This is a genomic window from Kribbella sp. NPDC050281 (genome assembly GCF_040655855.1).
Taxonomy (GTDB): Bacteria; Actinomycetota; Actinomycetes; order Propionibacteriales; family Kribbellaceae; genus Kribbella.
Map to the genome: position 1 here is coordinate 1 of NZ_JBFAKS010000011.1, position 56458 is coordinate 56458.

Annotated in this window: 54 protein-coding genes and 1 pseudogene (1 of these 55 cut by a window edge); 40 read left to right on the top strand and 15 right to left on the bottom strand. The window is 68.9% G+C overall.

Annotated elements, in window-relative coordinates; genetic code table 11:
* The first annotated feature begins 75 nt into the window (after nucleotides 1-75).
* From AB0I34_RS13900 to AB0I34_RS13945, 10 genes are all read left to right on the top strand, one after another.
* Complete coding sequence (locus tag AB0I34_RS13900) at nucleotides 76-717, top strand: HAD family phosphatase (RefSeq protein WP_360444677.1); 642 nt, start codon at nucleotides 76-78, stop codon at nucleotides 715-717.
* Nucleotides 718-732: 15 nt separating this feature from the next.
* Complete coding sequence (gene alr / locus AB0I34_RS13905; protein ID WP_360444680.1) at nucleotides 733-1923, top strand: alanine racemase; 1191 nt, start codon at nucleotides 733-735, stop codon at nucleotides 1921-1923.
* A gap of 6 nt (nucleotides 1924-1929) precedes the next feature.
* On the top strand, nucleotides 1930-3045 hold the full coding sequence (locus AB0I34_RS13910; protein WP_360444683.1) for an alpha/beta hydrolase: 1116 nt from the start codon (nucleotides 1930-1932) through the stop codon (nucleotides 3043-3045).
* Nucleotides 3042-3968, top strand: a complete 927-nt coding sequence (gene tsaE / locus AB0I34_RS13915; RefSeq protein WP_360444686.1) for a tRNA (adenosine(37)-N6)-threonylcarbamoyltransferase complex ATPase subunit type 1 TsaE — start codon at nucleotides 3042-3044, stop codon at nucleotides 3966-3968. The genes AB0I34_RS13910 and tsaE overlap by 4 nt, the downstream gene beginning before the upstream one ends.
* 1 nt (nucleotide 3969) lies before the next feature.
* The gene (gene tsaB / locus AB0I34_RS13920; protein WP_360444689.1) at nucleotides 3970-4638 is read left to right on the top strand and encodes a tRNA (adenosine(37)-N6)-threonylcarbamoyltransferase complex dimerization subunit type 1 TsaB; all 669 of its coding nucleotides are present in this window, start codon (nucleotides 3970-3972) and stop codon (nucleotides 4636-4638) included.
* Nucleotides 4635-5084, top strand: a complete 450-nt coding sequence (locus AB0I34_RS13925; RefSeq protein WP_360444692.1) for a GNAT family N-acetyltransferase — start codon at nucleotides 4635-4637, stop codon at nucleotides 5082-5084. The genes tsaB and AB0I34_RS13925 overlap by 4 nt, the downstream gene beginning before the upstream one ends.
* Entirely contained in the window at nucleotides 5084-6136 is a 1053-nt protein-coding gene (gene tsaD / locus AB0I34_RS13930) for a tRNA (adenosine(37)-N6)-threonylcarbamoyltransferase complex transferase subunit TsaD (RefSeq protein ID WP_360444695.1), read from the top strand. Before AB0I34_RS13925 ends, tsaD begins: the two co-directional genes overlap by 1 nt.
* Nucleotides 6133-6582 (top strand): GNAT family N-acetyltransferase, encoded by a 450-nt coding sequence (locus tag AB0I34_RS13935; RefSeq protein ID WP_360444698.1) that lies wholly within the window; start codon nucleotides 6133-6135, stop codon nucleotides 6580-6582. Before tsaD ends, AB0I34_RS13935 begins: the two co-directional genes overlap by 4 nt.
* 11 nt (nucleotides 6583-6593) lie before the next feature.
* Entirely contained in the window at nucleotides 6594-7367 is a 774-nt protein-coding gene (locus tag AB0I34_RS13940) for an alpha/beta fold hydrolase (RefSeq protein WP_360444701.1), read from the top strand.
* A gap of 278 nt (nucleotides 7368-7645) precedes the next feature.
* The gene (locus tag AB0I34_RS13945; protein WP_360444704.1) at nucleotides 7646-8497 is read left to right on the top strand and encodes a phosphotransferase; all 852 of its coding nucleotides are present in this window, start codon (nucleotides 7646-7648) and stop codon (nucleotides 8495-8497) included.
* Here the strand turns inward: AB0I34_RS13945 and AB0I34_RS13950 are convergent.
* On the bottom strand, nucleotides 8481-9641 hold the full coding sequence (locus AB0I34_RS13950) for a class I SAM-dependent methyltransferase (RefSeq protein ID WP_360444707.1): 1161 nt from the start codon (nucleotides 9639-9641) through the stop codon (nucleotides 8481-8483). The genes AB0I34_RS13945 and AB0I34_RS13950 overlap by 17 nt on opposite strands.
* 9 nt (nucleotides 9642-9650) lie before the next feature.
* Entirely contained in the window at nucleotides 9651-10262 is a 612-nt protein-coding gene (locus tag AB0I34_RS13955) for a peptidoglycan-binding domain-containing protein (protein ID WP_360444710.1), read from the bottom strand.
* A 282-nt stretch (nucleotides 10263-10544) separates the two neighbouring features.
* Here AB0I34_RS13955 and groES point away from each other — a divergent pair, with 282 nt between their 5' ends.
* From groES to AB0I34_RS14015, 12 genes are all read left to right on the top strand, one after another.
* Nucleotides 10545-10841, top strand: coding sequence for a co-chaperone GroES (gene groES / locus AB0I34_RS13960; protein ID WP_130384566.1), 297 nt, complete (start codon nucleotides 10545-10547; stop codon nucleotides 10839-10841).
* A 128-nt stretch (nucleotides 10842-10969) separates the two neighbouring features.
* Nucleotides 10970-12589 (top strand): chaperonin GroEL, encoded by a 1620-nt coding sequence (gene groL / locus AB0I34_RS13965; RefSeq protein ID WP_360444713.1) that lies wholly within the window; start codon nucleotides 10970-10972, stop codon nucleotides 12587-12589.
* A 70-nt stretch (nucleotides 12590-12659) separates the two neighbouring features.
* Complete coding sequence (locus AB0I34_RS13970) at nucleotides 12660-13115, top strand: GNAT family N-acetyltransferase (protein WP_360444716.1); 456 nt, start codon at nucleotides 12660-12662, stop codon at nucleotides 13113-13115.
* Between the two features lie 163 nt (nucleotides 13116-13278).
* Entirely contained in the window at nucleotides 13279-13899 is a 621-nt protein-coding gene (shbA, locus tag AB0I34_RS13975) for an RNA polymerase sigma factor ShbA (RefSeq protein ID WP_131360831.1), read from the top strand.
* Nucleotides 13892-15250 (top strand): hypothetical protein, encoded by a 1359-nt coding sequence (locus AB0I34_RS13980; protein ID WP_360444720.1) that lies wholly within the window; start codon nucleotides 13892-13894, stop codon nucleotides 15248-15250. The genes shbA and AB0I34_RS13980 overlap by 8 nt, the downstream gene beginning before the upstream one ends.
* A 119-nt stretch (nucleotides 15251-15369) precedes the next feature.
* The gene (guaB, locus tag AB0I34_RS13985; protein ID WP_360444723.1) at nucleotides 15370-16881 is read left to right on the top strand and encodes an IMP dehydrogenase; all 1512 of its coding nucleotides are present in this window, start codon (nucleotides 15370-15372) and stop codon (nucleotides 16879-16881) included.
* 118 nt (nucleotides 16882-16999) lie between these two features.
* A complete protein-coding gene (locus AB0I34_RS13990) occupies nucleotides 17000-17887 on the top strand; it encodes a hypothetical protein (RefSeq protein WP_360444726.1) in 888 nt (295 codons plus the stop codon).
* 140 nt (nucleotides 17888-18027) lie between these two features.
* On the top strand, nucleotides 18028-18420 hold the full coding sequence (locus AB0I34_RS13995) for a hypothetical protein (protein ID WP_360444729.1): 393 nt from the start codon (nucleotides 18028-18030) through the stop codon (nucleotides 18418-18420).
* On the top strand, nucleotides 18420-19187 hold the full coding sequence (locus AB0I34_RS14000; protein ID WP_360444732.1) for a hypothetical protein: 768 nt from the start codon (nucleotides 18420-18422) through the stop codon (nucleotides 19185-19187). Before AB0I34_RS13995 ends, AB0I34_RS14000 begins: the two co-directional genes overlap by 1 nt.
* Before the next feature lie 109 nt (nucleotides 19188-19296).
* A complete protein-coding gene (locus AB0I34_RS14005) occupies nucleotides 19297-20403 on the top strand; it encodes a GuaB3 family IMP dehydrogenase-related protein (RefSeq protein ID WP_360444735.1) in 1107 nt (368 codons plus the stop codon).
* Complete coding sequence (locus AB0I34_RS14010; RefSeq protein WP_360444738.1) at nucleotides 20400-21125, top strand: alpha/beta hydrolase; 726 nt, start codon at nucleotides 20400-20402, stop codon at nucleotides 21123-21125. The genes AB0I34_RS14005 and AB0I34_RS14010 overlap by 4 nt, the downstream gene beginning before the upstream one ends.
* Before the next feature lie 51 nt (nucleotides 21126-21176).
* Entirely contained in the window at nucleotides 21177-21578 is a 402-nt protein-coding gene (locus AB0I34_RS14015; protein ID WP_360444741.1) for a hypothetical protein, read from the top strand.
* On the opposite strand, the gene AB0I34_RS14020 is transcribed toward AB0I34_RS14015, so the two are convergent.
* Both AB0I34_RS14020 and AB0I34_RS14025 read right to left on the bottom strand, forming a co-directional pair.
* On the bottom strand, nucleotides 21575-22483 hold the full coding sequence (locus tag AB0I34_RS14020) for a TIGR03086 family metal-binding protein (protein ID WP_360444744.1): 909 nt from the start codon (nucleotides 22481-22483) through the stop codon (nucleotides 21575-21577). The genes AB0I34_RS14015 and AB0I34_RS14020 overlap by 4 nt on opposite strands.
* An 85-nt stretch (nucleotides 22484-22568) precedes the next feature.
* Nucleotides 22569-24020, bottom strand: a complete 1452-nt coding sequence (locus AB0I34_RS14025; protein WP_360444747.1) for a hypothetical protein — start codon at nucleotides 24018-24020, stop codon at nucleotides 22569-22571.
* Between the two features lie 127 nt (nucleotides 24021-24147).
* On the opposite strand from AB0I34_RS14025, the gene AB0I34_RS14030 reads away from it, so the two are divergent.
* The 10 genes from AB0I34_RS14030 (at nucleotide 24148) to AB0I34_RS14075 (ending at nucleotide 36755) form a co-directional block, all read left to right on the top strand.
* Nucleotides 24148-25740 carry a succinic semialdehyde dehydrogenase gene (locus AB0I34_RS14030; RefSeq protein ID WP_360444750.1) on the top strand — a complete coding sequence of 531 codons (1593 nt, stop codon included), beginning with the start codon at nucleotides 24148-24150 and terminating at the stop codon, nucleotides 25738-25740.
* Complete coding sequence (locus AB0I34_RS14035) at nucleotides 25737-27437, top strand: GMC family oxidoreductase (protein ID WP_360444753.1); 1701 nt, start codon at nucleotides 25737-25739, stop codon at nucleotides 27435-27437. The genes AB0I34_RS14030 and AB0I34_RS14035 overlap by 4 nt, the downstream gene beginning before the upstream one ends.
* A gap of 551 nt (nucleotides 27438-27988) precedes the next feature.
* Nucleotides 27989-28984, top strand: coding sequence for a biotin synthase BioB (gene bioB / locus AB0I34_RS14040; RefSeq protein WP_360444756.1), 996 nt, complete (start codon nucleotides 27989-27991; stop codon nucleotides 28982-28984).
* The gene (locus tag AB0I34_RS14045; protein ID WP_360444759.1) at nucleotides 28981-29169 is read left to right on the top strand and encodes a hypothetical protein; all 189 of its coding nucleotides are present in this window, start codon (nucleotides 28981-28983) and stop codon (nucleotides 29167-29169) included. Before bioB ends, AB0I34_RS14045 begins: the two co-directional genes overlap by 4 nt.
* Nucleotides 29169-30470, top strand: a complete 1302-nt coding sequence (locus AB0I34_RS14050) for an adenosylmethionine--8-amino-7-oxononanoate transaminase (protein ID WP_360444762.1) — start codon at nucleotides 29169-29171, stop codon at nucleotides 30468-30470. Before AB0I34_RS14045 ends, AB0I34_RS14050 begins: the two co-directional genes overlap by 1 nt.
* Nucleotides 30470-31591 (top strand): 8-amino-7-oxononanoate synthase, encoded by a 1122-nt coding sequence (locus AB0I34_RS14055; RefSeq protein WP_360444765.1) that lies wholly within the window; start codon nucleotides 30470-30472, stop codon nucleotides 31589-31591. The genes AB0I34_RS14050 and AB0I34_RS14055 overlap by 1 nt, the downstream gene beginning before the upstream one ends.
* Nucleotides 31588-32244 carry a dethiobiotin synthase gene (gene bioD / locus AB0I34_RS14060; protein WP_360444768.1) on the top strand — a complete coding sequence of 219 codons (657 nt, stop codon included), beginning with the start codon at nucleotides 31588-31590 and terminating at the stop codon, nucleotides 32242-32244. Before AB0I34_RS14055 ends, bioD begins: the two co-directional genes overlap by 4 nt.
* A complete protein-coding gene (locus AB0I34_RS14065) occupies nucleotides 32241-33284 on the top strand; it encodes a hypothetical protein (protein ID WP_360444771.1) in 1044 nt (347 codons plus the stop codon). The genes bioD and AB0I34_RS14065 overlap by 4 nt, the downstream gene beginning before the upstream one ends.
* Nucleotides 33285-33306: 22 nt before the next feature.
* Complete coding sequence (gene guaA / locus AB0I34_RS14070; protein ID WP_360444774.1) at nucleotides 33307-34857, top strand: glutamine-hydrolyzing GMP synthase; 1551 nt, start codon at nucleotides 33307-33309, stop codon at nucleotides 34855-34857.
* A gap of 26 nt (nucleotides 34858-34883) precedes the next feature.
* Nucleotides 34884-36755 (top strand): tetratricopeptide repeat protein, encoded by a 1872-nt coding sequence (locus AB0I34_RS14075; RefSeq protein ID WP_360444777.1) that lies wholly within the window; start codon nucleotides 34884-34886, stop codon nucleotides 36753-36755.
* Between the two features lie 14 nt (nucleotides 36756-36769).
* On the opposite strand, the gene AB0I34_RS14080 is transcribed toward AB0I34_RS14075, so the two are convergent.
* On the bottom strand, nucleotides 36770-37573 hold the full coding sequence (locus tag AB0I34_RS14080) for a TetR/AcrR family transcriptional regulator (RefSeq protein ID WP_360444780.1): 804 nt from the start codon (nucleotides 37571-37573) through the stop codon (nucleotides 36770-36772).
* 74 nt (nucleotides 37574-37647) lie between these two features.
* On the opposite strand from AB0I34_RS14080, the gene AB0I34_RS14085 reads away from it, so the two are divergent.
* Nucleotides 37648-38481: an NAD(P)H-binding protein gene (locus tag AB0I34_RS14085; RefSeq protein ID WP_360444783.1), complete on the top strand. Its 834-nt coding sequence runs from the start codon at nucleotides 37648-37650 to the stop codon at nucleotides 38479-38481.
* 21 nt (nucleotides 38482-38502) lie between these two features.
* On the opposite strand, the gene AB0I34_RS14090 is transcribed toward AB0I34_RS14085, so the two are convergent.
* From AB0I34_RS14090 to map, 4 genes are all read right to left on the bottom strand, one after another.
* Nucleotides 38503-39006 (bottom strand): GNAT family N-acetyltransferase, encoded by a 504-nt coding sequence (locus tag AB0I34_RS14090; protein WP_360444786.1) that lies wholly within the window; start codon nucleotides 39004-39006, stop codon nucleotides 38503-38505.
* Nucleotides 39007-39079: 73 nt separating this feature from the next.
* Nucleotides 39080-40111: an Rv2578c family radical SAM protein gene (locus tag AB0I34_RS14095; RefSeq protein WP_360444789.1), complete on the bottom strand. Its 1032-nt coding sequence runs from the start codon at nucleotides 40109-40111 to the stop codon at nucleotides 39080-39082.
* Nucleotides 40112-40174: 63 nt separating this feature from the next.
* Nucleotides 40175-41134 carry a phosphotransferase gene (locus tag AB0I34_RS14100; RefSeq protein ID WP_360444792.1) on the bottom strand — a complete coding sequence of 320 codons (960 nt, stop codon included), beginning with the start codon at nucleotides 41132-41134 and terminating at the stop codon, nucleotides 40175-40177.
* Nucleotides 41135-41186: 52 nt separating this feature from the next.
* Nucleotides 41187-41954: a type I methionyl aminopeptidase gene (gene map, locus AB0I34_RS14105; RefSeq protein WP_360444795.1), complete on the bottom strand. Its 768-nt coding sequence runs from the start codon at nucleotides 41952-41954 to the stop codon at nucleotides 41187-41189.
* 53 nt (nucleotides 41955-42007) lie between these two features.
* Between map and AB0I34_RS14110 the strand changes: the two genes are divergently transcribed.
* The 3 genes from AB0I34_RS14110 (at nucleotide 42008) to AB0I34_RS14120 (ending at nucleotide 44300) form a co-directional block, all read left to right on the top strand.
* On the top strand, nucleotides 42008-42298 hold the full coding sequence (locus tag AB0I34_RS14110; protein WP_360444798.1) for a helix-turn-helix transcriptional regulator: 291 nt from the start codon (nucleotides 42008-42010) through the stop codon (nucleotides 42296-42298).
* Nucleotides 42299-42401: 103 nt separating this feature from the next.
* Nucleotides 42402-43607: a CapA family protein gene (locus AB0I34_RS14115; protein ID WP_360444801.1), complete on the top strand. Its 1206-nt coding sequence runs from the start codon at nucleotides 42402-42404 to the stop codon at nucleotides 43605-43607.
* A 150-nt stretch (nucleotides 43608-43757) separates the two neighbouring features.
* Entirely contained in the window at nucleotides 43758-44300 is a 543-nt protein-coding gene (locus AB0I34_RS14120; RefSeq protein ID WP_360444804.1) for an rRNA adenine N-6-methyltransferase family protein, read from the top strand.
* Between the two features lie 61 nt (nucleotides 44301-44361).
* Here AB0I34_RS14120 and AB0I34_RS14125 read toward each other — a convergent pair whose 3' ends face one another.
* The gene (locus tag AB0I34_RS14125) at nucleotides 44362-46098 is read right to left on the bottom strand and encodes an ABC transporter ATP-binding protein (protein ID WP_360444807.1); all 1737 of its coding nucleotides are present in this window, start codon (nucleotides 46096-46098) and stop codon (nucleotides 44362-44364) included.
* Nucleotides 46095-47816, bottom strand: coding sequence for an ABC transporter ATP-binding protein (locus tag AB0I34_RS14130; RefSeq protein WP_360444810.1), 1722 nt, complete (start codon nucleotides 47814-47816; stop codon nucleotides 46095-46097). Before AB0I34_RS14130 ends, AB0I34_RS14125 begins: the two co-directional genes overlap by 4 nt.
* 36 nt (nucleotides 47817-47852) lie before the next feature.
* Here AB0I34_RS14130 and AB0I34_RS14135 point away from each other — a divergent pair.
* Nucleotides 47853-48020, top strand: a pseudogene (locus tag AB0I34_RS14135) (lysoplasmalogenase family protein); the annotation flags it as partial.
* A gap of 118 nt (nucleotides 48021-48138) precedes the next feature.
* Nucleotides 48139-49104, top strand: a complete 966-nt coding sequence (locus tag AB0I34_RS14140) for a glycerophosphodiester phosphodiesterase family protein (RefSeq protein ID WP_360444813.1) — start codon at nucleotides 48139-48141, stop codon at nucleotides 49102-49104.
* A 51-nt stretch (nucleotides 49105-49155) separates the two neighbouring features.
* On the opposite strand, the gene AB0I34_RS14145 is transcribed toward AB0I34_RS14140, so the two are convergent.
* The gene (locus AB0I34_RS14145) at nucleotides 49156-52776 is read right to left on the bottom strand and encodes a S8 family serine peptidase (protein WP_360444816.1); all 3621 of its coding nucleotides are present in this window, start codon (nucleotides 52774-52776) and stop codon (nucleotides 49156-49158) included.
* Nucleotides 52777-52945: 169 nt separating this feature from the next.
* Nucleotides 52946-53278, bottom strand: a complete 333-nt coding sequence (locus AB0I34_RS14150) for a PspC domain-containing protein (RefSeq protein ID WP_360444819.1) — start codon at nucleotides 53276-53278, stop codon at nucleotides 52946-52948.
* Nucleotides 53279-53436: 158 nt separating this feature from the next.
* On the opposite strand from AB0I34_RS14150, the gene AB0I34_RS14155 reads away from it, so the two are divergent.
* Nucleotides 53437-53778 (top strand): MmcQ/YjbR family DNA-binding protein, encoded by a 342-nt coding sequence (locus tag AB0I34_RS14155; protein ID WP_360444822.1) that lies wholly within the window; start codon nucleotides 53437-53439, stop codon nucleotides 53776-53778.
* Here AB0I34_RS14155 and AB0I34_RS14160 read toward each other — a convergent pair.
* Complete coding sequence (locus AB0I34_RS14160) at nucleotides 53775-54338, bottom strand: hypothetical protein (RefSeq protein WP_360444825.1); 564 nt, start codon at nucleotides 54336-54338, stop codon at nucleotides 53775-53777. The genes AB0I34_RS14155 and AB0I34_RS14160 overlap by 4 nt on opposite strands.
* Before the next feature lie 233 nt (nucleotides 54339-54571).
* Between AB0I34_RS14160 and groL (AB0I34_RS14165) the strand changes: the two genes are divergently transcribed.
* Nucleotides 54572-56197 carry a chaperonin GroEL gene (groL, locus tag AB0I34_RS14165; RefSeq protein WP_360444828.1) on the top strand — a complete coding sequence of 542 codons (1626 nt, stop codon included), beginning with the start codon at nucleotides 54572-54574 and terminating at the stop codon, nucleotides 56195-56197.
* A gap of 165 nt (nucleotides 56198-56362) precedes the next feature.
* Here groL (AB0I34_RS14165) and AB0I34_RS14170 read toward each other — a convergent pair whose 3' ends face one another.
* Nucleotides 56363-56458 carry the 3' portion of a glycoside hydrolase family 6 protein gene (locus AB0I34_RS14170; protein WP_360444831.1) on the bottom strand. Its footprint extends 888 nt past the window's final position, so the window shows 96 of its 984 coding nt (coding positions 889-984); the start codon falls outside the window, past its right edge — the gene reads right to left on this strand; the stop codon is at nucleotides 56363-56365.

Below are 56458 nucleotides of genomic sequence, written 5' to 3' on the forward strand. Positions count from 1 at the left end.
GATCCGCCCCCCACCCCCCGCCGGGGCCCCCGCCCCCCCCCCGGGGCCGGCGGCCGCATTGCGTAGGGTGCTGGGGTGATCGGTCTGGTGATCTTCGACAACGACGGCGTACTGGTGGACTCCGAGCGGCTGGCCAACTCGATCCTGGCCGAGCTGCTGACCGAGGCCGGGTTGCCCTACACGTTCGAGGAAGCGGTGCGTGACTTCATGGGCGGCAGTATGGCGTCCATGCGGCAGAAGGCCGAGGCGCAGCTCGGACGTCCGCTGCCGGCGGACCTGGAGGACAGGTACCACCAGCGTCTGTTCGACGGGTTCGCCCAGCTGCAGGCGATCGCGGGCGTCGAGGCTGTCCTCGACCACCTCGACGCCGAGGGAATCAGGTACTGCCTGGCGTCGTCGGGCACGCACCGCCGGATCCGTACGGCGCTCACCGCGGTCGGGTTCCTGGACCGGTTCGAGGGCCGGATCTTCAGCGCCGAGGACGTTGCCCACGGCAAGCCCGCGCCTGATCTGTTCCTGCACGCGGCGCAGGAGCTGGGCGTGAAACCGGCCGACTGCGTGGTCGTCGAGGACAGCCCGCTGGGCGTCGCCGCGGCCAACGCGGCCGGCATGAAGGTCTTCGGGTACGCCGGGATGACGGACCCCGTGAAGCTGTCCGCGGCGGACGCGGTTTTCCACGACATGGCCGCCCTTGCCGACCTGATCGACGGCGCCTGAGACACTGGAAGGGCTATGTCTACCCTCCAGTCACTTAGCGGCGACCGCCCGGTCCGCGCCGAGGCGGTCGTTGATCTGGCCGCGATCCGCCACAACGTGGCCACGCTGCGTGCTCGTGCCGACGGCGCGCAGCTGATGACCGTGGTCAAGGCCGACGGCTACGGGCACGGGATGGTCCCGGTCGCCCGGGCCGCTCGCGAGGCCGGTGCCGACTGGATCGGCGCCGCCGTACTCGAGGAGGCGCTCGCGCTGCGCGAGGCCGGCGACACCGGTCCGATCTTCTGCTGGTTGACCACGCCGGGCGAGCCGCTGTCAGACGCGATCGCTGCCGGCATCGACCTGTCCGCCGGCGCGCCCTGGGAGATCGACGAGCTGGCCGCCGGGGTGACCGACCGGCCCGCCCGGGTGCACCTGAAGATCGACACCGGCATGAGCCGCGGCGGCGCCGTACCCGAGGAGTGGCCCGCGCTGATCCGCGCCGCCGTCCGCGAGCAGCAGTCGGGCCGGATCGAAGTGCGGGGCATCTGGTCGCATCTGTCGTCCTCGGACGAGCCGAAGAGCCCGGCGAACGAGGCTCAGCTGGCCACGTTCCAGGAGGCGATCGAGGTCGCCGAGTCGTTCGGCATCGACGCCGAGTTCAAGCACCTGGCGAACTCGGGTGCCACGCTCGCGCTCCCTGAGACCCACTTCAACCTGGTCCGCCCAGGCGTCGCGACGTACGGGCTCTCGCCGTTCGGGCATGCGCTGCCGTCGGCAGAGCTGGGGCTACGCCCGGCGATGACGCTGAAGGCACGGCTCGCGATGGTGAAGCGGGTGCCGGCCGGAGCGGGCGTCTCGTACGGCCTGACCTGGACCGCGCCGCGGCCGTCGACGCTCGGTCTGATTCCGCTCGGGTACGGCGACGGCCTGCCGCGGCACGCGTCCAACGGAGCACCGGTCCTGTCCGGTGGACATCGGCGTACGGTCGTCGGCCGGATCTGCATGGATCAGTGCGTGGTCAACCTCGAGGACGATGAGGCGGCCGCGGGCGACGAGGTCGTGCTGTTCGGCCCCGGGACCAACGGCGAGCCGACGGCGGACGACTGGGCCGACGCCGCGCGGACCATCAACTACGAGATCGTGACCCGGCTGGGCGCCCGGATTCCCCGCCGGTACGTCGACAGTGCTCAAGACCTTCCCCACTCCACCACCCCAGTCGAAAGGTAGACCGGTATGTCCAAAGCAGGACGGACTGCTGGTCTGATCGGGGCCGCGGTCGGAGTGCTCGCCGCGGGAGCGGCAGCCGGCGTTGCCGTCGAGCGGCAAGTGATCGGCCGCCGGTCCAGTCAGCGCGCGCAGCTCGAGGCCGAGCCGTTCGGCTCGATGCGCGGTACTCCACACGTCTTCACGGCCGACGACGGCGTCGAGCTGTACGTCGAGGTCGACGAGCTGAAGCGGTCCCGCCGGCCTGCGCAACCGAAGCGCCGGTTCGGGCGGAAGCTGCCGCTGCCGCCGGAGGACCTGACCGTCATCTTCGCGCACGGCTACGGCCTGAACATGGACTGCTGGCACTTCGAGCGCCGCGACCTGGCCGGCATCGGCACGCTGGTGTTCTACGACCAGCGCTCGCACGGCCGGTCCGGGCGCTCGCCGAAGGAGCACGTCAGCATCGAGCAGCTCGGCCGCGACCTGCACGGGATCATGGAGGAGTTCGCGCCGACCGGTCCGGTGATCCTGATCGGCCACTCGATGGGTGGCATGTCGATCATGGCGCTGGCCGAGCAGCATCCGGAGCTGTTCGCTGACCGGATCATCGGGATCGGGCTGTGCTCGACCAGCGCGGGCGGCCTGGACCAGGTTCCGATCATCGTGCCGGGCAAGCTCGGGATGATGCTCCGCACCCTGGCTACCCCGACGGTGTCGGTGCTGGCGCGGATCCCCGACGTGGTGGAGCGCAGCCGGAAGGCCGGGACGGACATCAGTTACCTGCTGACCCGGAAGTACTCGTTCGGCTCGGAGGTACCGCCGGCATACACCGAGTTCGTCAACGAGATGATCGCGGCGACGCCGATCTCGGTGATCGCGGAGTTCTACCCGATCTTCGCGCTGCACGACAAGTTCGACTCCCTGGAGCCGCTGCAGAAGGTGGAGTGCGTGGTGATCGGTGGCGACCGCGACCACCTGACGCCGTTCGCCCACGCCGAGGAGATCGTCCGGCGGGTACCCGGCGCGGAGCTGGTCGAGGTGAAGAACTGCGGTCACCTGGGCCTGATCGAGCACCACGATGAGTTCACCGCCGCCCTCCTTGGCATGATCGAGCGAGCCGAACAATCCCTGGGACACACATGACCGACCTGCACGTAACGGACGCGACGTCCGACCACGTCGACCAGATCGTTGCGGTGATCCACCACGCGTTCTCCGCGCGGCGGGTGCTCGACCCGCCGTCCACCGCCCTGTCCGAGAACGCGACCACAGTGGCCACGGCCATCGCGCAGTACGGCGGTCTGCTGGTTCGCAGCAACGGTGTTCCGGCCGGCGCGATGCTGTTCGAGGAGACCGAGGACGTGCTGAACCTGCGTCGCGTCTCGGTCGACCCGCGGCACCAGGGTCACGGGGTCGCGTCCGCGATGGTCGGGTGCGCCGAGGAGGTCGCCGTACAGCGGGGGTTGAGTCGGGTCCAGTTGATCGCTCGGGTCGAACTGCCCGACACCGTGGAGTTCTGGCGGCGACGCGGGTACTCGCTGGTCGAGCAGCAGGATCACAACCTGATCCTCGCGAAGGCGATGCCGATCGAGCTGACCGTGCCGACGGCCGACGACATGCGGGCGATCGGCGAAGAGCTCGCGGGCCAGTTGCGCGCGGGCGACGTACTCGTGCTGTCCGGCGACCTCGGCGCGGGCAAGACGACGTTCACTCAAGGTCTCGGTGCGGGACTGAAGGTGCGCGGTGACATCACGTCGCCGACGTTCGTGATCTCGCGGGTGCACCCGTCGCTGGCCGGCGGTCCGGCGCTCGTGCACGTGGACGCGTACCGGCTGGGTGGGATCGCCGAGTTGGACGACCTCGACCTGGACGCGAGCCTCGACGACGCGGTCACGGTGGTCGAGTGGGGTCACGGTTTGGCCGAGTCGCTGGCGCCGGACCGGCTGGACATCGTGGTCACTCGTGGCGACGACGACACTGATGAGACCCGCGAGCTGAGGATCATCCCGGTGGGGCCGCGCTGGGCCGCATCCGGTGTTCGGGTGTCCGTACTGGAGAAGAACTGACATGTTGCTTGCCTTTGACACCTCGAGTGCGGCCGTCACCGTTGCGCTGGCCGATCCGCTGAGCGGTGAGATCGTCGCGTCGTCGACGACCGTCGACGCGTTGCGGCACGGTGAGCTGCTCGCGCCGGCGATCGCCGCGGCGCTGGAGACCGCCGGCTGTACGGCGCGCGACCTGACGCGGATCGCGGTCGGTGTCGGTCCTGGCCCGTTCACCGGACTGCGGGTCGGACTGGTCACTGCCCGGACCATGGCCGACGTACTCGGGATCGAGGTTGCCGGCGTCTGCAGCCTGGACATCCTGGCGCGGCAGTCGTCGCTGACGCTGCCGGTGGCCGTCGCGACCGACGCGCGGCGCAAGGAGATCTACTGGGCTCTGTACGACGGCCCGGCCGCCGACGGAAGTCGGCGTCGCCTGGAAGGGCCGGCGGTGGATCGCCCGGCCGAGGTCGCACACGTGCTGTCGGGTCTCCCGGTGATCGGCCGGGGCGCGGTCCTGTACGGCGAGGCGCTCGGTGTGACGGACGTCGATGTGGCCGAGTACCCGTCGGCCGAGGTGCTTGCGACGGGCGTTGCGACCGGGACCCTCGACGTCGTCGAGCCCGACCCGCTGTATCTGCGCCGGCCCGACGTGACGATGTCCGCCGGGCCGAAGAGCGTGCTGCCGAAGTGAGACCAGCCATTCGACCGGCGACCGCGGACGATCTGCCCGCTCTGGTCGCGTTGGACGAGGTGTGCTTCGGGCCGGACGCCTGGAGTACGGTCTCGTGGACGACCGAGTTCGACCGGCTGTCCGAGGATCGGGTGATCCTGGTCGCGGACGAGGGCGCGGCCGTCGGGTACGTCGTACTCCTGGTGCCACCGGTCACGCTGGACGTGGTCGAGTTGCTGCGGATCGCGGTGACTCCGGCCGAGCGCCGTACCGGGATCGGCGGGCAGTTGATGACGGCGGCGCTGGCGCGCTGCGCCGGCCGGACCGTGTTACTGGAAGTTGCTGCGGGCAATCAATCGGCTGGTGGGCTCTATGAAAGCTTTGGTTTCCAGGAGATCAGCCGGCGGCGCGGGTACTACGCCGGCGGTGAGGATGCGGTGATCATGCGGTGGCGGGAGGAATGGTGATGGCGAACGAGCCCTTCATCCTGGGGATCGAGACGTCGTGCGACGAGACCGGGGTCGGGATCGTCCGCGGGCAGACGCTGCTCGCCGACGCGATCGCGTCCAGTGTCGAGGAGCATGCCCGGTTCGGCGGCGTCGTACCGGAGGTGGCCAGCCGCGCGCACCTGGAGGCGATGGTGCCGACGATCCGGCGTGCCTGTGAGACGGCCGGGATCGAACCGACCGACGTCGACGCCGTCGCGGTCACCAGCGGTCCAGGCCTCGCCGGTGCGCTACTGGTCGGAGTGGCCGCGGCCAAAGGGCTCGCGCTGTCGCTCGACAAACCGCTGTACGGCGTGAACCACCTCGCGGCGCATGTCGCCGTCGACACCTTGGAGCATGGCGATCTGCCCAAGGGCTGTGTCGCCATGCTGGTGTCGGGCGGGCACTCGTCGTTGCTCGCGGTCGAGGACATCACCGAGGGCGTGCTGCCGATGGGGAGCACCATCGACGACGCCGCGGGCGAGGCCTTCGACAAGGTCGCGCGGGTACTGGGTCTGCCGTTCCCGGGTGGTCCATATGTCGACAAGGCGGCACGGGACGGTGGCGACCGGCTCTACGTCACGTTCCCGCGTGGGCTGACGTCGCAGCGCGACCTCGAGCGGCACCGGTTCGATTTCTCCTTCTCCGGTTTGAAGACCGCGGTCGCGCGCTGGGTCGAGGCGCGGCGTCGCGACGGTGAGGACGTGCCGGTGAACCATGTCGCCGCGGCCTTCCAGGAGGCGGTCTGCGACGTACTGACCCGCAAGGCGATCGACGCGTGCAAGGACCGCGGCTTCGAGCACCTGTTGATCGGTGGCGGTGTCGCGGCGAACTCACGGCTGCGCGTGATGGCCGAAGAGCGGTGCTCGGCGGCAGGCATCGCCGTACGGGTGCCGCGGCCGGGGTTGTGCACCGACAACGGCGCGATGGTGGCAGCGCTCGGCTCGGAGCTGGTCCGGGCCGGGAAGTCGCCGTCGTCGTTGGGGTTGCCGGCCGACTCGTCGATGCCGATCACCGAGGTGCTGAACAAATGAAGTGGACACACCCGCACGGGTTCGAGGCCGACGACGACACGTCCCGGATCGACGTCGACGTGGTGCACGGCTTCCTGAGTACGTCGTACTGGGCGCCAGGGATCCCGCGGGAGGTCGTGGCGCGGTCGATCGCGGGGTCGCTGAACGTCGGAGTGTTCACGGCGGACGGGGCGATGGTCGCGTTCGCTCGCGCGGTGACGGACCGGGCGACGTTCGCATGGATCGCGGATGTGTTCGTGGTGCCTGAGCAGCGCGGGCATGGGCTGGGGAAGTTCGTCGTGGCCACGCTGCTCGACCATCCCGAGTTGCAGGGTGTACGTCGCGTCATGCTCGGGACCGAGGACGCGCACGAGCTCTACCGGCGGCACGGTTTCACCGAGCTCGCCGCCGACGGCCGCATGATGGGCATCCGTCGGGACCCCGCAGACATCTACGGCCGCCCATGAGTGGTCCTGCTGTGGATTTGGTCTGGCATCCTGCCGGGGCGACGGATCTGGTGCTGCTGGCTCATGGCGGGCAGGAGAATTCGACCGCGGTTCCTCATCTGTGGCGGGCGCCGATCCTGCGGATGTGGCCGTTCGCTCTCGCCGCCCGATCGGCTGTTCCCACGGCTGCGGTCGGCATGCTGCGCTATCGGTATCGCGGGTGGAACGGGTCCGCCGCCGACTCTGCCGTTGATCTCCGGGCGGTCCTCGACGAGCTGCCACCGGTGATCCGGCGGGTGGTGCTGATCGGGCACTCGATGGGTGGCCGGGCGGTCGTGGCCGCAGGCAATCATTCTCGGGTGGCCGGCGTACTGGGCTTGGCTCCTTGGCTGCCCGAGGGCGAGCCGCTGACCGCGCTGCGTCCGCCGGTGACGTTCGCCCATGGCACGGACGACACGATGACCGATCCGCGCGCGACCGCCGCGTACGCCGAGCGCCTTCGCGCAGCCGGCAGTCCGGTCACGATGTATGCGCTCGCCGGGGAGGGCCACGCCATGCTCCGTCGGCCGACCGACTGGAACACCGTGGTCGCCAACTTCACCACCACTGCCCTGAACGCCACAGCACCGGCCCTCGGCACGGACGGCCCGCGCATTGAGTCACTCCCGCAGTACGGTCCGAAGGCGTTGTTGCCGATCGCGGTCGGGTCGATTGCGGTGGCACGCTTCCGGCTGCCGGTCGTGGAACGGTTCGAAGTGCACTGCAGTGCGGGGAAGAGCACGGCAGCGGGCAGAGACCTGGGGTGACTTCGCCGCCTGCTCCCCAGGTGAACGGTCAGCGGCCAACCGGTTCTGCCACCTACCCTGCCGAACCCAGGTGAACGCCCGACTGCACCCGCATGACACTCAGTCGACGTCCGCCTCCTCAGACCGGACGTCGCCCGTTTAGTGGCGGATCCCCGGGGAGTGCAGCAGCAGACGCAGCACCTCGCCTACCGGCAGGTCGCCCGGGGACCCGCTCGCGAGATCGATCATATGTTCGAATGCACTCACTACGCAAGTCCGGCGCGAAGGGAGTTCACAGCATGCCAGCCAGCAAGGACAGACTCCGATGGGAAGGCCTCCCGGAGCCCGTGCGTGCGCTGATCGAGGAGCTTGCCGGCGGCCGAGTCGCGTCCGCAAAGAACTGCGCCGGCGGCTACTCGCCCGGACTGGCGTCCCAGCTCGACCTGGTCGATGGACGGCGTGTGTTCGCGAAGGCGATCTCCAGCGAGGACTGGCCGATCGAGTACGCGATGTACGTCGACGAGGCGCGCATCACGACGCGACTCCCGTCCGGTGTGTCCGCGCCCCGTCTCATCGGCACAGCGTCGTACGGCGCCTATCTGGTTCTCGTCTTCACCTACGTCGACGGTCGCGAACCGCAGTATCCGTGGCGACCGGACGAGCTGGAGCGGGTCCTGGAGGCGATCACCGCACACCCGGCGCCGGACGGTCTGCCCACTGACTTCCCGCGACTCGGCGGCTGGCGCGAGGCGCGCGACGTACCCGGCTGGGATCGTGCTCACCTGATCGCCCTGGAGGACCGTGGCCTGGAGGTTGTCCAGGGCAACGAACTCGTGCACGGCGATCTCTACCCGCACAACATCCTGCTCGGCGCCGAGCAGGTGTACTTCGTCGACTGGCCGCACGCCCGCCGCGGATCGGCGTCCCTCGACGTGATCGCTCTCCTGTCCACCGCCGCCTGGCACGGCCTCGATCCCGAGCCGTACGCCGCCAATCATCCGCTGACCGCCCGGCTCGACCCTGACGACCTCACTGCCGTTCTGGCCGCCCACGCCGGCTTCTGCATGAAGGGCGCCGGCCCTGGCCCGATCGGCGAGTACAAGCAGGGCCTGGGCCTGGCAGCGCTCGAATGGCTCAGGGCTCGATCTTGACCCGGCGGCAGGAGTAGGCGACGGCGTCGCGACCGATGCGCGTGATGATCAGCGTGGCGGACTCCGAGCCCTTCGGAGCGAGCTTCTTCCGGAGCTGGGCCGGGTCGACGTCCACCCCGCGCTTCTTGATCTCGAGCGTGCCGATGCCCTGCGTGCGGACCCAGGATCGCAGTGCCTTCTCCTTGTACGGCAGCTCCTCCACCACCTCGTACGCCGACGCGAGCGGGGTCGGCACGAGCTTCGGTGCGGTGACGTACGCGATCCGCGGATCCAGCAGCCACCCGTCAACCGCGGCGGCCACCGCGGTCACCAGACCGGCCCGCACAACGGCACCATCCGGCTCATAGATGTACCGCTCGACCGGACCGCTCTCAGCCTCGGGCGCATCCGCCACACTCACGCCACTGGGCAGCAACGTCGCCCGCCGCGGGGTGCCGGTGTACAGCGCCCCGGACCAGAGCGCGGCCTCCTTCACGTCACCGGCGTCGGAGATCCACTCCGCCTCGACGCCCTCGGGTACGGCGTCGTGCGGGATGCCAGGCGCGACCTTCACGCAGGCAGTGCGCTGCAAGAGCTCGGTGACAAAGGTCCACGGCGGTGAGTAGGCATTGTGGTCGAACACGCGCCGACCATCAGCGCGTCGAGCGGGGTCCGCGAACACCACGTCGTACGGCGTGAGCTCGGTGGACTCGGCGTCGCCGACCATGACCTCACCGGGCAGACCGAGGGCGGCCAGGTTGGCGCGGGCTGTAGCTGCGGTCTCCGGGTCACGTTCGACGCCGGTGACCCGTAGACCGGCGCGGGCCGCACTGATCAGGTCGCCACCGATCCCGCAGCCCAGGTCGACCACACTGCTGCCCGGCAAGGCCGCTGCGATGCGTGCGGCCCGGTGCGTGCCGACCGTGGTCCTGGTGGCCTGCTCCAGACCGTCCGGGGTGAAGTACATCCGGGCCGCATCCGCTCCGAACTTGGCGACGGCCCGGTGCCGCAGCGATGCCTGAGTGACCGCGATCGTCACAAGCGTCGCGTCGTACCTGCGCCGCAGCCTCTCGACCAGCTGCAGCTCCTTGCCGGGCTGGTACGCCGCACAGGCCTCAGCGAGTACCTCGGTGCCCGACCCGTCCAGCAACGCGGTGACAGTCACCCCGCAACTTTAGAGCGGGCTCGAGCAGCTCCTGCTCCAGCTGTTGGTGGCAGAGGAGTAGAGGCGCCAGTTCATGGCCGCGCGGGTCTTGGGGCCGTAGATGCCGTCCACCACGAGCTTGTGCTTGCGCTGCACCGTCTTGACCACTGCACGGGTGTTGCTGCCGTAGATGCCGTCGACTGCGAGGTGAGTGCCGTAGCAGAAGTTCAGGTTGCGCTGCAGGACCTGGATGGCGGTGTCGGGGTCGCCGTACACGGTGGAGCCGCGATTCGGGTCGTCGCCGTACATGAGGTTGCAGGTGGTGCTCTTGCTCGCGTAGATCGACGGCATCGGGATGCCCCAGCTGCTGTTGACCGGCACCAGGATGGCCGCGCGGCACTGTGGCAGTGCGGCCGCGGCCTTGGTCTCTGCCTCGGCGGACGTGCGGGTCGCGTCGGTCGACTGATCGGCCGGAGCCTGCTCCGCCGGCTGATCTGCGGCGGGAGCTCCAACGCTCGGGGTGGCCGGCTGGTCCTTCGACACTCCGGCGGCGACCGCTCCGGCGGCCACTGCGACCACTGCGGCAAGGACCGCTATCGTGCGCCCGGACAGCTTGGGTAGAGACGGGAAGCTGATGGCCATGGTCGCTCCTCGGACCCGGTGGGAAGCCCTCCTGTGGAAACGGTCGCACGGCGACGGGGGTCAGGCCCAGCGTTCGGCCACGATCCGTACCCGGCCGGTCACAGACTCCGCCGACAGAGGAAGTCTGGCACTCGAGTTGACCGAGTGCTAATCGCGGCCTAGATTCGGTGTTGGCACTCTCCACCCGAGGGTGCCAGCGGTCCGGCCTCTGACCCCCGCGACGGCAGGGGAGCGCGACCACCCTGAACTGCAGACAAGCAAATCGACCGTGGAGGTCAGCAAGTGTCGGTCACGATCAAGCCGCTCGAGGACCGCGTCCTCGTCGCGCCGCTCGAAGCCGAGCAGACCACGAAGTCCGGCCTGGTGATCCCGGACACCGCCAAGGAGAAGCCCCAGGAGGGCGAGATCCTCGCCGTCGGCCCCGGCCGCATCGACGACAACGGCAACCGCGTCCCGCTGGACGTCGCCGTCGGCGACAAGGTCATCTACTCCAAGTACGGCGGCACCGAGGTCAAGTACGACGGCCAGGACTACCTGATCCTGGGCGCCCGCGACATCCTCGCAGTCGTCAGCAAGTGACGGCCGCTCGCTGTTCCTGACTGACACCGCCCTGGTGCCCTCCCGGCGCCGGGGCGGAGTCGGTCCGGGGCAGCGAGCTCGGAACTGCTGTTACGAAGCGCGAATTTCAGAGAGGGACTGGATTTTTCATGCCGAAGATCCTCGAGTTCGACGAGAACGCTCGGCGCGCGCTGGAGCGCGGCGTCGACAAGCTCGCGAACACGGTGAAGGTGACGCTGGGGCCGAAGGGCCGCTACGTCGTCCTGGACAAGAAGTGGGGCGCCCCGACCATCACCAACGACGGTGTCACCGTCGCCCGTGAGGTCGAGCTGGACGACCCGTTCGAGAACCTTGGTGCGCAGTTGGCCAAGGAGGTCGCCACCAAGACCAACGACATCGCCGGTGACGGCACCACCACCGCGACGGTGCTGGCGCAGGCACTGGTGCACGAGGGCCTGCGGGCCGTCGCGGCCGGGGTCAACCCGATGGGCCTGAAGAAGGGCATCGAGGCGGCCGTCGAGGCCGTGTCGGCCAAGCTGATCGAGACTGCGCGGCCGGTCGACGACAAGGGCGACATGGCCCACGTCGCCACCATCTCCGCCCGGGACGCCGAGATCGGCGCCCTGATCGCGGACGCGTTCGACAAGGTCGGCAAGGACGGTGTGATCACCGTCGAGGAGTCGAACACCTTCGGGACCGAGCTCGAGTTCACCGAGGGCATGCAGTTCGACAAGGGCTTCATCTCGCCGTACTTCATCACCGACGCCGAGGCCGGCGAAGCGGTGCTGGAGGACCCGTACATCCTGATCCACCAGGGCAAGGTCTCCGCGATCGCGGACCTGCTGCCGCTGCTGGAGAAGGTCGTGCAGTCCGGCAAGACCCTGCTGATCATCGCCGAGGACGTCGAGGCCGAGGCCCTGTCCACCCTCGTGGTGAACAAGATCCGCGGCAACTTCACCTCCGTCGCCGTCAAGGCGCCGGGCTTCGGTGACCGCCGCAAGGCGATGCTGGAGGACCTGGCCGCGCTGACCGGCGCGCAGGTCGTTGCTCCGGAGGTCGGGCTGAAGCTGGACCAGGTCGGTCTGGAGGTGCTCGGTTCGGCGCGCCGGATCGTGGTCTCCAAGGACAACACCACGGTGGTCGACGGCGCCGGCAAGTCCGACGACATCGACGGCCGGGTGAACCAGATCAAGGCCGAGATCGAGCGCACCGACTCCGACTGGGACCGCGAGAAGCTGCAGGAGCGGCTGGCCAAGCTGGCCGGTGGCGTCTGCGTGATCAAGGTCGGCGCGGCCACCGAGGTCGAGCTGAAGGAGAAGAAGCACCGGATCGAGGACGCCGTGTCCGCGACCCGGGCCGCGATCGAGGAGGGCATCGTCGCCGGCGGCGGCTCCGCCCTCGTGCACGCGGCTGCCGTCCTGGACAAGGGTCTGGACCTCGAGGGTGACGAGCTCGCCGGTGTCCGGATCGTCCGCAAGGCGATCGTCGAGCCGCTGCGCTGGATCGCCGAGAACGGCGGCTACGAGGGCTACGTCGTGACCGCCAAGGTCGCGGAGCTGGAGGTCGGCAGCGGCTTCAACGCCGCCACCGGCGAGTACGGCGACCTGCTGGCCCAGGGTGTGCTGGACCCGGTCAAGGTGACCCGGTCCGCGCTCGCCAACGCCGGCTCGATCGCCGCACTGCTGCTCACCACCGAGACCCTCGTGGTCGACAAGCCCGAGGAAGAGGAGCCCGCCGCAGCCGGTCACGGCCACGGTCACGGTCACTGATCCTCAGGTAGTAGTTCCACAGCACCGCCCCGGCAGTCCTGCCGGGGCGGTGTTCTGTTGGGATGGGCTTGTGACGCTGATCAGAGAACGTGGCGAGCAGGACCTGGACATCTGCGTCCGGCTGTTGCGGGATGTGCATGAGGTGGCTGGGTACCCGGTGAACTGGCCGGCGGATGCGCGGAAGTGGTTGACGCCGGAGGACGGGCTCGGGTGCTGGGTGGCTGTCAGCGACGGGCGCGTGGTGGGGCACGTGGCGCTGACCGCCAACGGGCCTGACGGCGTGTCCGTGGAGCGGTTGTTCGTGGATCCGAAGGCGACCCGCGCGGGGATCGGACGGCAGTTGCTGGACCATTCGGTGAAGACGGCGGCGGAGCTCAGGCGGAAGCTGTCCTTGGAGGTCGTGGACAATCGCGGTCCGGCCGAGCGGCTGTATCGGCGGGCCGGATGGCTGGAGACCGGCCGCACCCCGATCGACTGGGGTGGCGACCAGGCCTGCGAGCTCATCCACTTCGACGCCCCCAGCTAAGGGACGAGGATCGCGCGACGATCGCGCAGTACAGGATCCGTACGGGCCAGTAGTGACAGATCGTGACCAGAATCTGGTTGTGATCACGAATTGCCACTAGGCAAGGGAAGGTGAGAGCCGTACCATCTGTCAGGCTGACCGGTCCGACACGAGGGGGGCGAGGGTGACCGAGGTCCAAGTACCACACACCCACGACCGGGTCGAGCTTCGAGATCTTGCCGCACGCGCGAGCGAAGGCGATCGGACAGCTCTGAACGACCTGCTCACCAGGGTGCGTGCCGTGGCCCACCGCTATGTGCGGTCGAGGCTGTGGACCTATCCGGGCGGCGCCGACATGGTCGACGACGTCGCGCAGGAGGTTTGTGTCGCGGTGTTCGGCGCACTCGGCCGGTACCGCGACGAGGGGAGGCCCTTCGAGGCTTTCGTCTACGGCATCGCGGCCCGCAAGGTCGCCGATGCCCAGCGCGCGTTCGCGGTGGCCGACGTTTCGACGCCGGACCTGCCGGACGGCGCGGACGAGTCACCGACGCCGGAGGAGCACGCGGTCCGGCATTCGGAGGTCCAGCACATCATGGGGCTGCTGGACAAGTTGCCGGAGAAGCTGCGGGAGATCCTGCGGCTCCGGGTGGTAGCGGGGATGTCAGCCGAGGAGACCGGCCGGGCACTGGGGATGACACCGGGGGCGGTGAGGGTCGCACAACATCGAGCGCTGAACACGCTCAGGGGGTTTGTGGGGCATGAGGCACAGCTGGAACGAGGAGCAGGGGAGGGGCATCATGGCTGACCGTTTCGATCTCGACGCGATCGACGCTGATGACGCACTGCTCGATCTGCTGGCCGCTGGTGGGGAGACCGCGCTCGGCGCGGGAGAGCACGACCCGGCCGTCAAGCTGCTGGCCGAGCTACGGCTCGCGGTGGAGGTGGAGGACGAACTGCCGGTCGAGACGATCGACGACCCGGAGAGCTTCCTGGCGCGCTGCGCGGCTCTGAACCCGGTGACGGACCCGTTCGCCCGCAAGGTGGCGGCCCGCGGTCTGGCACTCGGTGTCGCCGCCGTGGCCGCGCTGTCGGTCTCCGGAGTGGCCGCCGCGGTCACCGGCGACCCGTTGTCGCCGTACGAGAAGGTCATCGAGAAGATGGTCGACGCGGTCCGCCCGCAGACCAGCTTCCCGAAGGAACAGCTCGACGGTATGCCGGTGGTCGACAAGACCAAGATCGTCAAGGTCGCCAAGGACTACCAGAAGAAGCAGGAAGAGAAGGCCGCCGAGGAGAAGGCGAAGTCCGACGAGACCGTCGCGGCCGACCAGCTCCCGCAGGCGACCACCGACGTGAACCCGCCGCTGGCCCGGCCGCTCCCGAAGGAGCTGCCGAGCATCATCCAGCAGCCGGTGGTGCCGCCGGCGACGCAGACGACCCAGCCGCCGGACCAGACGGGCAACGGCAACGGCCAGACCGACGAGCCGGGCTCCGCCCCGACGGATCCGCCCACGTCGGACCCGACCACGGATCCGACCCAGGACCCGACGACGGACCCGACTGCGCCGCCGACGGACCCGACGACGCCGCCGCCGACCACGGAGCCGACCGACCCGCCGTCGACCCCGCCGGACAACGGCGAGACCGGGACGGACAGCGGCGACACGACGACGCCGCCGAGTACGGCGCCGAGCGGCGACACCGGCACGGGCACGGGCGACTCGAGCACCGGCGACGCCGGGTCGGACAGCGGCAGCCAGACGGTCCCGGGCGACACGAACCCGGCGCCCGAGCAGCCTGGTGACGAGCAGAAGCCAAGCACCGACCAGCCTGGCGACGACGCGCCCGGTGAGAACCAGGAGCCTGCGGGCGGCGCCTTGACCGACCTGCTGGAGAAGGTCCTGCCGGTGCTGCCGACCCCGACCGGGGTTGTGGCCGAGCTGAAGAGTGCCGAGACGTTCTTCAGCGCCACTACGGACGCGAAGCACTCCAGCGGCGAGGTCTCGAGCGGATCCGTGAAGGAGACCTACGCCAAGGGCAAGCACTCCACCGGCCAGTACGCCGAGGGCAAGCACGCCGCCATCGAGCGCACCCACGGCTCGCTGGAGGACCAGACCGTCCTGCAGATCCTGGGCGTGGTCAACACGCGGACGAGCTGACCCGCACACCACCCGCCGCCGGTCCGCGGCGGGTGGTGCGACCGGGCAGTTCGGGGGACTCGTGCGGCGCGGCTAGGATGGGGTTCCGATCTCGCCGTGCAAAGGTGCCTGTTTCCCCCATGGACATCACACCCGCTGGAGTTCCCGACAAGTTCGCCGTCCTCGGCCTCACCTTCGACGATGTGCTGCTGCAGCCCAACGAGTCCGACGTCATCCCGTCCGAGGCGAGCACCCGGTCCCGGGTCAGCCGCAACATCGAGGTGAACATCCCGCTGCTGTCCAGCGCGATGGACACCGTCACCGAGGCGCGGATGGCGATCGCCATGGCCCGCCAGGGCGGCCTCGGTGTCCTGCATCGCAACCTCTCGATCGAGGACCAGGCCCAGCAGGTCGACCTGGTCAAGCGCTCCGAATCCGGCATGATCGCGCAGCCGATCACCATCGGCCCCGGCGCCAGCATCGGCGAGGCCGACGCGCTCTGCGCGCAGTACCGGATCTCCGGCGTCCCGGTGGTCGACAACGCCGGCGTACTCGTCGGCATCGTGACGAACCGCGACATGCGGTTCGAGAACGACCTGTCCCGGCCGGTGCACGAAGTGATGACCAAGCAGCCGCTGATCACCGGCAGGCAGGGCATCTCCGCCGACGACGCGATGGCGCTGCTCAGCAAGCACAAGGTGGAGAAGCTGCCGCTGGTCGACGACGCCGGCAAGCTGACCGGCCTGATCACGCTGAAGGACTTCGTCAAGCGCGACAAGTTCCCGCTGTCCACCAAGGACGATTCGGGCCGGCTGCGGGTCGGTGGAGCGATCGGCTTCTTCGGTGAGGCCTACAAGCGGGCGATGACGCTCGTCGAGGCCGGCGTCGACGTGCTCGTCGTGGACACCGCGCACGGTCACTCCCAGGCCCAGTTGGAGATCATCCGCAAACTCAAGGCCGACCCGGCCACCCGCGGCGTCGACGTCGTCGGCGGCAACGTCGGGACCCGGGCCGGCGCCCAGGCGCTGGTCGACGCGGGCGCGGACGGCGTCAAGGTCGGCGTCGGACCGGGGTCGATCTGTACGACGCGGGTCGTGTCCGGCGTCGGCGTACCGCAGGTCACCGCGATCTACGAGGCATCGCTGGCGTGCAAGCCGGCCGGCGTACCGGTGATCGGGGACGGCGGCCTGCAGTACTCCGGTGACATCGCCAAGGCGCTGGTCGCCGGCGCGGACACCGTGATGCTGGGTTCGCTGCTGGCCGGCTGCGAGGAGTCCCCGGGCGACCTGGTCTTCATCAACGGCAAGCAGTTCAAGGCGTACCGCGGGATGGGTTCGCTCGGCGCGATGCAGTCCGGCGGCCTGCGCAAGTCGTACTCCAAGGACCGCTATTTCCAGAGCGACGTCGGCAGCGACGAGAAGCTGATCGCCGAGGGAGTCGAGGGCCAGGTCCCGTACCGCGGCCCGCTCGCGGCCGTCGCCCACCAGCTCGTCGGCGGCCTGCGCCAGTCGATGTGGTACTGCGGCTCCCGCACCGTCCCCGAGCTCCAGGAGAAAGGCCGCTTCGTCCGCATCACCTCAGCCGGCCTCCAGGAGTCCCACCCCCACGACATCCAAATGACCGTCGAAGCCCCCAACTACTCGGGCCACTGACCAACCCCGAACAGCCCCGCACAAACCGTGCGGGGCTGTTCTGCGTCCTCTGACCCTCCAGTCAGTTATGGTCCGGTGACTTTGCGTACCGGCTGGCCGTCGCGGTGGGCGTGTACGCATGCGGTGCCTGGGCGTCGGGCTCCTGCTCCGGGGGAGACGTTGGGCCAAGCCGTTCGGTCTACTTCCGATCGGCGTCGCGTGCGGTCTGCACACCCTGCACAACTACGTGGCGGTCAACTCGAAGTCGTCGGCCGAGCCCTTCAACAGCGCGCTGGAGAACGTGCTCTGGCTGGTGCCTCTTACCGGTCTCGCGATCGCGATCGCCCTCGACCTGAGGACGTTGCACCGGGCCAAGTCTCTCGTCCCCGGAGTACTGCTTCCGAGTGGGCAGTCCCTCTTCCGTTTCAGCCTGACGGCCCTGCCGTGGACTGCGTGGATCGTCCTTCGATTCATCCTCGTACGCCGATCGCTGTGGTTCCTCGCCGCTCGAACCACCCCGGCTACGGCCGAACCGCTTCGCGCTGTCGTCGGCGAACTCGTCACCGAGATGCAGGCGGCAGGGAATCGCCAGGCATGGCGCGGTCTCCGCGTCCGACAGACCCTCGTCGCGGCCATCGGTTGGAAGCGCAGGGTGCTGCTCGGGATCGTGTGGTTGGCCCTGATGGTCCCGGCCCTGCTCCTCGCGATCGTCGGGTCCTTCCCGTCCCGGGCAGGTCTCCAGCAGTCGCTCAGCACCGGCCTTGGCGCGAAGCTCATGCTCGGGTCCGCCGTCGCAGCCCTCTTATGGATCCTCTGGCGCGTCATCGCGGGCATCGTCGAAGTACGCCGTACCGCCAGGTCACCCCTTGGCGATCTGATGGCTGCGGCCCGCCTCCGCGTCCTGGTTGCACTGGGCGCACTCTCCATCGGCACCATCATCCTCTACCTCCCCTCACCGGTACCGAACTCGACGACCACTTCGCCCTCAACGCCCATCTCCTGGACGCCCTGGACGACGTACTCCTGATCGTCGGCTTCACCCTGACCGTCCTGGCCCTCTTCGCGCTCTTCCCACCTGGCGCCCTGGCCCTCGCCAGCGGCGGCGTCATCACCACCGCCATCACGACCGAAGCCGCCACCGCCCTAGGCCTGTCCGGCATCCTCCTCATGACCGCCGGCGCCCGAGGCCGCACGTCAACTGGCAGCTCAAGCGGCTCATCTCGTGGGACCCAACAGCCGAAGGACATCGAGCAGCGTGAGCCAGCGGAGAAGCCTGTGGTCTCGGACACGAAGCTCCAGCATCTCGTCGACAACCTCTACAAGAAGCACACGAGATCCGACCGGATCGGTGACGGCACCACGATGGACGCCGTACGCAACGAGCTGAAGACTGGCCGGCGGACCCAGGGCACGAACCATGTCCTGAAGGCGAAGCAGACCGCTAGGGATCTGTGGAACTGGACCAAATCGCATCCCGATGCATCGCAACACGACCGCGACATAGCCCGCGATCTGAGAGATCGTCTCGAGAACGCGCTGAGCACGAAAAGAGAGTATTGATGAGCGATGCCGCAGATGCTTTCCTGGCCAGGCTCCTCGAGACGGTGCCGCCGCTGCGGGGAGAGTGGGAAAGCTATGTTCGATCGCATCGGAACAACAACCCCGATGGGACCGAGCCGCCGCGCCTAGGGGTCTTCTTGTTGATGCTCGCTGAGAGCACCGACGCGTGGTTCCGATCGGGCGATCCAATGCTGACCGGACGACTTGGCGTACTGTTACGCTTCCTCGAGTCGGAGCTTGGCGTTGATCCTGAGATAGACGAGTTGATCGAGACGCGCTTCGCCGGCTCTTTGCCTGAGCCGGGAGACGCCGCGGAGGCGATGCTGGACCTGTTGGGTCCGAGGCTCCGTGCTGCTAGGACCCGCCGGCTGCTTGAGGACGACGAAGCTGTGCCGGGGTCCACGGTTGCCTTTCTCCATCGGCTTGCTGAGGCGGTTCCCGCGTTGCGGGGGCGGGTCGCTGGTCATTTCGAACGGCTGCATGGCCGTCCGTTGCCGCATGTGTTCATGGGGGAGATCGTGTTCGAGGCGGTCGACCTGGTCGCGTCCGGGCGAGGTCAGGCAGTTCGGCCGTTGATTGATTTCCTGGAGTCCGAATACGGCGTGGATGCCGATGTCGACAATGTGATCGATGCGTCGTTCGTCGAGATGCTGCCGGACCCCGGCGAGCGAGGTGCCGAGATCGAGAGCCTCCTCGGTCCCAAGCTGCGGGCCGAGCTGGAGCGGCAGCGCAGCTGGCCTGACCCGCCGCCGGAGCCGACCGCGTGAGAGCCGACGTGGAGAGGGTCGCTCGTACGCGGACTTCCGAGGGGTGGCCACGGGGGGCGGGGGCTGGGCGCGTCCTGACCTGGGGTGGAGCGGCCGGTAGGCTGCGGGCATGACCGAGATCGAGATCGGCCGCGCGAAGCGGGGGCGGCAGGCGTACGCGTTCGACGACATCGCGATCGTGCCGTCGCGACGGACGCGGGACCCCGAGGAGGTCTCGGTGGCGTGGCAGATCGACGCGTACCGCTTCGAGTTGCCGATCCTGGCCGCGCCGATGGACTCGGTGATGTCGCCGGCCAGCGCGATCGCGATCGGCAAGGCCGGCGGTCTCGGCGTACTGAACCTCGAAGGCCTCTGGACCCGGTACGAGGACCCGACCAGCCTGCTCGAGGAGATCACCTCGATCGACCTGCAGCAGGCGACCACCCGGTTGCAGGAGATCTACTCGGCGCCGATCAAGCCCGAGCTGATCTCGCAGCGGGTGCAGGAGATCCGCGACTCCGGCGTCACCGTGGCCGGCGCACTGTCGCCGCAGCGGACCAAGCAGTTCGCCAAGCACGTCGTGGACGCCGGCGTCGACTTGTTCGTCATTCGCGGTACGACGGTCTCCGCCGAGCATGTGTCGGGCCAGGCGGAGCCGCTGAACCTGAAGCAGTTCATCTACGACCTCGACGTACCGGTGATCGTGGGCGGGTGCGCGACGCACCAGGCCGCGTTGCACCTGATGCGGACCGGGGCGGCCGGCGTACTGGTCGGCTTCGGTGGCGGTGCGGCGCACACCACGCGCAAGGTGCTCGGTGTCGCCGTGCCGATGGCGTCCGCGGTGGCTGATGTCGCGGCCGCGCGGCGCGACTACATGGACGAGTCCGGCGGTCGCTACGTGCACGTGATCGCGGACGGGTCGGTCGGCCGGTCCGGCGACGTGGCGAAGGCGATCGCCTGTGGTGCCGACGCGGTCATGGTCGGTTCGCCGCTGGCCCGGGCGAGCGACGCACCGGGCGGCGGCTTCCACTGGGGTGCCGAGGCCTGGCACGCGGACCTGCCCCGCGGCGAGCGGGTGGAGGTCGGCGTCACCGGGACGCTCGAGCAGATCCTGTTCGGCCCGTCCTGGGTCCCGGACGGCACGATGAACCTGGTCGGCGCGCTCAAGCGCGCGATGGCCACCACGGGCTACACGGAGCTCAAGGAGTTCCAGCGGGTCGAGGTCGTCGTCGGTTGAGTACGGGCGTACTGCTCCTGCACGGATCCAGCGGTACGCCGGACCATGAGCGCGTCCGGATCCTCGAGGCCGAGGGGTACGACGTACTGGCGCCGGCGTGGACCGTCCAGGCTGAAGTCCCGTTGGAGTCCTTCCCGCTGGACGAACTCGCCGCCCGCAACGACCGGCTCGTTGTCATGGGCAACTCGTGGGGCGCGGAAGCCGCCTTGCTGCTCGCCACACTGGACGAGCGCGTGGATGCGGTGATCGCGTTCGCCCCCAGCGCGTACGTGTGGGGGCGCATCGACGACGACGGACTGCAGCGATCGGCCTGGACCTGGAAGGACGAACCACTCCCGTTCGTGCCGTTCGATCCGGACTGGCAGCCCGACGACGACCCGCCGAGCTACGTCGGCTCGTACGAGCAGAGCCTGCGGGTGTACGACGCGTACGCGGAGGCGGCCCGGATCCGGGTCGAGCAGATCCGGGGCGACGTACTCCTGATCGCCGGTGGGGACGACAAGGTGTGGCCGTCGGTGCGGTTCGCCGAGGAGATCGTCGAGCGGCGTGGCGAGAAGCCGACCCGGACCGTGGTGCTGCCGGCCGCAGGGCATCGCCCCGTGCTGCCGGGCGAGCAGCCGAAGACGGCCGGACAACGGATGGCGCGAGGTGGTTCGGACGAGGCGGATCGGGAGCTGGGAGCCCTCGCCTGGCCCGAGATCCGGAGAACGCTCGCCGGGTAGCCGACGTGCGTCGGGTGCTCGTTGGTTGGGGGGTTCTGGAAGGATTGCCGCATGGGATTGTTCAGCCGACGGAGCAGCCAGGACGCAGACAACGTTGCCCTCGCCGCCGCGCGGGCCAGACTCTCCGCGGACGACGTGGACCAGGTGCGCTTCCTGATCACCACCAAGAAGACGGTGCACGCGGTCAAACTGATCCGGGACCGAACCGGCCTGGACCTGAAAGCAGCCAAGGAGCTCGTCGACGACATCCGCCTCGGCCGGTACGTGCCGCCCACCACCGGGACGCCGCTCGTCCGCAGGCCGGGCACGAACCTGGCCGAGCGCACCCGCGCCCTCAAGGCCGCAGGTGAGCTCCACCAGGCGACTGCGCTGGTCGTCTCCGAGACTGGCATGACTGAACTCGAAGCCGGCCTGTTCGTCGGCGCCCTGAAAACCGAAATCCAGGACAGCTAGCCCTTCACATAGGACAGCTTCTCCGCCACCTTCCCGTCCCGGAGCCGCAGGACGTCGACCCCGCGCACATGACCGCGCTCACCAGACGCCTCCCGCCACGAGTACCGCCACCGCACCACGGCACGATTGCCGAGAACCACCGTCTCCTCGGTCTCGAACCGCGGATCCTCGGTCCCGGCGAACAGCTTCTCCCACTCCGCCCGTACGGCGGCCACTCCCTGGAACCGCGCACCATCCGGCGACGGTGAGGTGGACTCGAACACACAGTCGTCGGTCACGAGCGCCATCACCGCATCCAGGTCCTGCTGGTCGAACGCCGCGCCGAAGCGAGCGATGGTGCCGCCGGCCGTGGACCAGCGCGGATCGCGCCCGAACGCGCCGATCAGTACGTCGGCCGGCTCGGTGAACCCCTCGACCCGGTCGGCGATCGCGCCGGACGAGCGGTAGATCTCCTCGCGCTCCGCGAACCAGGTGGCGACCTCGTCGACCGCCTCGGCGTCGAGTTGAGCGTCCGTACCGAGCGCCGCGGCCAGATCCCAGCCGTGCACGAGGTAGTCGGCAGCCAGTTGGCGCAGGTACTCCGACGAATCCTCCTCGCCGTACGAGAGGTGCACCTTGTCGATCGGCCGGTTCGCGGCGCTCTTGGCGGCGCGGGCGGCAGCAGTGGCGGCCGCGACGGGATCGTCTCCGAGCAGGTCGCCGTCCAGCGAGTCGCCGACCTCGGCGATCGTCTGGCCCTCCATCAGCGGTACGGTCCAGCGCGCCTCACCGACGACGTGGTTGACCAGTGTCCGCACGTCCCAGTCCTCACACGGCGTCGGCGCGGTCCACTGATCTGCGCCGACCTCGTTGACCAGCCGGACGAAGTTGTCGGTCGTCCGCCGGTGCAGTTCCACCACATCCATGACCATCTCCCCCTTTGAGTACTCCGTGACGGAGCACTAAGCGTCAGCGTCCGCCCGGGGAGATGGGCCGTCAATGACCCGGCGGTTACAGGCCCAACTGGAGTTGCTCGGCGGCGTCGTGGGCGTGCTGGGAGGCCATCAGGTCGCCGGTGGCGGCGAGCAGGTCGCCGTGATGCCGGTAGCAGGAGCCGGCCAGGTCCTTCATCACCGTGTCGTCGTCGGTGAACGGGATGAGCGCGGTCGCGACCTCCGCGCACCAGCCGGCCAGGTCGAGAGCCATCTCGCTCCGGCCTGCCTGGTGGTACGCCGCCGAGATGTCGAGCAGCACCTTCGCCCAGATCGGCGCATAGGTGCTCGTCTCGTACCGCATCCGGTGCGACTCGCGCTCCGACGAGATCGCGAACAGGTAGTGCGACTCCAGGCCCAGCGTCAGCGCCGCGTCCACATCCTGCAGCAGCAACGGCCCGACCAGCTCAGCCAGCTCACTCGCGCGTATGGCGGCCGACTCGGGATCGGTCCGCCCGGACACCGTCGCGAGCGTCATCCCCGGCGCAGGCTCGCTCAGCGCCACCAGCCGGTGGTACTGCTCGAACGGCCCGAGCTTGATCTCCGCGTTCTCCAGCGCCGAGACCAGGTTCAGCGGCAGACCACGGTCCAGCTCCTCGGTCACCCGCGCGGCCGTCTCCGCGTCGGTGTCGAATGCCGTACGCAGGCAGGCCTCACCGTCCATGATCCGGCCGACGATGCCGAGGTGCTTGCCCTTCCGCGTCAGCGCGGCGACGAGCGTGCGCAGGTCCGTCGCCGACTCGGAGTCGGCGAGGGTGTCGGCCGTGGTCAGGCCGATCTCGTCCGCCTCGAGCGCGAGGTCGAGCCTGCCCTCCGCGGCGTGCACGTCGGCCGAGACCGCGGTCGCGGAGCAGAGGTACCGCGCGTACGACAGCGACTGCGGGCTGTCGTTGATCTGGTCGGCCAGCTGCAGGAAGAGCTGGGTCGCCGCGTCCGCCGAGGCCACCGCGAGCGCGGGATCGCCGTACCGCCGCAGGATCAGCGCGTTCATCGCGAGCACCCGGGCGAAGTCCGGCTGGTACTTCGGCCCGTCCGGTCCGCTGACCAGCTGCCCGTACGCGATCACCGCGCCGTCCATCTCCAGTACGGCGGTCGCACCGTGACCACGATGCGCCTGGGTCATCGCCCGCCGCGCGCGCACGTCGGCCAGGAACGACGTCGCGTCCAGGACGCCGGCATCGCTGAGCTCGGTGTAGCCGAGTTGGGCCTCGTGCAAGGCGGCAAGCGCTTCCTCGTGCCGGCCGGATGCGTTCAGGGAGCCGGCCAACTCGTACTGCGTCGCCGCCATCAGGTGCTTGGCCTCGTAGTGGTCCGGGTGTTCCCCGGCCCGCTCCCTGGCCAGCTCGATGACGCGTTGCTGATACGGCCCGGCCTCGTCGGCGCGGCCCTCCTCGATCAGCAACTGAGCAGTCTGCAGAGCCTCGCCGAGCTCGTCCTCAGGAGGCGTCCAAAGCCCCCCGCTGTCAACCATCTTGACGTTCCACCCCTTCGCAGGTTCAACGGATCACCCTACTGGTCGATGCACGTGCAGATGCAGGGCAGACACGAGGGAATTCCCTAGGGCTGACATGGCTATTACCGGCAGGTAGCCTGGATCAATGAGCGAGCAGACCTCGATTCCGGCGGATCCAGAGCTCGATCCGACCGCGTCGTACGCGACCGATCAGTCGGTGATCCGGCGGCTTTCGGGCCTGTTGCGGGCCTCCGCCGGCACGCGGACGTCGTACGCGCCGGCGACCGGTCAGCCGATCGCGGATCTGCCCCTGTCTGCCCCGGACGACGTGGAAGCCGCCGTCCGGTCGGCGCGGAGGACCCAGCAGACCTGGCGGCGGGTGCCGTTGGCCGAGCGGGCCGCGATCCTGCTGAGGTACCACGATCTGGTCCTCGACCACCGGCACGAACTGGTGGATCTGGTGATCCGCGAGTCGGGCAAGGCGCGCAAGCAGGCGTTCGAGGAGGTCGCTCACGTCGCGCTGACCGCTCGGTACTACGGGCGCAAGGCGGCCGAGTTGCTCGAGCCGCAGCGCAAGCTGGGCATGTTCCCGGTCCTGACCCGGGCCGAGCAGCGGTTCGTGCCGAAGGGTGTCGTCGGCATCATCTCGCCGTGGAACTACCCGCTCAGCATGGCGATGGCCGATGGTCTGCCGGCCGTGCTCGCGGGCAACACCGTCGTACACAAGCCGGACAGCCAGACCCCGCTGACCGCGCTCCGGGCGATCGAGCTGCTCTACGAGGCGGGTCTGCCGCGGGAGGCGTGGCAGCCGGTCAACGGCGACGGCCCGACCGTCGGCGGCGCGATCATCCAGAACACCGACTACATCTGCTTCACCGGCTCGACCAAGACGGGCCGGCTGGTGGCTCGGCAGGCGGGCGAGCGGCTGATCGGCTGCAGCCTCGAGCTCGGTGGCAAGAACCCGATGCTCGTACTGCGTGATGCCGACGTGCACCGTGCGGCGGACGGCGCCGTCCGGGCGTGCTTCGCCAGCGCCGGGCAGCTGTGCGTCTCGATGGAGCGTCTCTATGTCGCCGACCAGGTGTACGACGCGTTCGTGACGGCGTTCCTCGACCGGGTGAAGAAGATCCGGCTGTCCGCGGGGACCGGCTGGGACGTCGACATGGGCTCGCTGATCTCGAAGGCTCAGCTGGAGACCGTGACCCAGCACGTCGAGGACGCGCGGGCCAAGGGCGCCGTCGTACTGGCCGGTGGCAAGGCGCGGCCGGACATCGGCCCGCTGTTCTACGAGCCGACCGTGCTGTCCGGGGTGACGCCGGAGATGCAGTGCTTCGACAACGAGACCTTCGGCCCGGTGGTGTCGATCTACCGGTTCTCCGACGAGTCCGAGGCGATCGAGCGCGCGAACGAGGGCGAGTACGGCCTGAACGCGAGCGTCTGGACCCGGGACGGCAAGCGTGGCCGTGCGGTCGCGGCTCAGTTGACGGCCGGCTCGGTCAACGTGAACGAGGGCTACGCGGCGACGTTCGGCTCGATCGACACCCCGATGGGCGGCATGCGGTCATCCGGGCTCGGGCGCCGCCAGGGCGTCGAGGGCATCCGCCGGTACGTCGACCCGCAGGCGATCGCGACCCAGCGGGTCCTGCCGATCGCGGCCTCGCACGGGCTGTCCGACCAGACGTACGCCGAGCTGATGACCGGCGCCCTACGCGTGCTGAAGAAACTGGGACGTGCATGAGTTACGACTACGACGTCCTGATCATCGGGTCGGGCTTCGGCGGCAGCGTCAGCGCGCTGCGGCTGACCGAGAAGGGATACAAGGTCGCCGTACTCGAAGCCGGCGCGCGGTTCGACGACGCCGGGTTCGCGAAGAACTCGTGGGACACGAAGCGGTTCCTGTTCGCGCCGCAGGTCGGCTGGTACGGCATCCAGCGGATCAGCGCGCTCCGCGACGTGATCATCCTGTCCGGAGCCGGCGTCGGCGGGGGCAGCCTGGTCTACGCCAACACGCTGTACGAGCCGCTGCCGGCGTTCTACACCGACCGCCAGTGGGCGCACATCACCGACTGGAAGACTGAGCTCGCGCCGTACTACGACCAGGCCAAGCGGATGCTCGGCGTCACCACCTACCCGGGTTTCACCCCGGCCGACAAGGTGATGAAGCAGGTCGCCGACGACATGGGCGTGGGGGAGACGTTCCATCCGACCCCGGTCGGTGTCTTCTTCGGCGAGCCCGGCGTCGAGGTCGACGACCCGTACTTCGGTGGCGCGGGCCCGCGGCGTACCGGCTGTATCGACTGCGGCGAGTGCATGACCGGCTGCCGGCACAACGCGAAGAACACGCTGACCAAGAACTACCTCTATCTGGCCGAGAAGGCCGGAGCCGTGGTCCATCCGATGACCACGGTGACCTCGGTCGAGCCGCTTCCAGGTGGCGGGTACGCCGTCGACGTACGGCGTACCTCGAATCGCAAGCAGACCAAGCGGTTCACGGCCCAGCAGGTGGTGTTCGCCGCGTCGGCCCTGGGTACGGCGAAACTGCTGCACCGACTGCGCGACGAGGGCAAACTGCCGCGACTGTCCGACCGGCTCGGTGTGCTCACCCGGACCAACTCGGAGTCGTTGCTGGGGGCAATCGCGAGGGACCGTGACGTCGACTACAGCCGTGGCGTCGCGATCACGTCGTCGTTCCACCCGGACGACATCACCCACATCGAACCGGTCCGGTACGGCAAGGGCAGCAACGTGATGTCGCTGCTGCAGACCGTGCTGACCGACGGCGACGACGACCGGCCGCGCTGGCGGACCTGGTTGCGCGAGCTCCGCGTGCAGCGGAAGAACATCCGCCGGCTGTACGACCTGAAGCACTGGTCGGAGCGGACCGTGATCGCGCTGGTGATGCAGACCGCGGACAACTCGATCACCACGTTCGGCAAGCGGGACCGGCTGGGCCGGTGGCGCCTGACCTCGAAGCAAGGCCACGGCGCCCCGAACCCGTCGTGGATCCCGGTCGCGAACCAGGTGGTCCGGCGGATGGCGACATTGATGCGCGGTACCCCGGGCGGCACCATCGGCGAGCCGTTCAACGTGCCGATGACCGCGCACTTCATCGGCGGCTGTGCGATCGGCGACTCCGCGGAGACCGGCGTGGTCGACCCGTACCACCGGGTCTACGGGTACGAGGGCCTGCACATCCTGGACGGGTCGGCGATCTCGGCGAACCTGGGCGTCAATCCGTCGCTGACGATCACGGCTCAAGCGGAGCGGGCGCTGGCGTTCTGGCCGAACAAGGGTGAGGACGACGCCCGGCCGGCCCCCGGATCGGCGTACCAGCGGATCCAGCCGGTCCGGCCGGCGCATCCCGTCGTACCGGCGGAGGCGCCCGGGGCTCTGCGGCTGCCGATCGTACCGAAGCAGTCTGTGACGGAGTCGTAACGTAACGACAATGCTTCGGACAGTCATCAGGTGACATGAGAAAACCTCAGCACTTGTGTGGCTGCTGAGGTTTGTGGGGCATTTCAGAAAAGGCCCGGAAAAGGGAGCAGGTCCCTCGGGAACGTTTCCGCCCAAATCGTTTCCCGAGGGACCCACTCAAGCCGGGGTGAGGCGCCCGGCGCTTTGGGATCGGGTCACCAGCCACAGCTGGCGACCCGAGCTCTTGGTACCCCACTCTACATCCGATTCCAGGAGTTTCGAGCTGTCGCGAGTGGTTGTGACCACTCTGCGTGCTGATCGTAATGATCAGCTTTTCGTCGCTGCCTGTAATCGAGTGGCGGTCTTCCTTGCGGTAACCGCCTCTGTACACATCAACGAGCCCTTCTACAGGGGGTTACGAGGTTCTGGAGAAAAATCCAAAAAGTTTCCCCGGGTGTGCGGAGAGTGGCTGAGGCAGGTCGCCCCCAGGTGTTTCACGTGACGCCCACCGCAGAGAACTCCGCCGGCCCTGTCCTACTGTGAGCCGACCGTTCGATGAGGCAGGGAGAACCATGGGCGACATCCTGGACGTGGCACGTGAGCAGGTTCTGGAACAGGGCGTCGGTCTGAGCCAGGAACAACTGGTCGAGGTTCTCCGGTCGCCCGACGACCGGCTGCCCGAGCTGCTCGCACTCGCCCACGACGTACGGGTGAAGTGGTGCGGCGAGGAGGTCGAGGTCGAGGGCATCATCTCGCTGAAGACCGGCGGCTGCCCGGAGGACTGTCACTTCTGCTCCCAGTCCGGTCAGTTCACCTCGCCGGTGCGCTCGGTCTGGCTGAACATCCCGGAGCTGGTCGAGGCGGCCAAGGAGACCGCGAAGACCGGTGCGACCGAGTTCTGCATCGTGGCCGCCGTCCGCGGCCCGGACCAGCGGCTGATGGCGCAGGTGAAGGCCGGCATCGAGGCGATCAACGCCGAGGTCGACATCAACATCGCCTGCTCGCTCGGCATGCTGACGCAGGAGCAGGTGGACGAGCTCAAGGCGATGGGCGTGCACCGCTACAACCACAACCTCGAGTCGGCCCGTTCGTACTTCGGTGACGTCGTCACCACCCACTCCTTCGAGGAGCGCTGGGACACCTGCCAGATGATCAGGGAGTCCGGCATGGAGCTGTGCTGTGGCGGGCTGGTCGGGATGGGCGAGACGCTGGAGCAGCGCGCCGAGCTGGCCGCGCAGCTGGCCGACCTGGACCCGCACGAGGTGCCGCTGAACTTCCTGAACCCGCGCCCGGGGACGCCGTTCGGCGACATGGAGGTGATGGCCGGCAAGGACGCGCTGCGGACCATCGCCGCGTTCCGGCTCGCGATGCCCCGTACGGTCCTGCGGTACGCCGGCGGCCGCGAGCTGACCCTGGGAGACCTGGGCACGCGCGATGGTCTGCTCGGCGGGATCAACGCCGTCATCGTCGGCAACTACCTGACCACGCTGGGCCGCCCGGCCACCGCGGACCTCGACCTGCTGGCCGAGCTCAAGATGCCGGTCAAGGAGCTCCAGAAGACGCTATGACCACACTCGTCTACTGCGGTCGCTGCGGCCGCGAGGCCGCTGACGGAGACCACGACGCCTGCCGCCAGGCGCTGACGCTGGAGCCACCACGGTACTGCGACCAGTGCCGCCGTCGGATGATCGTCCAGGTCCACCCGATGGGCTGGGCCGCCAGGTGCTCGGTGCACGGTGAGGTCTCGTCCTGATGTCTGGCATGTTGGCGCGTGACGCGGAGCTGCTGTGGCATCCGTACTCCTCGCTCAGCGATCCGTCACCGGTGCGGATGGTCCGGGGCGCGTCCGGCGTACGTCTGCAACTGGACGACGGGGGCGGCGGCAGCGTCGAGGCGATCGATGCGATGGCGTCCTGGTGGTGCATGATCCACGGCTACCGCAACCCGGTGCTGGATGCGGCGGTGAAGAGCCAGGTGGACGACTTCAGCCATGTCATGTTCGGCGGGCTGACCCACGAGCCGGCGATCCGGCTGGCCGACCGGCTGGTGGAGATCAGCCCCGAACCGTTGCGGCACGTCTTCTTCTGCGACTCGGGCTCGGTGTCGGTCGAGGTCGCGATCAAGCTCGCGCTCCAGTACCAGGTTGCCCGAGGCAACAACGGCCGGACCCGGATGCTGACCGTCCGCGGCGGGTACCACGGCGACACGTTCGCGCCGATGAGCGTGTGCGACCCGGTGAACGGGATGCACTCGCTGTTCACCGGCGCGCTGAAGGAGCAGGTGTTCGGCCCGCAGCCGCCGGCCGGTTTCGACCGCCCGGACGACGATCCGGAGTTCCTTGCGTGGGCCGCTTCCGTGTCGGCGTTGGCGGAGCGGCACGCTGCTGAGATCGCCGGCATCATCGTCGAGCCGATCCTGCAGGGTGCGGGCGGCATGTACCCCTACAGCCCAGCCTGTCTGCGCGTACTGCGGGAGATCGCGGACCGGCACGGGTTCCTGCTGATCCTGGACGAGATCGCCACCGGCTTCGGCCGGACCGGCACGCTCTTCGCCTCCGAGCACGCGGGCGTCGACCCGGACATCCTGTGTGTCGGCAAGGCACTGACCGGCGGTTACCTGTCGTTGGCCGCCACTTTGTGTACGACGGACGTCGCGCACACGGTGTCGAACGGACCCGGCGGTGCGCTGATGCACGGCCCGACCTTCATGGCGAACCCCCTGGCGTGCTCGGCCGCCCTCGCGTCGATCGACCTCCTGCTGTCCCAGGACTGGGCCGGCCGAGTCGCTCAGATCTCGGCAGGATTGTCAGCGGGGCTTGCACCGGCGGCCTCGTTGCCTGGGGTCAAGGACGTCCGTGTGATCGGTGCGGTCGGCGTCGTACAACTGGGTGGGCCGGTCGACCTGCCGCGGATGACCGAGGCGGCGCTGCGGCGCGGGGTGTGGGTGCGGCCGTTCCGCGATCTCGTCTACACGATGCCGCCGTACGTCTGCACCGACGAGGAGATCGCCACCATCGCGGCGGCGATCACCGGGGCAGTGGAGGAGGTCGGCTGATGCTCGAAGACTGGCTGGGCCCCAAAGCGGCTGCGTTGGAGGCTCGTGGTCTGACCCGCCGGCTCCGGGCTCGCGCGGCCGACGAGCGGCTGATCGATCTTGCCGGCAACGACTACCTCGGCCTGGCGTCCGATCCGCGCGTGATCGAGGCCGCAGCCGATGCTGTCTGCCAATGGGGGACCGGTTCTACCGCGTCCCGCTTGGTCACTGGTACGACGGCCCTGCACGAGGAACTCGAGTCGTCGCTGGCGGCGTACGTCGGCCAGGAGACGGCACTCGTGTTCTCGTCGGGCTATCTCGCCAACCTCGGTGTGGTCACGGCGCTCGGTGGGCCAGGGACGCTCGTGGTGTCGGACGATCACGTGCATGCGTCGCTCATCGACGGGAGCCGGCTGTCACGGTCGCGGGTCGAGGTCGTTCCGCACAATGACGTGGACGCTGTCGGCAAGGTGCTTGCTGAGCGCAACGAACCGCACGCGCTGGTGCTGACGGAGTCGGTCTTCAGCGTGCTGAGCGACGAGGCGCCGTTGGTCGAGTTGGCTGCGGTTGCCCGCGAGCAGGACGCCGTACTGCTGGTGGATGAGGCGCATGGGCTCGGGGTGACCGGTGCTGGTCGTGGTTCGGTGCATGCCGCTGGTCTGGCTGGTCTGGAGCATGTGATCGTCACGATGACGCTGTCCAAGGCGCTGGCCGCGCAAGGGGGCGTCGTGCTCGGGCCGGCCCTTCTTCGCGATCATCTGATCAACCGGTCACGGCCCTTCATCTACGACACGGGTCTGAATCCGGCGGCGTGTGCTGCTGCCCTTGCTGCTCTGCGGGTGCTTCAGAACGAGCCCGATCGGCCGTCCGCGATCCACTCTGCGGCGGCCCGGTTGGCGTCGGCTTGTGGCGTGCCGCCCTCGTCCGGTGCGGTTGTCTCCGTCCCGATGCCTGGTCCGCGTGAGGCGGTTCGTGCCGCCGAGCTCTGCCTGGAGAACGGCGTACGCGTCGGAAGTTTCCGGCCGCCGTCCGTCCCCGACGGGATCAGCCGCCTCCGCCTCACTGCCCACGCAGGCTTGTCCGACGACGACCTGGACCGCGCCTGCGCCGTCATCCTCGCCGCGATCGGCCAGGTCTCATGATCATCCTCATCACCGGCACGGACACAGAAGTAGGCAAAACCATCACGACCGCCGCCCTGGCCGCCCGGGTTACCGGTTCTGTCGCGGTGGTCAAGCCGGCTCAGACCGGTGTTGGGCCGGATGAGCCAGGCGACCTGGCTGAGGTCCGCCGGTTGACCGGGCTCACCGAGCTGCACGAGGGGATCCGCCTGCGCGATCCGCTCGCTCCCACGACAGCGGCGCGCCGCGCACAGGTGCCCCTCCCATCCGTGGAGTCGCAGGCCAAGTCCATCGACGATCTCGCCGCGACTCGGGACACCGTTTTGGTGGAAGGGGCCGGTGGGCTTCTGGTCGGGCTCGACGACGCGGGCCATGACCTCGCCGACCTGGCTTCCCACCTCACCAGGCCCTTCACGTTTGTGGTGGTCGCTCGCTCGGGTCTGGGCACGCTGAACCACACCGGTCTGACGGTCGAGGCGCTCCGGAGCCGCGGGCTTCCCATCCAGGGACTGATCATCGGGTCCTGGCCTGCGGAGCCTGACCTGGCTGAGCAGTGCAACCTGGAGGACCTTCCGGTGACCACCGGGGTGCCAGTGATCGGGCGGATTCCGGCCGGCGCGGGGCGACTGGACCGGGAGGCGTTCACGGCCGCCGCGCCCGGCTGGTTCGGATGAGCGGTTGTCCGGCGCGGTACGACGAGGAGCTGGGGTACTGGGTTGTCGACAATCCGGCTGAGGCGCGTGAGGTGCTGCTGGATCCGGCGACGTTCCGGCCGGACAACGCCGTACTGGCTCACACTCCTCTGTCCGTGAAGGCGTTGCGGGTGCTGTCGGCGGTCGGGTTCGCGTTGCCGCCGACGTTGGCCAACAACGCGGGGGAGTCGCACCGCCCGATCCGGGCCGCGGTGGCCCGCTTCTTCAGCCCGGCACGAGTGGCCGCCGTCGAGCCCCTCGCCCGAGAGCTGACGGCTGCGCGGGTGGCTGCTGCGACCAAAGCCCTCGCTGACGGTGAGCACGTGGATCTCGTGCAGGCGGTCGCAGCGGAGCCGCCGGCGCTGGTGGTGCTCGAAATGCTTGGGTTGGCGGATGTCGACGTACCGGCGTTGAAGGCGTGGAGTCTGGATTCGCTCGAGCTGTTCTGGGGCTGGCCCGACGAGGACCGGCAGCTGGAACTCGCGCACAGTGCTGCGGAGTTCTACGGCTGGCTGAGGAAGCGGGTCGTCCAGGCGACTGAGGGCGACCTGTTCGGCGTACTGGTTGGGCTGGGGCTGACCGATGAGGAGGTGTGCGCGGTCGCGTACTTCCTGCTGATCGCAGGTCAGGAGACCACCACGCAACTGATCTCCACTGCCTTCCACCGCACTATCGGCGGGCGTTCGGCCGATGGTGTGGAGGCGGTGCTGCGGGAGGCCTCGTCGGTGCCGACGTGGCGGCGGGTCACCTCCGGGCCTGCGGTGATCGGTGACGTTGAGGTCCCGGCGGGAGCGCCGGTGCTGCTGGGGTTGACGGGACATGGTGGGCCGGCGGATCTGGCGTTCGGGATCGGGATCCACCGCTGCCTGGGCGCAGGGCTGGCCCGGCTGGAGACGAGGGTGGCCCTGGAGTGTGCGGCGGACCTGCTGGCGACCGTCAGGCTGGTGGAGGAGCCGCCGCTGATCGAGCTGCTGTCGTTCCGCGCGCCGAAACGGTTGCTGGTCGGATTACAGCCCGGCTGACCTGCACCGATACCCTTTGCAGGTGACTGAGCATGAGTTGGTCCTGGTCGTCGACTTCGGGGCGCAGTACGCGCAGTTGATCGCGCGCCGGGTCCGCGAGGCCAAGGTGTACTCCGAGATCGTGCCGCACTCGATGCCGGTCGAGGAGATGCTGGCGCGGGGGCCGAAGGCGATCATCCTGTCCGGCGGTCCGCAGTCGGTGTACGCCGAAGGCGCGCCGCGGGTCGAGTCCGGGCTGTTCGAGGCCGGCGTACCGGCGTTCGGGATCTGCTACGGCTTCCAGGCGATGGCGCAGACGCTCGGTGGCGAGGTACGCCGGACCGGGCTGCGCGAGTTCGGTCGTACGCCGGTGACGGTGAGCTCGGCCGGGACACTGCTGGCCGGGATCCCCGAGGACCTCAATGTCTGGATGTCCCACGGTGACGCGGTGCACGCGCCGCCCGCGGGCTTCGCCGTACTGGCCGCCTCCGGCGGCGCACCGGTGGCGGCGTTCGAGGACCTGGACCGCAAGCTGGCCGGCGTGCAGTGGCACCCGGAGGTGCTGCACTCGCAGGCCGGGCAGGCGGTGCTGGAGCATTTCCTCTACGACATCGCGGGCTGCTCGGGCGACTGGACCACCACGAACGTCGTCGACGAGCAGGTCGAGCTGATCCGGCAGCAGGTCGGCGACAAGCAGGTGCTGTGCGCGCTGTCCGGCGGTGTCGACTCCGCGGTCGCCGCGGCCCTGGTGCACAAGGCGATCGGCGACCAGTTGACCTGCGTGTACGTCGACCACGGCCTCCAGCGGTCGGGCGAGTCGGAGCAGATCGAGAAGGACTTCGTCGCCGCGACCGGGATCCGGCTCGAGGTGGTCGACGCCGAGGACCAGTTCCTGTCCGCGCTGGCCGGAGTGACCGACCCGGAGCAGAAGCGGAAGATCGTCGGCCGCGAGTTCATCCGGACCTTCGAGGCCACGGCGCGCAAGGTGGACGCCGAACGGCACATCGAGTTCCTCGTCCAGGGCACGCTCTACCCGGACGTGGTCGAGTCCGGCGGCGGCGCGGGTGCGGCGAACATCAAGTCGCACCACAACGTCGGCGGTCTGCCCGACGACCTGCAGTTCAGCCTGATCGAGCCGCTGCGGACGCTGTTCAAGGACGAGGTCCGCGAGCTCGGCCTGGCTGTCGGGCTCCCCGAGACCATGGTCTACCGGCATCCGTTCCCAGGCCCCGGCCTGAGCATCCGGATCATCGGCGAGGTCACCAAGGAGCGCCTGGACATCCTGCGCGCCGCCGACCTGATCGCCCGCACCGAGCTGACCGCGGCCGGCCTGGACCGCGACATCTGGCAGTTCCCGGTGGTGCTGCTGGCCGACGTTCGCTCGGTCGGCGTCCAGGGCGACGGCCGGACCTACGGCCACCCCGTCGTACTGCGACCCGTCACCAGTGAGGACGCGATGACGGCCGACTGGGCGCGGCTGCCGTACGACGTACTGGAGCGGATCTCGACCCGGATCACCAACGAGGTCGACGAGATCAACCGCGTCACCGTCGACATCACCAGCAAGCCACCGGGCACCATCGAGTGGGAGTGACCCCGGAGGGTCACAATACTGGCGCGATGAATGAAGGGGTGGGAGATCCGCGTCTGGCGGCCGAGGGTGAACTGAGTCTGGCCCGGCTGGCGCTGGACGACAACGAGGTCGGTCACGCGGCCGACCACGTGGCGACCGCGCTGGCGACGGCGCCGTCGCTGCCGGACGCCCATGCAGTCCTGGCGACCTTACTGGCCCATCCCGAGGGCGGCGTCGATCTGTGGACGCTGGATGGCGACGTGTACCTCGGCACTGCGGTGGCGCGGGCGCACGCACTCGCCTTCCGCGGTGAGTACACCGAAGCCCTCAGCCTGCTGGTCTCGGTCCAAGGGCACGAACCGGGCATGGCGTGGGCCGATGTGCCGTGGGTGCTCGACTCCGAGCTGGCCGCCAAACTCGATCCGGACGAGCTGCTGAACGTGTTCATCCAGCTGCTCAAGGCTGTCCCCGATCCTTGCCCGGAGGAGCTGGCTCCGGCATTCGCGCCGTACGTCCAGCTGGTGCGGAACCTCGTCGCCGCGTATCCGGGCTCCGGGAACCTGCTCTGGCTGGCGTCGGTCCTGACCCGGCGACTCGGATTGCTCGACGAGGCGACGTCGTACGCGATCGAGTCGGAACGGGTCGAACCGACCGACCGCGCGGCCATCGCGGTCGGCTACGCCCTGCGGAGCCAGGGCCGCACCGACGAGGCGCTGGCCGCGCTGGAACGCGCGCTCGGCTATCAGCCCGGCAACGTCGCGGTGTACGCCGACATCGCCGGGATGCTGGGCGATGCGGGCCGGCTGGACGAGGGGATCTCGTGGGCCGAGCGGAGCCTCGCGATCGACCCGGTCCACGACTGTTCGTTGGTTGAGCGGCACGGTCTGCTGTTCCGGCGGGACGGTGCAGTCGACGACCTGGTCGCGATCGCCGACCTGCTCCGGTCGGCGGAGCCTGGCAGCCACGAGAAGCAGCACGCCGCTGGCGAGTTGACCGACCGGTCACGGCAGGTCTGGCTCGGCGGCATCCCGGACCCGACCGAGGCTGTCATCAACGTCCTCGACCAGCTGCTGGCGGAGGGTGTCTCTGCTCAGGGCGCATCGCTGACTGTGTCCGCGATCGAGCCGCCGAGTGCTTTGCTCGCCTTCGGCCTGGCGGTGCCGGGCTCTGAGGTGACGGTCAGCGAGATCCTTCCGCCGGATCCGCGGCTCCCGGTGTCTGTGCAGGGCTCTCAGTGCCGGCCGGTCGAGACCGTCGTCTGGCAGTACGAAGGCAGCGTCGCGCGACCCGCGGTCGCTCCGCCAAGTGCGGAGGGTGCTGCGGCGGTCGCTCGCGTTGCCGATTTCGGTGAGTCGTCCGGCGTCAGGGCTCGTTCCGGATGGGCGAGCGTGCCGGCTGCTTACGACCATGCGGTGCTGTTGGCGAGCACTCCGCTGGAAGATCTGCTGGGTGTCTTGGTGCATCCGCCGGCGTCGCCGACCGGAGCGGCCGGGGACTGGCCGGGGTGGATCCGGGCTGTGCAGACGTGGGCCTGTCTGGGGATCGCGCATCACCGGACCGACCAGCCGTGGGCGGAGTCGGTTCGGCGACAGGTGCTGGCTGACCTCGCTTATGGGCCAGAGGACTGGATCACCGAGTCGGCTCTGTTCGCGTTGGCGACCACTGCTTGGGTCGATCCGTCGGCGCGGGCTGACGTCGCCGAGTTGATGGGCTGGCGTTTGCTGGCAGCGGTCGAGGCGCAGCGGGAGCGGCCGGTGACCATCCTGGGATCGCTGGCGACCGTCACGCTGGCCACGCCCGGTCTCAACCCGGACGTGGCGGGTCTGGCCCGCGACATCCTCAGTGCGGACGACGACGTACCTGAAGAGCAGCCCGCGGAACCTCCCAAGAAACGAAGGGGCATCTTCCGCCGCCGCTGAACCTCGGCGCTGCCTCAGCTCTCGAGGGCCGTCGCTTGGATGCCGTCCAGGAGGCGGTCGAGGCCGTAACGGTATGACTCGGTTGCCGCGTCGCGGGTCGTGCCCTGGTAGCCGTTCGCATTCCAGATCGCCGTCATCGCGGGATGCTGATCGACGTCGAAGTACGTCTCCCAGAGGTCGTTGCGCTCGTACCACCAGGCGTCGTTCGTCTGGCCGGTCGACTGCTCGATCAGTTCACTCTCCGCCTCCAGCCCGGCGGCCGAGTCGACGTACGTCGTGATGGCGAGCGCGGCCAGGTTCGTCCCGCGGGGCGTGAGTCCGATCTCGAGCAGCGCGGACAGCAGGTACTCGCGTCCGGCCAGCATGCTCGGGCCCACCGGCGGGCGGATCGTGGACACCTGCGACAGCCAGGGGTGGCGCAGAAACATCGCGCGCGTCTGGTCGGAGTAGATCTCCACCTGCTCGCGCCAGTCGTGCGGCCTGGGCGCGCCGGGGCCGGGGAGCTCACGTTCACCCAGCACCTGGTCGACCATCAGGTCGAGTAGCTCCTCCTTCGACGGCACGTAGGTGTAGAGCGTCATCGTGCCGACGTCGAGTTCCTTCGCGACCCCACCCATCGACGCGGCGGCCAGACCTTGCGTGTCCGCCAGCCGGATCGCCGCCGCGACGACTCCGTTGACGTCGAGCGACGGCCGTCGTCCGGCGCCGCGTCCGCGAAGGACGGTCGGCTCCTTGTCCGCGGTGGATTTGCGGTGGTTCCGCCACAGCAGCGCCAGGGTCCGCTCTGGCTGTCCCTCACCGCTTCGCCGCTCCGTCACAGGCCCACCATAGGCGCTGCGTGCAATTCTCGTATACCTTACGGAAATCAGGTTCCGAGGGTGAGGAGAACGGCATGACCATCCTGGTGACTGGCGCGACCGGGAGTGTGGGGCGGCTGCTGGTGGACGAACTGGTGACGGCCGGCGTACCGGTGCGGGCGCTCACCAATCACCCGGCCCGGGCGGCGCTGCCCGGCGGGGTCGAGATCGCTCACGGGTACCTGGGGAAGCCGGCGACATTGCCTGCCGCGCTGGCCGGTGTCGACACCGTGTACCTCGCGCCCCTTCCGGCGTACGTGGAGGACTTCGTCCGGTGCGCGCAGGACGCCGGCGTACGGCGGATCGTCGTACTGTCCGGTGAACCTGCGGAGTACGAGGCGCACGGGGATCCGTCGACGTGGCACTACTACCGGATCGAGCGCGCGATCGAGGCCGGCGGCTTCGAGTGGACCTTCCTGCGGCCGGGCCAGTTCATGAACAACACGCTCGACTGGGCGGAGTCGATCAAGACCTCAGGCGTGGTCCGGACGCCGTACGCCGGTGCGGTGCAGACACCGATCGACCTCGGCGACATCGCCGCGGTGGCGCGCGTCGTACTCCTCGACGAGACCTTCACCGGCCAGAAGCTGACGATGAGCGGGCCTGAAGGTTTGACCGCACCCGAGCAGGTCGAGCACATCGCCGCGGCGATCGGGCGGGAGCTGAAGTACGAGGAGCTGACCCCTCAGGCCTACCTCGATCGCCTCGCTCCGCTGATCGGCCTCGAGACAGCCCAGTGGCTACTGGACGGCTTCCGCATGATGGCGGAGCACCCCATGACCCCCGAGCCCACAGTCGCCCAAATCCTCGGCCGCCCCGCCCTGCCCTACCGCGAATGGGCCCGCGCAAATGCGAACACCTTCCGCTGAATCCAGCCCACGACTCGACGGCTAGATCGAGTTCACCGGTGGGCGGATCATGAAGACGTCGATCGGGTCCTCGGACTCCAGGACGAATCCGTGGCGCTCGTAGAGGCGCCGTGCATCACTGTCCTGCAAGACGTTCAAGGCAACGGTCGCGCCCTGGGCATCGGCCTCGTCCAGTGCCGCGCGCAAGACAGCGGACCCAAGGCCTCGCCCCTGAAGTCGCGGAGCCAGGTAGAAGTGCTCCAGCCACAGCCGACCTTGGGCGGGCCGGAGCGTGATGCATCCGGCGAGTTCGTGATCGACCACGATGATCGACGTGTACTCAGCTGAGAAGGAGTCCCGAAACCGCTGCCGTACGCGGTGCTCGTCGTAGCGCCCAAGGCGTTCCAGGTCCGGGCGCATCACCTCGGCCCGCAACTCCGCGATCGCCTCGACGTCCTCAAGCACCGCAGCCCGCAACGCCCATCCGGCGCCGTCCGCCAACGCACTCCGCCCAGACAGCACGTCCGGCCGCGCTCCAACCTCCATCGCCTCACCATCCACCGCCGAAGTATCTCAATCGGCCCGAGACGAACAGGCGCACGGCCACACTCCGGGATGGCTAGAACAGAGCCTCCTGCTGAGTGGCTGATCGTTTGGTGGTACGTCGGGGAGGGCGGTCCGGCTCGTGGGACCTGTGGCTCGACGTGCGGCCGAAGCCGTGTTTGTTGAGTAGCGGGCGGACCTTGGATTCGAAGGCGTTGCGGTAGCTGGGGGACGCGTTGGTGCCGTGGCCGTAGAGGGATTCGTAGCGGCCGACCAACTCGGGATGCTCGCGCGCCAGCCAGCCCATGAACCATTCCTTCACACCCGGGCGGAGGTGAAGGACGAGCGGCGTGACGCCGGTCGCGCCGGCTGCGGAGAGCTCGGCGAACAGCTGATCCAACTGCTCGGACGAGTCCGTCAGCCACGGCAGGACCGGAGCGACCATCACGCCGCACGGTAGGCCGGCATCGCGCACCGCACGGATCAGGTCGAGACGTCCGCGCACCGACGGTACGCCGGGCTCGAGCGTCTTCCGCAGCTCCTCGTCCAGCAGTGCAAGGGAGATGGCGACGCCGACGTGCACCTGCTCGGCGGCCGCTGTCAGGAGATCGAGGTCGCGCCGCAGCAGCGTGCCCTTGGTCAGCACGGACAGCGGCGTACCGGAACCTGCGAGCGCCTCGATGATCCCGGGCATCAGGCGATAGCGCCCCTCGGCGCGCTGGTACGGGTCGGTATTGGTGCCCAGGGCAACTTGCTCGTGGGTCCACGACGGTCGCGCGAGTTCACGGCGCAGTACGTCCGCGACGTTGGTCTTCACCACGATCTGCTGATCGAAGTCCTCGCCCTGGTCGAGCTCCAGATACTGGTGTGTCGGGCGGGCGAAGCAGTACCGGCAGGCGTGCGTGCAACCGCGATACGGGTTGATCGTCCAGTTGAACGGCAGCATCGTCCCCGGCACCGGGTTCAGCGCGGATCGCGCGAGCACCTCATGGAACGTGATCCCGCGGAACTCCGGCGTCGTCACCGACCGAACCAGACCCGCGATCGACCCGAGCCCCGGCAACGTCCCCGGAGTCTCCACATCGATTTGCTGACCTGCCCACCTCATGCACTACAGTCGAACACATGTTCGCCATGAAGTCCAACTCCCGCCCGCACCTGTCGGGCAGCGCTACTCGAGTCCGATCTCGCCTGGCGCGCTCTTGGCCAGCCCGACCACGATCCCGGCGTTCGACCGCACCTCGTCCCAGCGCCGCTGGAAGGTGGAGTAGGCGATCGCATCGAGGCCGATATGGATGAGGTAGGCGTGCAACCGCTCGCGGAGATTGGCCGGAAGCAGTCCGCCGGCGCGCCAGTGGGCCAGCAGGGCGGCCTTGATGTCGATCGCTCGCCACTGCGAGTACCACGGCCACCAGTAGATGAGCCAGGCCGCGTCGTACAGGTTGTCGCCGTACAGTGCGTTGCCCCAGTCCAGTACGGCGCTGACGTTGCCATCGGCAACGAGCACGTTGCCGCTGAGCAGGTCGCCGTGGATCATGTGGCGCTCGGCGGGCAGGTACGGCGCGAGCGCGGCGATCGCGGTCAGTCCGGCCTCGACTGGTCCCAGTCCGATGTCGGAGTTGGCCAGCGCCGCCCGCCAGCCAGGCACCCGTGCAGTCTCGGTGCCAATCGCCAGGAGGGCGTCCACCCAGGAGCTGTACGGCGCTCGCCGATCAGCTGTCCAGATGCCGTAGCCCACGGTATCCGTAAGGTCGATCTTGCCGATGTCGTCGATCGCGGTCAGCAGACTTGGAAGCGCCGGCGCGACGTCGGCGGCGGACAGATCGTCGAGCCCGGTCCCGTGCGCACGCGCCGAGATCGCATAGTGCCAGCCCTCGACCATCCCTCTCGCCAGCACCGAGGGAACGGGGAGATTGGGTCCGGCGAAGCGCGCGACCAGTTCGTCTTTCGCGAAGTCCGTGCCGTAGGCACCTATGCGCAGCACCGCCTCCGCTCCGTCGAGGGTCAACTCGAACGCCTGGGACCATTCGCCCGACGCCAGAGCGCGTGGCTCGGTCGCGCGCTGGCCGAACGTCGTCCGCACCAAGCGCCGTGCGATCTCTGGCAACGCGGCGTTCTCTTCGGCGGACATCCCGAAGAGAGTAGCAACCACCGCTGCTACGGGAGGGTGAGGATTTCGGGTGCTACGGGAGGGTGAGGATTTCGGGGCCGTTGTCGGTGAGAGCCACGGTGTGTTCGGCGTGGGCTCCTCGGGTTTGGTCGGCGGAGCGGAGGGTCCAGCCGTCTTCGTCGATGACGTAGGTGGTGCCGGGGCCTGACCAGAACCACGGCTCGATGGCGAACACGTGGCCGGCGCGGAGTTTGAGGCCTCGGCCGGGGCGCCCGCCGTTGGGGATGTGCGGGTCTTCGTGCATGCGGCGGCCGATGCCGTGGCCGCCGAAGTCGAGGTTGGTGCCGAGATTGGCGGCCCGGCCGATGCGGCCGATGGCGGCGCCGACGTCGCCGAGGCGGTTGCCGGGGACGGCGGCGGCGATGCCGGCTGCGAGGGCCTGTTCAGTGGTGGCGATGAGTTCCAGGTCTTCGGGTCGCGGTGTGCCCACACAGAAGCTGGTGGCGGCGTCAGCGCACCAGCCTTCGATCGAGGCCCCGCAGTCGACGTTCAGGAGGTCACCGTCGGCGAGTTTCTGGTCGCTGGGGAGTCCGTGCAGCACCGCGTCGTTGACCGACGTACAGATGACGCCGCTGAACGGGATGCCGGCGAACCCGGGCTGGTAGCCCTCGAACAGCGACACCGCTCCGGCGGACCGCAGTACGTCGCGTGCGACCTCGTCCAGCTCGCGCAGCGAGACCCCGACCGCGGCGTCCTTCTTCACTGCGGCGAGGGCGTTCGCGACGACTCGGCCGGCCGCGCGCATGTGTTCGATCTCCGCGGGCGTCTTCAGCTCGACCATCGGATGCTTCCTTCGTCTTCCCGGATAGTTATACCGGTACTATTATCACGCTTATGGTCCGACCACCTCTTTCCAGCTGGGATCGCGAACGCGGCCGGCAGCTCGGCCGCCTGCTCCGCGAAGCCCGGGGCGAGCGCAGCATGGTCGACGTCGCGGCGGCCTGTGGGGTCTCCGTCGATACTCTCCGCAAGATCGAGACCGGCCGCATCCCGACGCCGGCCCTCTTCACGGTGGCCGCCGTCGCGGCCACCCTCGACCTGTCCCTCGACACACTCGTCGTCGCCTGCCAGGACAGCCCGGCGGCCGAGGCCGATCGCCCGGACAGCAACAACCTGATCGCCTAGAGCCACCGGCAGTTGGCGCCGGAGCTGACGTAGAACACGATCGAGCCACCGCGGCAACCAAACCTGGGGTGGAGGCGTCTCCTGTCCGACTGGGGTTGAGGGCTTGGGGGTTGCGATGGCGGTACGACGGCGGACGGTGCTCGGCGCGATGCTGGCCGGAGCCGGAGCGGTGGCAACAGCGGGCTGCATCGCCGATACGGCCGCGGACACAGGCCAAGGCGCTGGCAACGGCCAAGACAGCGGCCAAGGCGAGAGCAGTGGCGTCGAGGCGCCGCCACAGCAGGCGAAGCCGCCAGACGGACCCGACCGAATCACTCTGGTCGCCACAGGCGACGTACTGCTGCACGAGCGCCTCTGGACAACGGCCCGCCGCGACGGCCGCGACGGCGCCTGGGACTTCGCCCCGCTGATGGGCAGCGTCAAGCCGCTCGTCCAACAGGCCGACATCGCGGTCGCCCACCTCGAGACGCCACTGGCGCCCCTCGGCGGCCCGTACCACGGCTACCCACTCTTCCAAGGCCCGCCACAGATGGCCGCAGCCCTCAAACAGACCGGGTACGACGTCTGCACCACGGCGAGCAATCACAGTTTCGATGGCGGCGCGCCCGGCGTGGATCGCACCCTGAAGACCCTCGACCAGGCCGGCCTCGAGCACGCCGGCACTGCCCGCTCCCGGGCCGAGGCCGAGACGCCCACGATCGTCGACGTGCACGGGGTGAAGATCGCGTTCCTGAGCTTCACGTTCGGCTTCAACGGCCTGCCGTACCCGAACGGCGAGACCTGGCGGGCCGGCATGATCAGCGTTCCCACGATCACGCTGCGCGCCCAGGACGCCCGCGACCGCGGCGCCGAGATCGTCGTGGTCAGCTGCCACTGGGGCACGGAGTACTCGCCGAGGCTCAACGACCAGCAGCGTGAGGTCGCGCCGCAACTGCTTGCCGACAGCAACATCGACCTGCTGATCGGACACCATGCCCACGTGGTGCAGCCGATGGAGCAGCACAACGGCAAGTGGGTCGCGTACGGCCTCGGCAACCTCGTCGCCGCGCATCGCGAACCCAACAGCATCAAGGCCGAAGGCCTCCTGGTCCGCTTCACCTTCACCCGCGACGGCGACCGCTGGAAGACTGACCAAGCCGAGTACGCGCCGTTGCTGATGACCGATGCGCTGCCTGTCCGCGTTCTCGACGTACGCCGTGAACTCGCCAAGGACGATGTGACAGCAGCCCGCAGGGAGCGTCTCGAGCTGGCTGAGCGCCGTACGTCGACGACTGTCCGATCACTCGGCGCGAGCCCGAAAAGCCTATAAGACAACGATGGGTGGCAGGGAGGCGTTCAGATGGGCTGGTCGCGACGGCCGCGGACCGGTCCGGCCGCACGGTGACGAAAATGCTTTGAGGGCTTGCGGTACGACGGTCTATGGTCGGCCGCATGATTACGTACTTTGTGATGGTCCGTCGTGCCCGGCTCCGGGCAGGCGAGGGGTGCCTGGGGATGGCATCCGCTCGATAGTCGTTGGGCCCAACGGGTCGTGGACGCCGCCGGGGTGCAGCCCGGCGAACTCGTCCTCGACATCGGAGCCGGACTCGGTGCGCTGACCGCTCCGCTGGTCCGGGCCGGAGCCCGGGTGGTCGCTGTCGAACTCCACCCTGGTCGGGCCGACCGCTTGCGGCGGAGGTTCGCGGACGCACCGGTGACGGTGGTCCGGACCGATGCCGCTGATCTGCGGTTGCCATCCCGGCCGTTCCGAGTGGTGTCGAGCCCGCCGTACAACGTCTCCACCGCACTGCTGAAGCGTTTGCTGGCGCCAGGATCCCGCCTGGTGTCGGCCGATCTCGTGCTGCAGCGGCAGGTGGCGAACCGGTGGATCCGTGGCGACGCACCGGGGGCGAACCGGTGGTTCCGGCACTACGACTTGTCGATCGGCTTACGCCTTCCCCGCAAGGCTTTCACCCCACCTCCGCAGGTCGACTCCGCAGTGCTGCTGCTGCGCAAACGGTAGGAAGGGCAGACCCCTTGCCGGTCAGAGGTGACCGGCAAGGGGTCTTTGCTGTCAGCAACTATCACCCGTGCCAGGAGGTCCAGAGCGCCGCGTACGAGCCCTGCCGGGCGACCAGCTCATCGTGGCTGCCGAGCTCGCTGATGCGGCCGTCCTCGACCACCGCGACGCGGTCGGCGTCGTGCGCGGTGTAGAGGCGGTGGGCGATGGCGATCACCGTCCGGCCCTCGAGTACGGCGGCAAGCGAGCGCTCCATGTGCCGCGCGGCCCGTGGGTCGATCAACGACGTCGCCTCGTCCAGCACCAAGGTGTGCGGGTCCGCCAGCACCAACCGGGCCAGCGCCAATTGCTGCGCTTGCGCCGGCGTCAGCGCGAGCTGGCCGGAGCCGACTCGCGTGTCCAGACCGTCCGGCAGCGCATCCGCCCACTCCCGCGCATCAACGGCAGCCAGAGCGTCCAGCAACTCCGCGTCCGACGCGCCGGGGCGCGCCATCGACAGGTTGTCGCGTAACGTCCCGACGAAGACGTGGTGCTCCTGGGTGACCAGCGCGACCTGCTTGCGCAGCTCGTCCAGCGGCAGCTCGGTCATCCCGACGCCGCCGACCGTCACCGAACCAGTCCGTGGTGGATGGATGCCCGCGACCAGCCGGCCCAGCGTCGACTTCCCGGCACCGGACGGCCCGACCATGGCGATCCGCTCGCCGGGCTGGACCGTGAGATCGACACCGTGCAGTACGTCGCGGCCGTTGACGTACGAGAACCGTACGTCGTGCGCCTCGACCAGGTCACCGGACGGCATCCGGCCCGACGGCGTGCGGTCGTCCGGTACGTCGCTGATCCCCAGCAAGCGGGCGAACGCGGCGCCACCGGACTGCAACTCGTCCAGCCAGGAGAGCAACCGGTCGACCGGATCGATCAGCTGGTTGACGTACAGCACCGCAGCCGTGACGGCACCCAGCGAGACGTGCCCGTTGAGGTGCAGCCAGCCGCCGAACAGCAGGGTCCCGACGACCGGCACAAGGTAGCTGACCTCGGCGACCGGGAAGTAGACCGTCCGGAGGAACAGCGTGTACCGCTCGGCCAGGTAGGAGCCCCGGATGTCGGCATCGCCGCGGCGGACCCGTTCGTCGTACCGCTGCAGTGCCTCGACCGTCCGGGCGCCCTCGACCGTCTCGGCCAATGAGCTGGTCATCTGCGCGTACGCCGCGTTCTCACGCAGGTATCCGTCCTTGGCGCGGCGCAGATACCACTTCGTGCTGAGCCAGAGCAGCGGAGTCATCGCGAGCAGCGGCACCAGCACCCAGACGCCGACCAGCACCGTCGCCGCGACCGTGAACAGCACGGTGACGAACGCGATGATCGTCTCCGGTACGGCGAAGCGCACCGTCCGCGAGAGTGTGTCGACATCACGCGAGGTGCGGGACAGCAGGTCACCCGTGCCGGCCCGCTCGACCGTGCCGATCGGCAGCGCGAGCGCGTTGTCGACGAAGTCCTCACGCAGCTCGGCCAGCACCTGCTCGCCGAGTGCGAACGACTTGAACCGGGCCCACCGGGTCAGCAGCGACTGCGCGACGATGAACACCGCGATCACCAGGATCACCTGGTTGACCTTGGCCACGGTCGTGCCGTTCTGGACGTCCTCGACCAGGCCGCCGATCAGCCGCGGCGCGGCCAGACCGCTGATCGCCGCCAGCCCGTGCAGCACCAGCGCGACCGACAGGGTGCGCGGATGCTGCCGGGCTAGCCGGCGTGCGTGCCGACGGATCTCGGTCGGGCCTGCCACAGGCAGGATCTGCCTCATGCGAGCACCTCCTCCTCTTCCGTCTGCCTGGTCACTGTCCTGCGGTACTGCGGTTCGGTCGCGAGCAACTCACGGTGCTTGCCGGAAGCAACCACTCGGCCGGCGGCGACGAAGATGACCTCGTCGACGTGGTCCAGCAGCAGCGGACTCGCGGTCAGCACGACCGTGCTGCGGCCGGCACGCTGATCACGCAACCGCTCTGCGATCCGCGCCTCGGTGTGTGCGTCGACCGCGGACGTCGGCTCGACCAGCACCAGCACGGACGGGTCGGCCAGCAGCGCACGCACCAGCACCAACCGCTGCCGCTGTCCACCGGAGAACGACCGGCCCTTCTCCTCGACCTCGGAGTCGAGTCCGTCGGACAGCGCGACCAGGACGTCCTCGGCGGACGCCGTCCGCATCGCCGCCATCACTTCCTCGTCGGTACGACGGTTGTCCGGGTCGAGCTCCTCGCGCAGTGTGCCGGTGAACAGCTGTGAGCCGGTGTCGCTGACCAGGATGCGCGCACGCACGTCCTCGCGCGTCGCACTGGCCAGGGTGACCCCGCCGTACCGGACCTCGCTGGTGTCGTCGTACCGGCCGAGGCGGTCGGCCAGCTCGCCGTTGCTGTCCGCCTCGGCGGAGACGATCGCGGTGAGCAGGCCGTCGCGGGCGCGGATGCCGGACACCGGGTCGACCAAGTCGCCGTGGTCGGGCAGGTGCACCGCCGTCTTCGGCTCGGTGATGTCGGACCGCAGTTCCAGCACTCGGATCACCCGTCCCGCCGCGACCAGACCGCGCATCAGCTGGTTGGCGAACTCGGTCGCGGTGCGCAGCGGCAGCACGAGGAACGTCGCATAGCCGTAGAAGGCGACCAGCGAGCCCGCACTGAGGTCGCCGCGCAGCGCGAAGTGCGCGCCGAGGCCGACCACGAGCACGACGAAGATGCCCGGCAGCAGAACCTGCGCGGCGTCCAGCACGGACTGGATCCGCGCGACCCGCACACCGGCCTGCCGGACCTGCTGCGACTCGCCGCGATACCGGCGCGAGAAGGAGTCCTCACCGCCGATGCCGCGCAGCACCCGCAGACCGGCCACGATGTCGGAGCCCAACGAGTTCAGCTCGCCGACCGCCTCACGTTGCGCGGACTGCCGCTTGTGCAGCGGCCGCAGCATCGGGCCGAGGCAGAACAGCATCACCGGTACGCCGATCAGCACCACCAGGCCGAGCGTGGTCGACGAGGACAGCAGGATCGACGCGACCACGACGAACGCGACGATCGAGCCGGTGAAACGGGCCGAGATCTCCATCAGGTTGCCGATGTAGGACAGGTCGCCGGCGCCGATGCTGACCACCTCACCGGTGGCCAGATGCTTCGGCAGCGTCGCGCCGAGGTCGGCGGACTTCCGGGTGATCACCTGGACCGTGCGGTACGCGGCGGTCAGCCAGTTCGTCACCGCGAACCGGTGCCGCATGATGCCGGCCAGAGCCTGCACCACGCCGACCACGAACAGCACCGCGGTCCACTGCAGCAGCCGCTTGCCGTCGCCCGCCGCGATGCCCTCGTCGATCGCGAGGCCGAGAATCGCCGGGATGAACGCCTGCGCGCCCATCCAGAGGATGCCGAACGCCATACCGCCCGCGAGCGTGCGGGACTGACCGCGCGCGACCCACCACAGATAACGGGTCGGCGAGCGGTGATCGGGGACGCCCGGATCAGCGACAGGAAGTTGTCTCATAGCGCTTTCAGGCTAGGCGTCACCACCGACAGCCGCATGCGAATTAATCGCGTCTGTGAACCCCGCGGGCGACTGCCGGGTAAGGCCGTGTTCGGCGTGGCACATGTCTGCTACATCGTGCTGTTCACCCGCCGTACGACGCACCGGTCGCCTGTTGTGCTCGCGGCGTACATCGTCTTCTGGGCCGGTGCGCTGGCGCTCCTGCTCGCTCAATTGGTGACGGTCGGTGCGGCTTTCGTATCTGCCCGCGCATCGAAAGACCTTCACCTTGCGTTGGGCAACGAGTTCCCGACGGGCCATGTCCGCCGCCTGTCCTGGATTCATGCTGGTGATCGCGCATCGGGGAGCGAGTGGCTACCGCCCGGAACACACGCCGGCGGCGTACCGCCTGGCTGCGGCCCAGGGGGCCGACTATCTGGAACCCGACCTGGTCGCCACTCTCGACGGCGTCCTGGTCTGCCGGCACGAGAACGAGATCTCCGGTACGACGGACGTCGCGGACCACCCGGTGTTCGCGGACCGGAGGATCACCAAGATCGTCGACGGGACCGCCGTCACCGGCTGGTTCGTGGAGGACTTCACCTACGACGAGCTGCGGACACTGCGGACGCGGGAGCGGATGCCCGAGCTGCGCGCGGCCAACACGGCGTACGACGGGCACGAGGAGATCCCCACCTTCGACGACGTGGTGGCGCTGGCCCGGGAGGAGTCGCTCCGGTACGGACGACCGATCGGCGTGATCCCGGAGATCAAGCACCCGGCGTACTTCCGGCGGCTCGGACTGCCGCTGGAGGAGCTGCTGACCGAGCGGATCCTGGCCCTGCGGCTGCGCGACGACGAGATCATGGTGCAGTCCTTCGAGCCGACCAGCCTGCGGCGGTTGTCGGTGATGACCCGGGTGCCGCTGGTGCAACTGGTAGATGCAGACGGTGCCCCGAACGACTTCCGCCGTACTGGCGACGGCCGCACCTTCGCGGACCTGATCGAGCCGGCTGGGCTGCGCGAGGTGTCGACGTACGCGCAGGTGCTGGCGCCGCACAAGGATCTGGTCATCCCGCGCACCGCGGCGGGCAACCTGGGTGAGCCGACCCGACTGGTCGACCAGTCCCACCGCCTCGGCCTGAACGTCCAGATCTGGACCTTCCGGGCCGAACGCCGCTTCCTCCCCACGGCCCTCGACCTCCCCGCCGAACTCTGCCGCTTCGCCACCCTGGGCATCCAAGGCGTCTTCGCCGACCACCCCGACATAGCCACCGCCACCCTCAAACAAACGGCGTTGAACGTCTAACAAAGGGGAGGCGGCAGGGTGGGGGCTCTCACCCTGCCGCCTGGTCGGGGGTCAGCGGAGGTTGTAGGCGTTGGTGAGGGTCTGGGTGATGGCGTTGTTGTCGGTGTCGGTGGAGTGGATGCGTAGGGATACGGACTGGCCCTTGTGGGGGTGGGTGTAGGTGGCCTGGTAGCGGCCGTTGTGGAGGTTGCGGATCGAGGTGGGTTGCCAGGTGGCGCCCTCGTCGGTGGAGACTTCGACGGTCAGGGAGCGGATCGGGTCTGCGGTGGCGCCGGGCTGGTGGCCGACCGACAGGTTGAGCGAGACGCGCTGACCGAGGCGTGCGGTGTTGGCGAGGTCGAGGGCGGTGTGGCCGGAGCGGGCGTCGGTGACGTCGGTGTAGTCGACGTCGAGCAGCGGTAGGACCTTGCTGCCCGCTGCGACGGTTGTCGAACCGAACGTCCACTCGGTGTGGGCGTTGGTCGTCAGTCCGACGACACTGCGGTTGTTGGCCACGTCGGACACGAGCCGATAGCGGCTGGAGGTTGCCGGGACCGGCACGTTGCCGACCGTGAAGCCGCTGTTGTAGACCTCGGTGTCGTCGGCGTACAGCGTGGTGTTCACCGAGGTGCCAGGCAGCGACCGCGCCCAGTTCCCGGCGGCGTCGGTGAACGGCGCGTAGTCGAAGTCGATGACGTCGCCCCGCCGGTTGGTGGTGCCCTGGCTGTCGTTCCGGGCGCCGGCTGCGACCCCAGGTGAGTACGGCGCCTTGAGGAACTCCAGATCGGCGTGCTCACCCGGACGGTACGTCGGGAACTCCCGCGGCCGGACGAGGGTCTTCTTGGCGTAGAACTCCCAGGCCGTCGTCGCCTTCACGTCCCGGTCGGCCGTCACGTACTGGGTCCGCGTGTAACCGGTCGTCGGAACCCAGTCCTCGACAGGCGACGTGGAACAGCCGCAGGACGTGTCCGAGTGCTGGTTCAGGACCCAGCCGGCTCCCGCTTCGCCGGTCCCGGAGGAGTAGATCCGGGTCGTGACCGTCGCCAGGTCGGACGAGCGGTAGGACAGATCGCGCCCGACCTGACCCTTCTCGACGAAGCTCACGTCGTACGCGTACGGCGAACGCGGTGTCTCGGTCAGCTCCATCCACGCCCACGGGCTGCGGGCTTCGGACCGCAACTCGAGACCGTCGGACCGCGACAGCGCCATCGTCACGACACCGGGACCGTAGAGGTGCGGAACCAGGTCCGCGGTGTGCACGGGGTAGACGGCAACAGCGACTGCTCCGGCGTCGGTCAACTGCTGGACCACCTCGTCGACCGACCGGTCTCCTGGCTGCTGGATCAGCGCCACCGCACCGGCCACCTGTTTCGGTTCGGCGTCGGCGTCGACCAGCCGGTACCGGCGCTTCCCGTCGGTGAGTGGACCTCCGGCGTACGACGCGCTCACCCGCCCTCCACCGGACCGCGCCTGCAGCAGCGGCACGCCGGAGTCCCACGTCGTCATGACCGAGAAGCCCGCATCCGTCACCCGCTCGGTCGGTGACATGGACAGCCGCAGCGGCGTGCCCGTGGTCATGTCGGTCGCCCACTCGTCGTAGATCGCGTGGGTGTCGCCCGGATCGCCCCGGTTCCACCGCACCGAGACGGAGTGCGGCGCCGACGGCTTCGAGGTCGTCAGGGTCATCGGCCTCGCCGTGCGGGCATCGAGCGTGACGGTGTAGTTCGGCGCGTGGGCGGACATCTTGGGCAGTCCGACGATGCTGATCTCTGACGTCGTGTCGCCGGAGCCGTCCGGTGTGGTGATGAGGCCGAAGACGTTGTAGTTGCCCTCAGGCAGCCGCAGCGTCCACTCCTTCTGGTTCGGTGAGAACAGCAGCTCCTCCGCGTAGTACCGTCCGTCGGCCTCCTGGTACGGCGCGACGCGAGCCCGGCCGCTCGCCGGCTTGCCGTTCCGGTCGAGCATGCGGATGGTCACGTCGACGGTGTCGTCCTGCTTGACGAAGCCGACGGTCGTCGCAAGCTCTACGCCGGAACCGGTCGCGGTGACCCGTCCGCTGTACTCGTCGGCCACCAGTGCGGTCGCATCCAGCTTCAGCGTGACGTCGGCCGATGCGCCCGCCGCGATGGTGGTCGTGGCCGGTGTGACGGTCACGCCGGGCAGGTCGGTGGCCAGATCGAGGGTCACCGCAGTCTCGGAGTGGTTCTGATAGGTCAGCGTCTTCTGCTGCCGCAGTTGGTCGGCGCGGTAGGGCCGAGTGATGTGCCCGAAGCTCACCACGCCTTGGTCGACACTGATCTGCTGGGCAGTGGCCCGAGCGAGGTCGACCGCTCCTGCGCCCACGGTGAATGCCGTGCTGCGTTCGACCGGATCGGCGCTGGAGGCAAGGGTTGCCTTGAGCAAGCCCGGCGACCACTCCGGGTGCTCCTGGTGAAGGACGGCAGCCGCACCGGCGGCGTACGCAGCAGAGGCAGAGGTGCTGGCAGCAGACGCGTAACCGCCACCCGGGTAGGCGCCGATGACGCCGAACGCCGGTGCGACGAGCTCAGGCTTGATGGCCCCGCGGTCTGCCATGACGCCGTGCCTCGCCCGGTCCCACCAGTTGCCATGGTTGGTGCCGCCGACGGTGAGGGCGGCTGGAGCCGCACCGGGTGCGACCACGTTCGTCGTCCCTGGTTCGGCATAGCTCTTGGAGCTCGTCGGTACGACGAACAGGGCGTCGGACTGCCGGCCGAGGTCGTCGACCGCCTGGGTCAGCGGATCCTCGCCACGGGTGATGCTGCCGGCGACGTTGACGTCGATGACGTCGGCCCCCGAGTCCACTGCCCACTGCAACCCGGCGATGGCCCAGGACTCGTAGCCGGCACCGGTGTCGTCGAAGACCTTGCCGACCGCGAGGTGAGCGCCCGGGGCGGCACCGGCGTACTGCCCGTCGGACGCGGCGCCGCTGCCGGCGGCGAGCGACGCGGAGTGTGTGCCACTGCCGAACCGATCGGTGGTGTCGTTGCCGCCGGTGAAGTCGCGGGTCAGGTCGATCCGGCCGGCGAAGTCCGGGTGAGACGCGTCGATGCCGGTGTCCAGGACCGCGATCAGGGAACCTGTTCCGTCGTACGCGCTGGTGGTCTTCGTCGCAGCGGAGTCCTTGGTGCCTTTGGTGAGCGGCGTGCCGACCGGCCGCGTGCGGGCGTCCAGCCACACCTTCTCGACGTCGGGCCGCTTCTGGATGTCGGCGAGGAAGCCGGTCTTGGCGTCCTTCGGCTGGCTGACTGCCTTGAAGGTCGCGCCGGTGCGGTACGAGACGATCAGCGGAAGCGTGCTCCGGTCGTTGTCGCCGTACCCCTGGCGCACGAGGGCGCTGACGTCGAAGAGCCGCCGGTCGAGTTTGCCGGCGGCCATCAGGTCCAGCGCCGAGGCCGGCTCGACGTACACGTCGCCGTCCTGGAGATAGGTGTGGGTGCCGGCGTTGGAGCTGCCGGGCGCGGTGGTGACGACGGTGGCTTGCTGCTTGCCGTCTGCCAGGGTGTCGAGGCGTACGACGTCACCGGTCACCAGTGTGACCAGGTCAGTCCTGGTGACCGCGGCTGACGGTTCGTGCGCGGCGGTTGGCGCGGCCGCGGCGCTGCCGGTTGCTGTCACTGGCGCGAGGGCCAGCGATCCGGCGAGGGCGACGGCGGGAAGTAGTCGTGGGAGCACGCTTTGGAACGTAAGGAGCCCGGAGGGATACCGGCAATCGATCCGGCTGGCGAGAACTCGTCATGACGGGAGTCGGTCGCCGATGCAGGGCGGCAGGGTGACGGTGGTTGTGGTCACCCTGCCGCGCTGCGTCCGGGGGTGGCTGCGCCGGGGTACGGCGCAGGGGTGGTCACGCCGCCGGGGGCTTGCTGTTGTTGTCGTCGTAGATGCGGGAGGCGATGTCGGCCTCGGGGGAGTTGGGCTGGTTCACGGACTGCTGGACGTTCTGCCAGACCGCCTTGCCGTCGGCCTCGGGGATCACGATCCACGCGACCGCGTAGCCGAGCAGCGCGGTGCCGCCGGTGATCAGGGTCAGGCCGACGATGGTGAGGCGGACCAGGGTCACGTCGATGTTGAAGTACTCCGCGAGCCCGCCGGAGACACCCGACAGCATCCGCTGGGACTGGGACCGGCGGAGGACCTTGCCGGAAAGGTTCTGGAACGGTGCGTTGGAGTTCGTCATGGCTCTACTCTCCCGCCCGGAGGCGGTCCGCCACATCAGGATCGGTACCGACCCGACCCCTGGCCTGACCCCGGTGTCCCTGACCCGGCGGCCCTTACCACTTTCGGCCCGGATCAGCGGACGTTCGGACTGTCGGTGGCCGCATTTACCGTCGGGGGATGGACGCGCAGACGGTGCTGAAGGTGATGCAGGGGTTGCCGGGGACGGAGGAGCACGAGGGCTGGGCCGGCCAGCCGGCCTTCAAGGTCCGCAAGAAGGGTTTCGCCTACATGTCCGAGGACGAGAGCAGGCTGATGCTCAAGGCGCTCCGCGAGGAGCAACAGGCGCTGGTCGCGGAGAACCCAGAGGTCTACTCACCTTCCTGGGAGGGCGGCCGGTTCGCCTGGCTGGAGATCGACCTGGCCGCGGCTGACGACGACGAGGTGCAGGAGTTGATCACCGAGGCCTGGCGCCTGACCGCACCGAAGTTCCTGGTCGCCCAACTCGAGTCCAAGGTCTAGTCGAGGAGCTTGCGGACCAGGACCCACTGCGGGCTGGTGCGGCTGACCTCGGTGAAGCCGGCGTCCAGGAAGACGGACAGCGGGCCGCGGTAGAGATCCGCTGACGGAGTGCGGTCGGCCAGTGTGGTGTCGACCGCGCAGCCCTCCACGGACGGAGCGGCGTACTCGCGGGCCATGGCGACGGCGCCGGCCGCCAGTTCACCCGCAACGCCCTTCCGGCGCTTCCCGACCGGTACGACGAAGCAGGTGACCACCCACGAGTCGGGGTGGTCCGTCCGCCAGTGGGGTGAGGCCACGACCCGTGGGTACGACGTGCGTGGGGCGACTGCACACCAGCCGATCGGTGTATGGCCGTCGTACGCAAGGACGCCGGGTGGTCGCTCACCGTGACACACCTGGGAGCGCAAGCCCTGGCGATTCTCGTCCGGGGTGGCGTCGGACCAGGCACGGCCGCGGAGGCGGAAATACTGGCACAGGCAGCGCGACGGATCGCCGCGCTCACCCATCACCGTTGCCACGTCCCGCCACGAGTCCGGACCCGCCGGTCGCACCTCCACCATGCGCATACGGTAGCGAGGACCTGGCTTGCACTCGTTTGGGGCGAGTGCTAATACTTGGTTAGCACTCCATGGGTGAGAGTGATAATGCTCGTGCTCGTGGAGTGGGACAGAAGACGGCCTCGATGAGGTGCTGGGACTGTGGCGGGACGTGACCGCTGCGCTGCCGGTGCCGTCCGTCGCGGGCATCCGGCCGGCTGAACCACCAAGACTCGACGCGGGAGGACTCGCGGAGAATGCCCAAGCTGATTTCTTTCAACGAAGAGGCGCGCCGCGGCCTCGAGCGGGGTATGAACACCCTCGCCGATGCCGTCAAGGTGACGCTTGGCCCGAAGGGCCGCAACGTCGTCCTGGAGAAGAAGTGGGGCGCCCCCACGATCACCAACGACGGTGTCTCCATCGCCAAGGAGATCGAGCTCGAGGACCCGTACGAGAAGATCGGGGCCGAGCTCGTCAAGGAAGTTGCCAAGAAGACCGACGACGTCGCGGGTGACGGCACTACCACCGCCACCGTGCTGGCTCAGGCTCTCGTCCGCGAGGGACTGCGCAACGTCGCCGCCGGCGCCAACCCGATGGGCCTGAAGAAGGGCATCGAGAAGGCGACCGAGGCGGTCAGCGAGCAGCTGCTCAAGCTGGCCAAGGACGTCGAGACCCGCGAGCAGATCGCGTCGACCGCGTCCATCTCGGCCGCTGACAACCAGGTCGGCCAGATCATCGCCGAGGCGATGGACAAGGTCGGCAAGGAAGGCGTCATCACCGTCGAGGAGAGCAACACCTTCGGCCTCGAGCTCGAGCTCACCGAGGGTATGCGCTTCGACAAGGGCTACATCTCGCCGTACTTCGTGACTGACACGGAGCGGATGGAAGCGGTCCTGGACGACCCGTACATCCTGATCGTCAACAGCAAGATCTCGAGCATCAAGGACCTGGTCCCGGTGCTGGAGAAGGTCATGCAGACCGGCAAGGCCCTGGCCATCATCGCCGAGGACATCGAGGGCGAGGCGCTGGCCACCCTGGTCGTCAACAAGATCAAGGGCACCTTCAAGGCCGTCGCCGTCAAGGCGCCGGGCTTCGGTGACCGCCGCAAGGCCATGCTGGTCGACATCGCCGTCCTCACCGGTGGCGAGGTCATCTCGGAGGAGGTCGGCCTCAAGCTGGACTCCGTCGACCTGGAGCTGCTCGGCCAGGCCCGCAAGATCGTCGTCACCAAGGACGAGACGACCATCGTCGAGGGCGAGGGTGACGCCGACCAGATCTCCGGCCGGGTGAACCAGATCCGCGCCGAGATCGAGAAGTCGGACTCCGACTACGACCGCGAGAAGCTGCAGGAGCGGCTGGCCAAGCTGGCCGGTGGCGTTGCGGTGATCAAGGTCGGCGCGGCCACCGAGGTCGAGCTGAAGGAGCGCAAGCACCGCATCGAGGACGCCGTTCGCAACGCGAAGGCGGCCGTCGAGGAGGGCATCGTCGCCGGTGGTGGCGTGGCTCTGCTGCAGGCGTCCGTGGCGGCGTTCGAGAAGCTGGAGCTCGAGGGTGACGAGGCGACCGGAGCGCAGATCGTGCGCCACGCCGTCGAGGCCCCGCTGAAGCAGATCGCGATCAACGCCGGCCTCGAGGGCGGCGTCGTGGTGGAGAAGGTCCGCAACCTCCCGACCGGACACGGCCTGAACGCCGCGACCGGCGAGTACGTCGACCTGATCGCGACCGGCATCATCGACCCGGCCAAGGTGACTCGTTCGGCGCTGCAGAACGCGGCGTCGATCGCGGCCCTGTTCCTCACGACCGAGGCCGTCATCGCCGACAAGCCGGAGAAGGCCTCGGCCGCTCCGGGTGGCGCGCCCGACATGGGCGGCATGGACTTCTGAGCTAGGAAGTCCGACAGCACACAGCAGGACAAAGGCGGTCCCGGGTCCCCACCCGGGACCGCTTTCCGTTGTGGGTGGGGGGTTGTGGGTGTGGGGAGGTCCGACAGCGCACGGCAGGACAAAGGCGGTCCCGGGTTCCGACCCGGGACCGCTTTCCGTTGTGGGTCAGGTGCCGGTGATCAGGTGGGTGGCGAGGACGGGGGAGAAGGTGCCGAGGGGGACGGTTGGGGTGAGTCCGCAGAGCCCGTCGGAGGTTCCGGG

Coding starts and splice junctions, on each gene's coding strand:
- alr (WP_360444680.1), top strand. CDS start 733: ATGTCTACCCTCCAGTCACTTAGCGGCGACCGCCCGGTCCGCGCCGAG.
- AB0I34_RS14065 (WP_360444771.1), top strand. CDS start 32,241: ATGAGCGGTTGTCCGGCGCGGTACGACGAGGAGCTGGGGTACTGGGTT.
- AB0I34_RS14015 (WP_360444741.1), top strand. CDS start 21,177: ATGGGATTGTTCAGCCGACGGAGCAGCCAGGACGCAGACAACGTTGCC.
- AB0I34_RS13980 (WP_360444720.1), top strand. CDS start 13,892: ATGGCTGACCGTTTCGATCTCGACGCGATCGACGCTGATGACGCACTG.
- AB0I34_RS14025 (WP_360444747.1), bottom strand. CDS start 24,020: ATGGTTGACAGCGGGGGGCTTTGGACGCCTCCTGAGGACGAGCTCGGC.
- tsaB (WP_360444689.1), top strand. CDS start 3,970: ATGTTGCTTGCCTTTGACACCTCGAGTGCGGCCGTCACCGTTGCGCTG.
- AB0I34_RS14055 (WP_360444765.1), top strand. CDS start 30,470: ATGCTCGAAGACTGGCTGGGCCCCAAAGCGGCTGCGTTGGAGGCTCGT.
- AB0I34_RS14150 (WP_360444819.1), bottom strand. CDS start 53,278: ATGACGAACTCCAACGCACCGTTCCAGAACCTTTCCGGCAAGGTCCTC.
- AB0I34_RS14110 (WP_360444798.1), top strand. CDS start 42,008: ATGGTCCGACCACCTCTTTCCAGCTGGGATCGCGAACGCGGCCGGCAG.
- groL (WP_360444713.1), top strand. CDS start 10,970: ATGCCGAAGATCCTCGAGTTCGACGAGAACGCTCGGCGCGCGCTGGAG.
- AB0I34_RS13910 (WP_360444683.1), top strand. CDS start 1,930: ATGTCCAAAGCAGGACGGACTGCTGGTCTGATCGGGGCCGCGGTCGGA.
- AB0I34_RS14155 (WP_360444822.1), top strand. CDS start 53,437: ATGGACGCGCAGACGGTGCTGAAGGTGATGCAGGGGTTGCCGGGGACG.
- guaB (WP_360444723.1), top strand. CDS start 15,370: ATGGACATCACACCCGCTGGAGTTCCCGACAAGTTCGCCGTCCTCGGC.
- tsaD (WP_360444695.1), top strand. CDS start 5,084: ATGGCGAACGAGCCCTTCATCCTGGGGATCGAGACGTCGTGCGACGAG.
- AB0I34_RS13935 (WP_360444698.1), top strand. CDS start 6,133: ATGAAGTGGACACACCCGCACGGGTTCGAGGCCGACGACGACACGTCC.
- bioB (WP_360444756.1), top strand. CDS start 27,989: ATGGGCGACATCCTGGACGTGGCACGTGAGCAGGTTCTGGAACAGGGC.
- AB0I34_RS14090 (WP_360444786.1), bottom strand. CDS start 39,006: ATGGAGGTTGGAGCGCGGCCGGACGTGCTGTCTGGGCGGAGTGCGTTG.
- AB0I34_RS14030 (WP_360444750.1), top strand. CDS start 24,148: ATGAGCGAGCAGACCTCGATTCCGGCGGATCCAGAGCTCGATCCGACC.
- AB0I34_RS13945 (WP_360444704.1), top strand. CDS start 7,646: ATGCCAGCCAGCAAGGACAGACTCCGATGGGAAGGCCTCCCGGAGCCC.
- AB0I34_RS14125 (WP_360444807.1), bottom strand. CDS start 46,098: ATGAGGCAGATCCTGCCTGTGGCAGGCCCGACCGAGATCCGTCGGCAC.
- AB0I34_RS13955 (WP_360444710.1), bottom strand. CDS start 10,262: ATGGCCATCAGCTTCCCGTCTCTACCCAAGCTGTCCGGGCGCACGATA.
- AB0I34_RS14045 (WP_360444759.1), top strand. CDS start 28,981: ATGACCACACTCGTCTACTGCGGTCGCTGCGGCCGCGAGGCCGCTGAC.
- AB0I34_RS14020 (WP_360444744.1), bottom strand. CDS start 22,483: ATGGATGTGGTGGAACTGCACCGGCGGACGACCGACAACTTCGTCCGG.
- AB0I34_RS13995 (WP_360444729.1), top strand. CDS start 18,028: ATGACCGCCGGCGCCCGAGGCCGCACGTCAACTGGCAGCTCAAGCGGC.
- AB0I34_RS14000 (WP_360444732.1), top strand. CDS start 18,420: ATGAGCGATGCCGCAGATGCTTTCCTGGCCAGGCTCCTCGAGACGGTG.
- AB0I34_RS14035 (WP_360444753.1), top strand. CDS start 25,737: ATGAGTTACGACTACGACGTCCTGATCATCGGGTCGGGCTTCGGCGGC.
- tsaE (WP_360444686.1), top strand. CDS start 3,042: ATGACCGACCTGCACGTAACGGACGCGACGTCCGACCACGTCGACCAG.
- AB0I34_RS14160 (WP_360444825.1), bottom strand. CDS start 54,338: ATGGTGGAGGTGCGACCGGCGGGTCCGGACTCGTGGCGGGACGTGGCA.
- map (WP_360444795.1), bottom strand. CDS start 41,954: ATGGTCGAGCTGAAGACGCCCGCGGAGATCGAACACATGCGCGCGGCC.
- AB0I34_RS14095 (WP_360444789.1), bottom strand. CDS start 40,111: ATGAGGTGGGCAGGTCAGCAAATCGATGTGGAGACTCCGGGGACGTTG.
- AB0I34_RS14075 (WP_360444777.1), top strand. CDS start 34,884: ATGAATGAAGGGGTGGGAGATCCGCGTCTGGCGGCCGAGGGTGAACTG.
- AB0I34_RS13990 (WP_360444726.1), top strand. CDS start 17,000: ATGCGGTGCCTGGGCGTCGGGCTCCTGCTCCGGGGGAGACGTTGGGCC.
- bioD (WP_360444768.1), top strand. CDS start 31,588: ATGATCATCCTCATCACCGGCACGGACACAGAAGTAGGCAAAACCATC.
- AB0I34_RS14085 (WP_360444783.1), top strand. CDS start 37,648: ATGACCATCCTGGTGACTGGCGCGACCGGGAGTGTGGGGCGGCTGCTG.
- AB0I34_RS14050 (WP_360444762.1), top strand. CDS start 29,169: ATGTCTGGCATGTTGGCGCGTGACGCGGAGCTGCTGTGGCATCCGTAC.
- AB0I34_RS14005 (WP_360444735.1), top strand. CDS start 19,297: ATGACCGAGATCGAGATCGGCCGCGCGAAGCGGGGGCGGCAGGCGTAC.
- groL (WP_360444828.1), top strand. CDS start 54,572: ATGCCCAAGCTGATTTCTTTCAACGAAGAGGCGCGCCGCGGCCTCGAG.
- AB0I34_RS14100 (WP_360444792.1), bottom strand. CDS start 41,134: ATGTCCGCCGAAGAGAACGCCGCGTTGCCAGAGATCGCACGGCGCTTG.
- AB0I34_RS14140 (WP_360444813.1), top strand. CDS start 48,139: ATGCTGGTGATCGCGCATCGGGGAGCGAGTGGCTACCGCCCGGAACAC.
- AB0I34_RS14130 (WP_360444810.1), bottom strand. CDS start 47,816: ATGAGACAACTTCCTGTCGCTGATCCGGGCGTCCCCGATCACCGCTCG.